General features: G+C 72.7%; 52 protein-coding genes, 1 tRNA gene and 1 pseudogene (2 of these 54 cut by a window edge). 34 read left to right on the top strand and 20 right to left on the bottom strand.

Going from position 1 to position 55036, the window contains the following annotated elements; translation table 11 throughout:
- Positions 1–521 carry the end of an MDR family MFS transporter gene (locus ACIRJT_RS27355; RefSeq protein ID WP_403914111.1) on the top strand. It extends 808 nt beyond the left edge of the window, so only the last 521 of its 1329 coding nucleotides appear in the window; its start codon lies beyond the left edge, outside the window; the stop codon is at positions 519–521.
- Positions 522–600: 79 nt separating this feature from the next.
- Here ACIRJT_RS27355 and ACIRJT_RS27350 read toward each other — a convergent pair whose 3' ends face one another.
- Together ACIRJT_RS27350 and phoU are read right to left on the bottom strand one after the other, a co-directional pair.
- Entirely contained in the window at positions 601–750 is a 150-nt protein-coding gene (locus ACIRJT_RS27350; protein ID WP_403913950.1) for a hypothetical protein, read from the bottom strand.
- Between the two features lie 280 nt (positions 751–1030).
- Entirely contained in the window at positions 1031–1708 is a 678-nt protein-coding gene (gene phoU / locus ACIRJT_RS27345; RefSeq protein WP_018959812.1) for a phosphate signaling complex protein PhoU, read from the bottom strand.
- 199 nt (positions 1709–1907) lie between these two features.
- Between phoU and ACIRJT_RS27340 the strand changes: the two genes are divergently transcribed.
- Complete coding sequence (locus tag ACIRJT_RS27340) at positions 1908–3170, top strand: cell wall metabolism sensor histidine kinase WalK (RefSeq protein ID WP_215108033.1); 1263 nt, start codon at positions 1908–1910, stop codon at positions 3168–3170.
- A complete protein-coding gene (locus ACIRJT_RS27335) occupies positions 3167–3847 on the top strand; it encodes a response regulator transcription factor (protein WP_003968183.1) in 681 nt (226 codons plus the stop codon). The genes ACIRJT_RS27340 and ACIRJT_RS27335 overlap by 4 nt, the downstream gene beginning before the upstream one ends.
- Before the next feature lie 145 nt (positions 3848–3992).
- Here the strand turns inward: ACIRJT_RS27335 and ACIRJT_RS27330 are convergent, their stop codons facing one another.
- Positions 3993–4706, bottom strand: a complete 714-nt coding sequence (locus tag ACIRJT_RS27330) for a DUF461 domain-containing protein (RefSeq protein WP_403913946.1) — start codon at positions 4704–4706, stop codon at positions 3993–3995.
- Positions 4707–5422: 716 nt separating this feature from the next.
- On the opposite strand from ACIRJT_RS27330, the gene ACIRJT_RS27325 reads away from it, so the two are divergent.
- The 11 genes from ACIRJT_RS27325 (at position 5423) to ACIRJT_RS27275 (ending at position 17913) form a co-directional block, all read left to right on the top strand.
- Positions 5423–5905 (top strand): CarD family transcriptional regulator, encoded by a 483-nt coding sequence (locus ACIRJT_RS27325; protein ID WP_003953493.1) that lies wholly within the window; start codon positions 5423–5425, stop codon positions 5903–5905.
- A gap of 372 nt (positions 5906–6277) precedes the next feature.
- A complete protein-coding gene (ispD, locus tag ACIRJT_RS27320; RefSeq protein WP_403913943.1) occupies positions 6278–7045 on the top strand; it encodes a 2-C-methyl-D-erythritol 4-phosphate cytidylyltransferase in 768 nt (255 codons plus the stop codon).
- Positions 7035–7553, top strand: a complete 519-nt coding sequence (gene ispF, locus ACIRJT_RS27315) for a 2-C-methyl-D-erythritol 2,4-cyclodiphosphate synthase (protein WP_403913942.1) — start codon at positions 7035–7037, stop codon at positions 7551–7553. The genes ispD and ispF overlap by 11 nt, the downstream gene beginning before the upstream one ends.
- Before the next feature lie 280 nt (positions 7554–7833).
- Positions 7834–8397 (top strand): GNAT family N-acetyltransferase, encoded by a 564-nt coding sequence (locus tag ACIRJT_RS27310; protein ID WP_403914109.1) that lies wholly within the window; start codon positions 7834–7836, stop codon positions 8395–8397.
- Positions 8398–8428: 31 nt separating this feature from the next.
- Positions 8429–9961 (top strand): ABC transporter substrate-binding protein, encoded by a 1533-nt coding sequence (locus tag ACIRJT_RS27305; RefSeq protein ID WP_403913939.1) that lies wholly within the window; start codon positions 8429–8431, stop codon positions 9959–9961.
- 4 nt (positions 9962–9965) lie between these two features.
- The gene (locus ACIRJT_RS27300; RefSeq protein ID WP_403913936.1) at positions 9966–11687 is read left to right on the top strand and encodes an ABC transporter permease subunit; all 1722 of its coding nucleotides are present in this window, start codon (positions 9966–9968) and stop codon (positions 11685–11687) included.
- On the top strand, positions 11684–13036 hold the full coding sequence (locus ACIRJT_RS27295; protein ID WP_403913933.1) for an MFS transporter: 1353 nt from the start codon (positions 11684–11686) through the stop codon (positions 13034–13036). Before ACIRJT_RS27300 ends, ACIRJT_RS27295 begins: the two co-directional genes overlap by 4 nt.
- Before the next feature lie 49 nt (positions 13037–13085).
- Complete coding sequence (locus tag ACIRJT_RS27290; RefSeq protein ID WP_403913930.1) at positions 13086–13490, top strand: PPOX class F420-dependent oxidoreductase; 405 nt, start codon at positions 13086–13088, stop codon at positions 13488–13490.
- Between the two features lie 143 nt (positions 13491–13633).
- Complete coding sequence (gene cysS / locus ACIRJT_RS27285) at positions 13634–15034, top strand: cysteine--tRNA ligase (protein ID WP_403913927.1); 1401 nt, start codon at positions 13634–13636, stop codon at positions 15032–15034.
- A gap of 98 nt (positions 15035–15132) precedes the next feature.
- Entirely contained in the window at positions 15133–16089 is a 957-nt protein-coding gene (gene rlmB / locus ACIRJT_RS27280) for a 23S rRNA (guanosine(2251)-2'-O)-methyltransferase RlmB (protein ID WP_007446476.1), read from the top strand.
- A gap of 192 nt (positions 16090–16281) precedes the next feature.
- Complete coding sequence (locus ACIRJT_RS27275) at positions 16282–17913, top strand: DoxX family membrane protein (protein WP_403913923.1); 1632 nt, start codon at positions 16282–16284, stop codon at positions 17911–17913.
- Positions 17914–18011: 98 nt separating this feature from the next.
- Here ACIRJT_RS27275 and ACIRJT_RS27270 read toward each other — a convergent pair whose 3' ends face one another.
- The 3 genes from ACIRJT_RS27270 to ACIRJT_RS27260 form a co-directional block, all read right to left on the bottom strand.
- Positions 18012–18728, bottom strand: coding sequence for an NDP-sugar synthase (locus ACIRJT_RS27270; protein ID WP_397925040.1), 717 nt, complete (start codon positions 18726–18728; stop codon positions 18012–18014).
- A gap of 72 nt (positions 18729–18800) precedes the next feature.
- Positions 18801–19214, bottom strand: a complete 414-nt coding sequence (locus ACIRJT_RS27265; protein WP_403913920.1) for a hypothetical protein — start codon at positions 19212–19214, stop codon at positions 18801–18803.
- A 237-nt stretch (positions 19215–19451) separates the two neighbouring features.
- A complete protein-coding gene (locus ACIRJT_RS27260) occupies positions 19452–20588 on the bottom strand; it encodes an ABC transporter ATP-binding protein (RefSeq protein ID WP_403913917.1) in 1137 nt (378 codons plus the stop codon).
- Between the two features lie 178 nt (positions 20589–20766).
- On the opposite strand from ACIRJT_RS27260, the gene ACIRJT_RS27255 reads away from it, so the two are divergent.
- Positions 20767–20840: transfer RNA gene (locus tag ACIRJT_RS27255), tRNA-Thr, on the top strand.
- A 141-nt stretch (positions 20841–20981) separates the two neighbouring features.
- Positions 20982–22007 (top strand): helix-turn-helix domain-containing protein, encoded by a 1026-nt coding sequence (locus tag ACIRJT_RS27250; protein ID WP_403914107.1) that lies wholly within the window; start codon positions 20982–20984, stop codon positions 22005–22007.
- A gap of 225 nt (positions 22008–22232) precedes the next feature.
- On the opposite strand, the pseudogene ACIRJT_RS27245 reads toward ACIRJT_RS27250, so the two are convergent.
- Positions 22233–23093, bottom strand: a pseudogene (locus tag ACIRJT_RS27245) (protein kinase); the annotation flags it as partial.
- Positions 23090–23830: an FHA domain-containing protein gene (locus tag ACIRJT_RS27240; protein ID WP_403913915.1), complete on the bottom strand. Its 741-nt coding sequence runs from the start codon at positions 23828–23830 to the stop codon at positions 23090–23092. The pseudogene ACIRJT_RS27245 and the gene ACIRJT_RS27240, both read right to left, overlap by 4 nt.
- 371 nt (positions 23831–24201) lie before the next feature.
- Here ACIRJT_RS27240 and ACIRJT_RS27235 point away from each other — a divergent pair, with 371 nt between their 5' ends.
- The 7 genes from ACIRJT_RS27235 (at position 24202) to ACIRJT_RS27205 (ending at position 31972) form a co-directional block, all read left to right on the top strand.
- On the top strand, positions 24202–24726 hold the full coding sequence (locus ACIRJT_RS27235; protein ID WP_403913912.1) for a toxin-antitoxin system HicB family antitoxin: 525 nt from the start codon (positions 24202–24204) through the stop codon (positions 24724–24726).
- A gap of 123 nt (positions 24727–24849) precedes the next feature.
- Complete coding sequence (locus ACIRJT_RS27230; protein WP_403913910.1) at positions 24850–25740, top strand: DUF4097 family beta strand repeat-containing protein; 891 nt, start codon at positions 24850–24852, stop codon at positions 25738–25740.
- 199 nt (positions 25741–25939) lie between these two features.
- Complete coding sequence (locus tag ACIRJT_RS27225; protein WP_403913907.1) at positions 25940–26941, top strand: ATP-binding cassette domain-containing protein; 1002 nt, start codon at positions 25940–25942, stop codon at positions 26939–26941.
- The gene (locus ACIRJT_RS27220; RefSeq protein WP_403913904.1) at positions 26938–27729 is read left to right on the top strand and encodes an ABC transporter permease; all 792 of its coding nucleotides are present in this window, start codon (positions 26938–26940) and stop codon (positions 27727–27729) included. The genes ACIRJT_RS27225 and ACIRJT_RS27220 overlap by 4 nt, the downstream gene beginning before the upstream one ends.
- Positions 27730–27809: 80 nt before the next feature.
- The gene (locus tag ACIRJT_RS27215; RefSeq protein ID WP_403914104.1) at positions 27810–29072 is read left to right on the top strand and encodes a cytochrome P450; all 1263 of its coding nucleotides are present in this window, start codon (positions 27810–27812) and stop codon (positions 29070–29072) included.
- A gap of 305 nt (positions 29073–29377) precedes the next feature.
- Complete coding sequence (locus ACIRJT_RS27210) at positions 29378–30292, top strand: diiron oxygenase (RefSeq protein ID WP_403913901.1); 915 nt, start codon at positions 29378–29380, stop codon at positions 30290–30292.
- 9 nt (positions 30293–30301) lie between these two features.
- Entirely contained in the window at positions 30302–31972 is a 1671-nt protein-coding gene (locus tag ACIRJT_RS27205) for an FAD-dependent oxidoreductase (RefSeq protein ID WP_403913899.1), read from the top strand.
- A 184-nt stretch (positions 31973–32156) separates the two neighbouring features.
- Here ACIRJT_RS27205 and ACIRJT_RS27200 read toward each other — a convergent pair whose 3' ends face one another.
- Positions 32157–33626: an MFS transporter gene (locus ACIRJT_RS27200; protein WP_403913896.1), complete on the bottom strand. Its 1470-nt coding sequence runs from the start codon at positions 33624–33626 to the stop codon at positions 32157–32159.
- A 181-nt stretch (positions 33627–33807) separates the two neighbouring features.
- Here ACIRJT_RS27200 and ACIRJT_RS27195 point away from each other — a divergent pair, with 181 nt between their 5' ends.
- Positions 33808–34254, top strand: a complete 447-nt coding sequence (locus ACIRJT_RS27195) for a MarR family winged helix-turn-helix transcriptional regulator (RefSeq protein ID WP_403913894.1) — start codon at positions 33808–33810, stop codon at positions 34252–34254.
- Positions 34255–34282: 28 nt separating this feature from the next.
- On the opposite strand, the gene ACIRJT_RS27190 is transcribed toward ACIRJT_RS27195, so the two are convergent.
- Complete coding sequence (locus ACIRJT_RS27190; protein WP_403913891.1) at positions 34283–35683, bottom strand: NAD(P)/FAD-dependent oxidoreductase; 1401 nt, start codon at positions 35681–35683, stop codon at positions 34283–34285.
- 84 nt (positions 35684–35767) lie between these two features.
- Between ACIRJT_RS27190 and ACIRJT_RS27185 the strand changes: the two genes are divergently transcribed.
- Positions 35768–36718 (top strand): aminoglycoside phosphotransferase family protein, encoded by a 951-nt coding sequence (locus ACIRJT_RS27185; RefSeq protein ID WP_403913888.1) that lies wholly within the window; start codon positions 35768–35770, stop codon positions 36716–36718.
- A gap of 126 nt (positions 36719–36844) precedes the next feature.
- Positions 36845–37336, top strand: coding sequence for a GNAT family N-acetyltransferase (locus ACIRJT_RS27180; protein ID WP_403913886.1), 492 nt, complete (start codon positions 36845–36847; stop codon positions 37334–37336).
- On the opposite strand, the gene ACIRJT_RS27175 is transcribed toward ACIRJT_RS27180, so the two are convergent.
- Together ACIRJT_RS27175 and ACIRJT_RS27170 are read right to left on the bottom strand one after the other, a co-directional pair.
- Positions 37337–38338 (bottom strand): zinc-binding dehydrogenase, encoded by a 1002-nt coding sequence (locus ACIRJT_RS27175; protein ID WP_403913884.1) that lies wholly within the window; start codon positions 38336–38338, stop codon positions 37337–37339.
- A 67-nt stretch (positions 38339–38405) separates the two neighbouring features.
- Complete coding sequence (locus ACIRJT_RS27170; RefSeq protein WP_403913882.1) at positions 38406–39635, bottom strand: NAD(P)-binding protein; 1230 nt, start codon at positions 39633–39635, stop codon at positions 38406–38408.
- 102 nt (positions 39636–39737) lie between these two features.
- Here ACIRJT_RS27170 and ACIRJT_RS27165 point away from each other — a divergent pair, with 102 nt between their 5' ends.
- Positions 39738–40475, top strand: coding sequence for a pentapeptide repeat-containing protein (locus tag ACIRJT_RS27165; protein WP_403913879.1), 738 nt, complete (start codon positions 39738–39740; stop codon positions 40473–40475).
- Between the two features lie 25 nt (positions 40476–40500).
- Here ACIRJT_RS27165 and ACIRJT_RS27160 read toward each other — a convergent pair whose 3' ends face one another.
- Positions 40501–40998, bottom strand: a complete 498-nt coding sequence (locus ACIRJT_RS27160; RefSeq protein ID WP_383784781.1) for a hypothetical protein — start codon at positions 40996–40998, stop codon at positions 40501–40503.
- Between the two features lie 141 nt (positions 40999–41139).
- Here ACIRJT_RS27160 and ACIRJT_RS27155 point away from each other — a divergent pair, with 141 nt between their 5' ends.
- On the top strand, positions 41140–41385 hold the full coding sequence (locus tag ACIRJT_RS27155; RefSeq protein WP_403913877.1) for a hypothetical protein: 246 nt from the start codon (positions 41140–41142) through the stop codon (positions 41383–41385).
- Positions 41386–41466: 81 nt separating this feature from the next.
- Here the strand turns inward: ACIRJT_RS27155 and ACIRJT_RS27150 are convergent, their stop codons facing one another.
- The 4 genes from ACIRJT_RS27150 to ACIRJT_RS27135 form a co-directional block, all read right to left on the bottom strand.
- Positions 41467–42585 carry a methyltransferase gene (locus ACIRJT_RS27150; protein ID WP_403913874.1) on the bottom strand — a complete coding sequence of 373 codons (1119 nt, stop codon included), beginning with the start codon at positions 42583–42585 and terminating at the stop codon, positions 41467–41469.
- Positions 42586–42626: 41 nt separating this feature from the next.
- Positions 42627–43454, bottom strand: a complete 828-nt coding sequence (locus ACIRJT_RS27145; RefSeq protein WP_403913871.1) for a helix-turn-helix domain-containing protein — start codon at positions 43452–43454, stop codon at positions 42627–42629.
- 113 nt (positions 43455–43567) lie between these two features.
- On the bottom strand, positions 43568–44212 hold the full coding sequence (locus tag ACIRJT_RS27140) for a response regulator transcription factor (RefSeq protein WP_215111152.1): 645 nt from the start codon (positions 44210–44212) through the stop codon (positions 43568–43570).
- The gene (locus ACIRJT_RS27135) at positions 44209–45465 is read right to left on the bottom strand and encodes a sensor histidine kinase (RefSeq protein WP_403914101.1); all 1257 of its coding nucleotides are present in this window, start codon (positions 45463–45465) and stop codon (positions 44209–44211) included. Before ACIRJT_RS27135 ends, ACIRJT_RS27140 begins: the two co-directional genes overlap by 4 nt.
- 572 nt (positions 45466–46037) lie before the next feature.
- Here ACIRJT_RS27135 and ACIRJT_RS27130 point away from each other — a divergent pair.
- The 4 genes from ACIRJT_RS27130 to ACIRJT_RS27115 all read left to right on the top strand — a co-directional run bounded on the left by ACIRJT_RS27130 (position 46038) and on the right by ACIRJT_RS27115 (position 50004).
- Positions 46038–46595, top strand: coding sequence for a heme-binding protein (locus ACIRJT_RS27130; protein WP_403913868.1), 558 nt, complete (start codon positions 46038–46040; stop codon positions 46593–46595).
- 61 nt (positions 46596–46656) lie between these two features.
- Positions 46657–47253 (top strand): ankyrin repeat domain-containing protein, encoded by a 597-nt coding sequence (locus tag ACIRJT_RS27125; RefSeq protein ID WP_403913865.1) that lies wholly within the window; start codon positions 46657–46659, stop codon positions 47251–47253.
- Positions 47250–48422 (top strand): YncE family protein, encoded by a 1173-nt coding sequence (locus ACIRJT_RS27120; protein ID WP_403913862.1) that lies wholly within the window; start codon positions 47250–47252, stop codon positions 48420–48422. Before ACIRJT_RS27125 ends, ACIRJT_RS27120 begins: the two co-directional genes overlap by 4 nt.
- A gap of 166 nt (positions 48423–48588) precedes the next feature.
- The gene (locus tag ACIRJT_RS27115) at positions 48589–50004 is read left to right on the top strand and encodes a M1 family metallopeptidase (protein WP_403913859.1); all 1416 of its coding nucleotides are present in this window, start codon (positions 48589–48591) and stop codon (positions 50002–50004) included.
- A gap of 29 nt (positions 50005–50033) precedes the next feature.
- Here the strand turns inward: ACIRJT_RS27115 and ACIRJT_RS27110 are convergent, their stop codons facing one another.
- Both ACIRJT_RS27110 and ACIRJT_RS27105 read right to left on the bottom strand, forming a co-directional pair.
- Positions 50034–51647, bottom strand: coding sequence for a M4 family metallopeptidase (locus ACIRJT_RS27110; protein ID WP_403913856.1), 1614 nt, complete (start codon positions 51645–51647; stop codon positions 50034–50036).
- 273 nt (positions 51648–51920) lie between these two features.
- Positions 51921–52496, bottom strand: a complete 576-nt coding sequence (locus tag ACIRJT_RS27105) for a TerD family protein (protein WP_018959769.1) — start codon at positions 52494–52496, stop codon at positions 51921–51923.
- Between the two features lie 225 nt (positions 52497–52721).
- On the opposite strand from ACIRJT_RS27105, the gene arfB reads away from it, so the two are divergent.
- Entirely contained in the window at positions 52722–53147 is a 426-nt protein-coding gene (gene arfB, locus ACIRJT_RS27100; protein ID WP_371624319.1) for an alternative ribosome rescue aminoacyl-tRNA hydrolase ArfB, read from the top strand.
- Between the two features lie 124 nt (positions 53148–53271).
- Here the strand turns inward: arfB and ACIRJT_RS27095 are convergent, their stop codons facing one another.
- Positions 53272–53778 carry a flavin reductase family protein gene (locus ACIRJT_RS27095; protein WP_403913853.1) on the bottom strand — a complete coding sequence of 169 codons (507 nt, stop codon included), beginning with the start codon at positions 53776–53778 and terminating at the stop codon, positions 53272–53274.
- A 398-nt stretch (positions 53779–54176) separates the two neighbouring features.
- Between ACIRJT_RS27095 and cdgB the strand changes: the two genes are divergently transcribed.
- A protein-coding gene (cdgB, locus tag ACIRJT_RS27090; RefSeq protein WP_403913850.1) for a diguanylate cyclase CdgB crosses the window boundary here: on the top strand, positions 54177–55036 show its 5' portion. The gene runs 796 nt beyond the window's last position; the window shows 860 of its 1656 coding nt (coding positions 1–860); the start codon lies at positions 54177–54179; its stop codon lies off the right edge, out of view.

Below are 55036 nucleotides of genomic sequence, written 5' to 3'. Positions count from 1 at the left end.
TGCTGATCGTGGTGCTCCAGATCCCCGTCACCCGGTTCATCCAGGACCGCGACCCCCGGCGGCTGCTGATCATCTCCTCGCTGCTCGCCGGGTACGGCTTCGGGCTGACGGCCTTCGCCGGGTCGGTCGCGGCGTACGCCCTGACGGTGTGCGTCTGGACCCTGGCCGAGATCGTGAACGCGCCCACGCAGACGGGCCTGGTCGTGCAGTTGTCGCCCGCCAAGGGCCGGGGCCGCTACCAGGGCATGTACACGATGTCCTGGTCGGTGGCCGCGCTCGTCGCGCCGCTGATGTCCGGCTTCGTGATCGACAACTACGGCGCCGCCTGGCTCTGGGGCGCCTGCGCCGTGATCGGCACGGTCGCCGGAGGCGGCTACTGGCTGCTGATGCGCAACCTTCCGCGCGAGGACCACGTGGTGGCGGACGCCCTGCCCGAGCCCGCGCCCGTACCGGCCGAGGCCCGGCCGGACCTGGCCGAGCCGGAGGCCGCACCCGCCGCGGCGGTGGAGCGGGCGGGCTGATCCGGGCGACCGGTGACGCGCACGGTGCCCGCCCGGAACCGAAGCCGGGCGGGCACCGCGCGTTCGTACGCGGCGCGGGTCAGCCGGAGCAGCCGCCGCACTGGCACGGGGCACCGGACTGGCAGCCGCACCCGCAGCCCGACCCGCAGCCGCAGGCGCCGAGCACCGCTCGGCGCACCACTTCGGTCGGGATCTCCTGCTGGGGTTCGGTCGTGGGGGAATCGGCCATGGTTCCTCCTCAGGGCATACGGCTGGGCGGCGGACGCCGGTGCGCCGCCGCCGGGGACGTACGGCACGGCCCACCGCTCACGGCCATGGCGTCGCCCCCGCCCCATTGCATGCCCATCCCCACGGGCGCATCAACGGCGCACGCGTGCAGGAACATGAGTGCGACCCGCGTGCGCCGTTGATACTCCGGTACGCCCGTGGCTGCCACGGGCGTACCGGAGCTGCCACGGGTCACGGGCGTTCCGGAACTGCCGGAACTGCGCGAGCCGGTCGAGCGGCCGTTACGCGCCCTCGACCGGGGCCGCCGCCTGGATCTCGTCCGCGTGCTCGCCCGTCACCAGGTAGACCACGCGCTTGGCGACCGATACCGCGTGGTCGGCGAAGCGCTCGTAGTAGCGGCCCAGCAGCGTCACGTCCACGGCCGTCTCGATGCCGTGCTTCCAGCGGTCGTCCATCAGGTGCTGGAACAGCGTGCGGTGCAGCAGGTCCATCTCGTCGTCGTCCTGCTCCAGCTGGAGCGCCAGGTCGACGTCCTTGGTGATGATGACCTCGGCCGCCTTGGCCATCAGGCGCTGGGCGAGCTGGCCCATCTCCAGAATGGTGGCGTGCAGGTCGTTCGGGACCGCCGCCTGCGGGAAGCGCAGCCGGGCCAGCTTCGCCACGTGCTGGGCGAGGTCGCCCGAGCGCTCCAGGTCGGCGCTCATCCGCAGCGAGGTGACCACGATCCGCAGGTCGGTCGCCACCGGCTGCTGGCGGGCGAGGAGCGCGATGGCGCGGGCCTCCAGGTCGTGCTGGAGGTCGTCGACCTTCTGGTCGCCGGCGATCACGGTCTCCGCCAGCGCCAGGTCGGCGTCGAGCATGGACGTGGTCGCCCGCCCGATCGCCGAGCCGACCAGCCGGGCCATCTCGACCAGGCCTTCTCCGATCGAATCGAGTTCCTCGTGGTAAGCGTCGCGCATGGGAAGTCCCTCTCCAGTTCCAAACTGAGGCCGGGGTCTCGGACCGACCCCCACGGTTACACGGTGGGGCCGGAACGCGTCCGTATCCGTCCCCCTAAGTGAACCGGCTCCTACCCCTCGGTGAACTCTGGGCGACGAGTGTTCGAGATGGCACTCGGACGGCTGGGAGGGAGTCGTCGCACCCGCATAACCTTGAAGCATGGACGTGAACGCGGCGGTCGCCGCAGCTGCAGCGATCGCCGGGCTGTTGACCGGTGTGATCGCCATGCTGGCGTTCCGCTGGAGCGAACGCGACCTGAAACGGCCCACGCGTACGTCGCTGCGGCCGGACGGCAACGCGGCCCTGCCCCCCGGGGTGGACACCGTCCTCTCGGTGCTCAGCTCCTCCGCCGTCGTCCTCGACGAGAGCGACGGCGTGGTGAAGGCCAGCTCGGCGGCGTACGCCCTGGGCCTGGTCAGGGGTGGCCGGCTGGCCGTCGAACCCATGCTCAACATGGCCAGGGACACCCGGCGGGACGGCGAGATACGACAGGGCGAGCTGGACCTGCCCCGGCGCGGCACGGGCCGGGGGGACACCCTCGCGGTCTCCGCCCGGGTCGCCCCGCTGGGCTCGCGGCTGGTGCTGCTGCTGGTCGAGGACCTCACCGAGGCCCGCCGGATAGAAGCGGTACGGCGCGACTTCGTCGCCAACGTCAGCCACGAGCTGAAGACGCCGACCGGAGCGCTCTCCCTGCTCTCCGAAGCGGTCATGGACGCCTCCGACGACCCGGAGGCGGTGGAGCGGTTCGCCGGGCGGATGCAGATCGAGGCGACCCGGCTGACCAACCTCGTCCAGGAGCTCATCGACCTCTCCCGGGTGCAGAACGACGACCCGCTGGAGGACGCCGAGCCGGTCAAGGTGGAGACGCTGGTCGCCGAGGCGATCGACCGCTGCCGCCAGCAGGCCGGCTCGAAGCAGATCACCATGGCCTCCGCGGGCGCCGAGGGCCTCACGGTCTGGGGCAACCGCGGCCAGCTCGTCGGCGCGCTCGGCAATCTCGTCGAGAACGCCGTCAACTACAGCCCCGCCCACACCCGCGTCGGCATCGCCGCACGCCGCATGGCCTCACCGGGCGGGGAACTCATCGAGATAGCCGTCACCGACCAGGGGATCGGCATCTCGGAGAAGGACCGCGAGCGGGTCTTCGAGCGGTTCTACCGCGTCGACCCGGCCCGCTCACGGGCCACCGGTGGCACCGGTCTCGGCCTCGCCATCGTCAAACACGTGGCCGCCTCGCACGGCGGGGAGGTCACCGTCTGGAGCTCCGAGGGACAGGGCTCCACCTTCACCCTCCGGCTGCCCGAATCGGGAGCCGTGAGGGAGCGCACCACCGGCGGACCGCTTATCGTCAACGGCGACGACGAGGGGCCGTACGAGACCGACACCTTTGACCCCTTCCCTGCCCCGGAGGCTCTTCCGTGACCCGAGTGCTTGTCGTCGAGGATGAGGAATCCTTCAGCGACGCCCTGTCCTACATGCTGCGCAAGGAAGGTTTCGAGGTCGCCATCGCGGCGACCGGCCCCGACGGGCTGGACGAGTTCGAGCGCAACGGCGCCGACCTGGTCCTGCTCGACCTGATGCTGCCCGGCCTGCCCGGCACCGAGGTGTGCCGCCAGCTCCGCAGCCGCTCCAACGTTCCGGTGATCATGGTCACCGCCAAGGACAGCGAGATCGACAAGGTCGTCGGGCTGGAAATAGGAGCCGACGACTACGTCACCAAGCCGTTCTCCTCCCGGGAGCTCGTCGCCCGCATCCGGGCCGTCCTGCGCCGCCGCGGAGAGCCGGAGGAGGTCACCCCGGCCGCCCTGGAGGCGGGCCCGGTCCGGATGGACGTGGACCGGCACGTGGTCACCGTCTCCGGCGGAAAGGTCGACCTCCCGCTCAAGGAGTTCGACCTGCTGGAGATGCTCCTGCGCAACGCGGGCCGGGTGCTGACCCGGATGCAGCTCATCGACCGGGTCTGGGGCGCGGACTACGTCGGCGACACCAAGACCCTCGACGTCCATGTGAAGCGCCTGCGCGCCAAGATCGAGCCCGACCCGGGAGCCCCGCGCTACCTCGTCACCGTGCGGGGCCTGGGGTACAAGTTCGAGCCGTAAACCGAAGGACGCCGAGGGGACACCGCCCGCGGTATGCCGAAGGGGCGCTTCCCGGCCGGGAAGCGCCCCTTCGGCGTGCTGTACGCCCGTGTCTGCGTTCTCAGCGTTGTCTGCGGTCTCTGCTCTTACGGGGCGGTGTTACGCGTCAGTCGGCCGCCGGCACCGAGGCGGCGTCGCCCGTGCCCGTCTCGCCCTGGGCACCGGTCTCGCCCTGGGCGCCCTCGGTGCTCGCGCCGTTCTCCGGGGTGCCGGACGCCTCGCCCTCGGTCGCGCCGGGGGTCTCCGCGTCACCGGACGCGTCGCCCGAGGGCGTCGGGCTCGGCTTCGGCGCGGGCGCCTCCGCCTTCGGGCTGGGGCCGAAGTCCTTGAAGAAGCCCTCGGCCGGGAAGACGCTGGCGCCGAGGCCGACGTCGCCGGTCCGGCTGAGCTTGAAGACGACCTGCTGGACGTCGCCGTTGCGCGCCGCCTCACCGCTGTTCTCGATCACGGCGGCGGCGTTGCCCTTGCCGCCGATCGTGACCTGGCCGCCGGCCGGGACCACGATGGGACCGTCGCCCTTGGCGGCCTGGAGCTTCACCTCGACGTCGCTGCCGGGCAGCGTGACCGACTCCAGCACCTCGCGCTCGGTGCCTGCGTTGAACAGCGTCGCGGCGACGACGGCGGGGCCGTCCGTGCCGCCCTCGGGCTGCGTGAGCACGTTCACGTTCTGGATCTTGATGTCGCCCACCGTGGTGGCCGGGTTGTCCGGCCTGATCTTGAGGGTCTCGGCGTTGTTGCCCGCCGCGCAGGCGGACAGGGTGACGATCGAGAACACGGTGGCGGTGGCGGCGAGGGCGCCGTGTCGAAGGCTGCGGCTCACGGCGGCGGCAACTCCTTGAACGAGTCGGACTGCGGACTTCGGACGTCAGTCGTCGAGCGGTGGTGTGTCGAGCGGTGGTGTAAAGCCGCCCTAAGGGTGTGTCAGCGGCCTTAGGCTACCGAGCCGCCGCGCCCGCCCTGCACCCGACCCGCCCCTACGCGTTCCGCTCTCTTCGCGGGGGTGGCGCGGAACGTTCGCCGGGGGAGGTGCGGGACGGGCGGGGCCCCTTCGGAGGCGAGCCCTCCGAAGGGGCCGCGGTGCGTTCCACCGGCGGGTACGCCATGTGCCGTTCACATAATCCGCGTGATCAATTCTTCTGCCCGAGTCGTGGCTTCGGCGGGTGCTTCTCCGCCATTCCCGGCTTCGCGGCGGAAAGGCACCGGACGTCATGTGGCTTGATCAATTTCATTGCGGCCGGACAGTTACGTCCGTACAGGCGGGCGAGCATCGAACGGCGTACGGAATGATGGTCATCTCGAACCCGACAAAACGGGACTTTCGCCCTCTTCTGTGGGGCTTCCGGGCCGTGTGACGTGGATGTTTCGCTCTGGGTGCACAGTGGCTCCGACCTGCGAATACCGTCTTCCGGAAGCCTTCCGCAGCACGTTCGTGTTGGTGTTGTCAAGCCCCGAGATATGCCCTGACCTGCGAAAACGCCATTCAGGAGATGCGGTTCTCGTGTTACTCTGGATAGCCACGGAAGGGGTACCTGTCACATGACGTTCAAGGTTGGCGACACCGTGGTCTATCCCCATCACGGGGCCGCGCTGATCGAGGCTATCGAAACTCGCCAGATCAAAGGCGTGGACAAGACCTACTTGGTGCTCAAGGTCGCCCAGGGCGACTTGACGGTTCGTGTGCCGGCGGACAATGCGGAGTTCGTGGGCGTGCGCGACGTGGTCGGGCAGGACGGGCTGGACCGGGTCTTCGAGGTGCTGCGCGCACCGTATGCCGAAGAGCCGACGAACTGGTCCCGGCGGTACAAGGCAAATCTCGAGAAGCTCGCCTCCGGCGATGTCATCAAGGTCGCCGAGGTAGTGCGTGACCTGTGGCGTCGTGAGCGCGAGCGTGGCCTCTCCGCCGGGGAGAAGCGCATGCTCGCCAAGGCCCGCCAGATCCTGGTGAGCGAGCTCGCTCTCGCGGAGAACACGAACGAGGACAAGGCCGAGGCTCTGCTCGACGAGGTCCTCGCGTCCTGAAAACTGGATCAATCCGGCTGTACGCCGGATCGCGCCGGTTGTATGAATGTGCCGCGGTGCCCGCTGACCAGTCGTTTTCACGCTGTGTCGTCGGGCGCTGCGGCATGTTCGGACTCATGTCCACATCTGGTGCCCGACTGCCGGTAGACACCGTGCCCGCGGTGTGATCCCGCGTATGCGGCGGCCGCCGGTGAAGGGCGGCCCCCGTGTTCCGTGAGCCGCCGGTGCGACCTGTGCTCGACCGGGTGTCACGGAAGGGGCCCGGTGCGAGCCCAGGGCGTCACGCCCGGCTCGCTGGGCCCCTACCCATGTCGGTCGTGGAAACAAACCTGCCGAACCTTCGGACCTTCTCGGACCTTCGGAGTGCAACCGATGTCATCGACGCCACCCCCGACCGACCGGCCGCGCCCTCCCCGTACCGCCGCGGTGATCCCCGCGGCAGGGCGGGGCGTGCGGCTCGGTCCCGGCGCGCCCAAGGCCCTTCGGGCGCTCGGCGGGACGCCCATGCTGATCCACGCCATTCGCGCCATGGCCGCGTCCCGGGCCGTCTCCCTCGTCGTGGTCGTCGCCCCGCCGGACGGCGCGCCCGAGGTCAAGCACCTCCTCGACGAGCACCCGCTGCCCGAGCGCACCGACTACCTGGTGGTGCCGGGCGGTGAGACGCGCCAGGAGTCCGTGCGCCTGGGCCTCGACGCGCTGCCCGAGGACGTCGCCGTCGTCCTGGTCCACGACGCCGCCCGGCCCCTGGTGCCGGTCGACACGGTCGACGCGGTCGCCGCGGCCGTACGGGACGGAGCGCCCGCCGTCGTTCCCGCGCTGCCCCTCGCGGACACCGTCAAGGAGGTCGGGCCCGCCCGGGCGCCCGGGGAGCCGGAGCCGGTGCTCGCCACTCCCGTACGGGCCAGGCTGCGCGCGGTGCAGACGCCGCAGGGCTTCGACCGGGACACGCTGGTGCGGGCGCACGCCGAGGTCGCCGTCGACGGCGAGGGCGCCACGGACGACGCGGGCATGGTGGAGCGGCTCGGTGCGCCGGTGGTCGTCGTCCCCGGCCACGAGGAGGCGTTCAAGGTGACCCGGCCGCTCGACCTGGTGCTGGCCGAGGCGGTACTCGCCCGCAGGAGGGCCAACGATGGTTTCTGAGAACCCCGCGGCGGGAGCCCCCGCCGCACCCGTCATCCCGCTCGTCGGCATCGGCACCGACATCCACGCCTTCGAGGAGGGCCGCGAGCTGTGGTGCGCGGGCCTGAAGTGGGAGGGCGAGGGCCCCGGTCTGGCCGGGCACTCGGACGCCGACGTCGTCGCGCACGCCGCCTGCAACGCGCTCCTCTCCGCCGCCGGCCTCGGCGACCTCGGGCAGCACTTCGGCACCGGCCGCCCCGAGTGGTCCGGGGCCGCGGGCGTCACGCTGCTCACCGAAGCCGCCCGGATCGTCCGCGCCGGGGGCTTCGAGATCGGGAACGTCGCCGTCCAGGTCGTCGGCCTCCGTCCGAAGATCGGCAAGCGGCGCGAGGAGGCGCAGAAGGTGCTGTCCGACGCCGTGGGCGCCCCGGTCTCGCTCTCCGCCGCCACCTCCGACGGCCTCGGCTTCACCGGCCGAGGCGAGGGCATCGCCGGCCTCGCGACCGCCCTGGTATACCGGACCGCCTGACGCCGGGCCGCGCCCGGGCCCGCGCCTCCTGCACATCAGTCGCACGTACGCTGAAGGTGCAAGCGATGTGCAGGAGGAGGCGGAAGTGGTACCGGTGACCAGCGCGACCAGCGCGACCAGCGCGACCAGCGCGACCAGCGCGACCAGCGCGACCAGCGCGACCAGGGTGGCTGCGGTGACCACGGTGACTGCGGGGACTGCGGGGACTGCGGCCGACCGGACCGGCGACCGGGCCGGCGACCGGACCGCCCACGATGGCCACCGGGCCGCCGGATACGTCCTGCGCACCGCCACCGCCGACGACCTCGGCGGAGCGCGGGCCGTGATGCTCGACACCGTCTACCGCGACCTGAGGTCCGGCTACGTACCCCGCTGGCACGCCGACATCATCGACCCCGCCTCCGCCTATCTGCACCCGGAGCGCTGCACCCTGCTCGTCGTCGAGCACCGCGGCGAGATCGTCGCCACCGGGGCCGTGCGCGACCGGGGGCCGCAGGCGCCGCCCAATCCCCCGTGGGTCGCCGAGCGCTTCCCCTCCGGGACCACCGCGCAGCTCTGCCGGATCTATGTGCGCCCCGAGCACCGCAGGCACGGACTGGCCCGGCAGTTGGTGCGCGAGCTGGCGGAGTTCGCCGCCCGGGCCGGGGGCTACGAGGCGCTGTACCTGCACACCGACCCCGCCGTGCCGGGCGCCGAACCCTTCTGGCGTTCGCTCGCCCGCGAGGTGTGCGACGAGCGGACGCTGCCCGGGGGCGGGCAGGGGATCGTCCACTTCGAGCTGCCGATGCCCGGGGCCGTCCCCGTTTCCGTCGGCGATTCCGCCCGGACCACCCCCGCCAGTTAAATGACAATCGTTTTCATATAAGGTCGTCGCCATGCCCACCTCCCGCCCCCGCCCTCACCGCCGTCGCGTCGCGCTGCCCCTGGCCGCCGCCACGCTCCTCGTGCCCGTCGCCACCGCCTGCACCTCGTCCACGGACTCCGGCGGCTCCGGCGGGGACCGGCGGCTGAAGGTGGCCATGGCCTTCCCGCCCGCCCAGGCCATGTCCCCGTACGGCGACGACGCCGTCACCCTGAGCCGGCTCGCCGTCGTCGAAGGGCTCACCCGGCTCGACCGGAACGGAGAGGCCGAGCCCGCGCTCGCCGCCTCCTGGAAGCGCGACGGCGCGAGGGCCTGGGAGTTCACGGTCCGCGAGGACGCCGTCTTCCAGGACGGCACGAAGCTCTCCGCCACGGCCGTGGTCCGCTCGCTGGCCGCCGCGCAGAAGGCGTCCCCCAAGCCCCGGGTGCTGTCCGACACCACGCTCACCGCCACGGCCGCGGGCGCGGACACCGTACGGATCACGACGAAGGACGCCGACCCGCTGCTGCCCCAGCGGCTGGCCAACCCCTCCCTGAGCATCCTGTCCGCCGCCGCGTACAAGGACGGCTCCAAGGTCGACCCCGCCGGGCACGCCACCGGCCCCTTCACCCTCGCCGAGGTGAACGGCGCGGTCAGCGCCACCCTGGAGCGCAACGACACCTACTGGGGCGGCAAGGCGAAGGCACCCGGCGTCGACGTGAGGTTCGTCGCCGACGGCACCGCCCGCGCCAACGCGCTGCGGACGAAGGACGTGGACGTCGCCGAGTACGTACCGATCTCGCAGGCCGCGCTGCTCGGCGACGGCCTGGTCCACGAATTCCCCTCCGCCCGCACCAACGGCCTCTCCCTCAACACCGAACGCGGCGTCTTCGCCGACCCGGCGATGCGCGCCGCCGCCCGCGAGGCCATCGACTCCCGGGCACTGGTCGACGGCGTCTACGAAGGGCGCGCCGACACCGCCCAGGGCCTGCTGGGCCCCGGCGTGCCGTGGGCCGCCGACCTGCGCACCGCCCCCACCGGCCGCGCGGAGGCCGCCGCCCCGGCCGAGGTGGGGAAGACCTCCGAGATCGTGCTGGCCACCTACACCAACCGGCCCGAGCTGCCCGAGGTCGCCACCGTCGTCCAGCAGCAGCTGGAGAAGCGCGGCTTCACCGTCAAGCAGGTCGTCCGCGACTACGCGCAGCTGGAGGCCGACGCGCTCGCCGGGAAGTACGACGCGTTCATCCAGGCCCGCAACACCCTCCTGGACACCGCCGACCCGGTCTCCTACCTCGCCTCCGACTTCACCTGCGACGGCAGCTTCAACATCACCCAGCTCTGCGCGAAGCCCGTCGACGCCGCCATCGACAAGGCTGCCGCCCTCGCCGACACCGACGCCCGCCACCGGGCCGAGATGACCGCCGAGGCCGCGATCCTCGGCTCCGACGCCCTCGTCCCGCTCGTCCACGAGCGCTTCGTGCAGGGCTACGACGACACCCGCGTCCGGGGCGTCGCCCTCGACCCGATGGAGCGCACCCTCATCACCGCCGACACCCGCGTCGGGTGACCGCGTGAAGTACCTCGCCGGACGGCTCGGCGCGCTGTTCGCCGTCGTCGCGGTGATCGGGCTGCTGCCCTGGCTGACCCGGACCGATCCGGCCCGCACGATCCTGCACGCCCGGTACGCCGACCGGGCCCCGACGCCCGAGACCCTCGCCGCGATCCGCGCCGAGACCGGGCTCGACGGCGGGCCGTGGCAGGTCCTGGGCGGCTGGCTCGGCGGGCTGCTCCGGGGCGACCCGGGGGAGTCCTGGGTCTCCGGGCAGCCCGTCGGACCCGATGTGGCCGCCGCGCTGGGCAACTCCCTCACCCTGATGGGCGCCTCGCTCGCGGTCGCCGTGCTCCTCGCCCTCGCGCTGAGCGCCGCCACCCTGCGGCGCGGGGCCGCGCGCCGGATCGTCCGGGTGCGCGCCGGAGCGGGCGCGGCGGTGCTCGCCGCGCTGCCGGAGTTCCTGCTCGCCGCCGTCCTGGCCACGGTGTTCGCCGTGCACCTCGGGTGGTTCCCGGCGCTCGGCTGGGGCGCCCCCGACCAGCTGGTGCTGCCCGCGCTCGCCATGGGCGTCCCCGCGGGCGCGCTGCTCGGCCGACTGCTGGACGACGCCCTGCCCGGCGCGTTCGCCGAACCCTGGGCGCGGTCCGCCGCCGCGAGCGGGATGCCGCCCCGGACCGTCGCCCGCCACGCCCTGCGCCGGGCGCTCCCGGGCCTGCTGCCCCAGCTCGGCCTGGTCGCCGTCGGACTGACCGGCGGAGCGGTCGCCGTCGAGACGCTGTACGCGATCCCCGGCCTCGGCGGTACGGCACTGGCCGCCGCCCTCGCCCAGGACCTGCCCGTCCTCCAGGCGACCGTCCTGGTGCTGCTGCTCCTCGGCGTCGCCGCGGGGCTGGCCTCCCGCCTCGCCGTCCGCGTGCTGCTCGGCCCCGCGCTCACCGACCGGGCGCTGCCCGCCCTCGTCGCGCCCCGGCTGCCCGGCCGCCGCGCGCTCGCCGTCGCCGCCCTCGTCCTCGGCGGCCTCCTGATCGCCGTCACCGTCGCGGGCCTCCTGCGCGACCCGCTCCACGTCGACACGGCCGCCCGCCTCACGGGCCCCTCCGCCGCGCACCCCTTCGGCACCGACAACCTCGGCCGCGACGTCCTCGCCCGCCTCGGCCACGGCGCCGCCCGCACCGCGCTGGCCGCCGTCGCGGTGGGGGCGGTCACCCTGGTGCTCGGCCTGCTCCTCGGGGCCGTACGCGCCGGAGCGCTCACCGAGACGGCGAACGCGCTCCCCGCCGTCCTCGCCGGCCTCGTCGTCGCGGGCATCGCCGGGCCGGGCCCCTGGGGCGCCGCCGCGGCGGTGGCCGCCGTCGCCTGGGCCCCGCTCGCCGCCCACACCGCCGCCCTGTACGCCCAGGAGAAGGCGGCCCCGCACCTCGCCGCCGCCGTCGCACTCGGCGCGGACCGGGCCCACCTCCTGCGCCGCCACGTCCTGCCCGGAGTCCTGCCGCCGGTGGTGCGCCACGCCCTGCTCCGCGTACCGGCCATCGCGCTGGCCCTCGCCTCCCTCGGCTTCCTCGGCCTCGGCACGCAGGCCCCGGCGCCGGAGTGGGGCCGGATGCTGTCGGAGAACATGCCGTACGCCGAGCGGGCCCCGTGGGCCGTCCTCGCCCCCGCCGCCGCGCTCGCCGTCCTCGGCGCCCTGGCCGTCCTCACCTCGGCCGCGGTGCGCGGGCGCACCCCGGCGGGCCTGAAGTGAACCGGCCCGCACCCGCGCAAGCCCCCGCCGCGGAGAGCCGCAGGCCCCGGCTCGCGAGCGCGCCCACCCCCTACCTCCGGCTCCTCACCGCCACCCAGTTCGCCTTCAACATCGGCTTCTACGCCGTCCTGCCCTACCTGGCCACCCACCTCGGCAGCGGCCTCGGCATGGCGGGCTGGCTCGTCGGCCTCGTCCTCGGGCTGCGCACCTTCAGCCAGCAGGGCCTGTTCGTCGTCGGCGGTGCGCTCACCGACCGCTACGGCCCGCGCCCCGTCGTGCTGGCGGGCTGCGCCCTGCGGATCGCCGGGTTCGGCTGGCTCGCCGTCGCCGGGTCCACGGCCACCGTCATCGCCGCCGTCCTCCTCATCGGCTTCGCCGCGGCCCTGTTCTCGCCGGCCGTCGAGTCCGAGGCCGCCCGCGAGGCGGTCCGGCACGAACGGGACACCGGCACCCCGCGCGCCCACGTCCTCGCCCTGGTCTCCGCCGCCGGGCAGGCCGGGGCGTTCATCGGGCCGCTGCTCGGCTCCCTGCTCCTGCTGCTCGGCGGCGGTTTCCGGGCCGCCTGCCTCGCCGGGGCCGCCGTCTTCGTCGGCGTACTGGCCGGGCACGCCCGCCTGATGCCGCGCGCCGACCCCGTACGAGGACGGGAACAGGCAGCCGACTCCGTACGGGAACGGGACGACGCACAGGCACAGGCGCCGGACGCCATCACCCGCACGGCCCAACCGGCCCGGTCGCCGTGGCGGGCGGTGTTCGCCAACCGGGCGTTCCTGCTGCTCTGCCTCGCGTACAGCAGCTACCTCGTCGCCTACAACCAGCTCTATCTCTCGTTGCCCGTCGAGGTGGAGCGGGCCACCGGATCGGAGGCCGCGCTCGGCTGGCTCTTCGCGCTGTCCTCGCTGCTGGTCGTCGTCGCCCAATTGCCGCTGACCCGCTGGTCCGCCCACCGGATCACCCCGCGCACCGCGCTGGTCACCGGCCTCGTCGTCGTCGCCGCCGGCTTCGCCGCCGTACCGCTCGCCCCGGCAGGACCCGGCGGTCTGCTGCCCGGCGCCACGCTCGTCGTCCTGCTGACCCTGGGCCAGATGCTGCTGGTCCCCGCCGCCCGGGGCCTGGTGCCCGACCTGGTCGACGACCGGCAGCTCGGGCTGGCCACCGGGGCACTGTCCTCCGTCTCCGGGATCGCCGTCCTCGGGGGGAGCGCGGCGACCGGCGCCCTGCTCGACGCGCCCGCGCCCGTGCGGTGGGCGGCGCTCGCGGCGGTCCCGCTGGCCGGAGCGGTGCTGGCGTTCACCCTTCCGGCGGGCCGGGGCGGGAAGGATCGGCGAACGCGCGCGGTTGCGGGGTAGGAGCAGCACTGGACGAAGGACCGACCGCAGCGCACAGGAGGCCGTACGCATGACCGCCGAACTCTCCGCCGAGCTCAAGAACCTGCTCGACAGCCCCGTGTTCGTCAACATCGCCACCATCCAGCCCGACGGCAGCCCCCAGGTCTCCCCGGTCTGGGTCAAGCGCGACGGCGACGACCTCCTGATCTCCACCACCGTCGGCCGCCGCAAGGAGAAGAACCTCCGCCGTGACCCGCGCGTCACCGTGGTCGTCCAGCCCTTCGACAACCCGTACACCTACGCCGAGATCCGCGGCGAGGCGACGCTGACGACGGACGGCGGGCAGGAGCTGATCGACGAGCTGTCGGTGAAGTACACCGGCAAGCCGTACGCGGAGTTCAACCCGGACTCCGCCGCCGACGCCCCCCGCGTCGTCGTCCGCGTCTCCCCGCGCAAGGTCGTCGGCCGCCTCTAGGCCGGGGCCCTGGCCCCACGGACGGCGTGAGAACGCTCTCCGGGCCCTTCCCGGGCCGTTTCGAGGCATCCCGGTACCAGAAAGTTGTCCCCGCGATCCCCAAGGGTCGCGGGGCACTGGTGCGGGCCTACTACCCTTGAGGCGTGACTATTCGCCTGCACGACACCAACGCCCGGCAGATCCGTGACTTCGTCCCGCTCACAGCGGGCTGCGTCTCGATCTACCTCTGTGGCGCCACTGTCCAGGCAGCACCGCACATCGGCCACATCCGCTCGGGCCTGAACTTCGACATCATGCGCCGCTGGTTCACGTACCGCGGCTACGACGTCACGTTCATCCGGAACGTCACCGACATCGACGACAAGATCATCGCGAAGTCCGCCGAGCAGGGCCGCCCGTGGTGGTCGATCGGCTACGAGAACGAGCGCGCGTTCAACGACGGCTACGACGCGCTGGGCTGCCTGCCGCCCACCTACGAGCCCCGCGCCACCGGCCACGTTCCCGAGATGATCGAGATGATGCGCGGCCTGATCGAGAGCGGTCACGCCTACGAGGCCGACGGCAACGTCTACTTCCACGTGCGCTCACTGCCCAGCTATCTGGAGCTCTCCAACCAGGAGCTGGACGATCTGCGCCAGCCGTCCGGCGAGGGCGAGACCGGCAAGCGCGACCAGCGTGACTTCGCCATGTGGAAGGCCACCAAGCCGGGCGAGCCCAGCTGGGAGACGCCCTGGGGCCGCGGCCGTCCCGGCTGGCACCTGGAGTGCTCCGCGATGGCCCACAAGTACCTGGGCTCCGCCTTCGACATCCACGGCGGCGGCATCGACCTGATCTTCCCGCACCACGAGAACGAGATCGCCCAGGCCAAGGCCTACGGCGACGCGTTCGCGAAGTACTGGGTGCACAACGGCTGGGTCACCCTGTCCGGCGAGAAGATGTCGAAGTCGCTGGGCAACTCCGTCCTCGTCAGCGAGATGGTCAAGCACTGGCGCCCGATCGTCCTGCGCTACTACCTCGGCACCCCGCACTACCGGTCGATGATCGAGTACAGCGAGGAGGCCCTGCGCGAGGCCGAATCCGCGTTCGCGCGGATCGAGGGCTTCGTCCAGCGCGTCACCGAGAAGACCGGGGAGGTCGTCCCGCCCGCCGCCGAGGTGCCGCCCGCCTTCGCCGAGGCGATGGACGAGGACCTGGGCGTGCCGCAGGCGCTGGCGATCATCCACACCACCGTCCGCCAGGGCAACAGCGCACTGGCCGCCGACGACAAGGAAGCAGCCGCCGCCCGCCTCGCCGAGGTCCGGGCCATGCTCGGCGTCCTCGGCCTGGACCCGCTCGACCCGCACTGGGCGGGCGAGAGCGACCGGGGCGAGGACCTGCACGGCGTCGTCGACACCCTCGTGCGCCTCGTCCTCGACCAGCGGCAGTCGGCCCGCGCCCGCAAGGACTGGGCCGCCGCCGACGCCATCCGCGACCAGCTCAACCAGTCCGGCCTCGTCATCGAGGACAGCCCCACCGGCCCCCGGTGGACGCTGGGACCGCGCTGAGCACCCGCTCCGAGCAGTGAGATTGTGCCGCCCGGCGATCCGGGCGGCACACTTTCCTTATACGTACGTACGTCTGAAAGCAACGAAACAGGTAGATCATGGCCGGGAACAGCCAGCGCAGGAACCGCCGCACGTCCAACAAGAAGGGCATGCAGGTCGGCAGCGGTGGCCAGCGACGCCGTGGTCTCGAAGGCAAGGGACCGACGCCGCCGGCCTCCGCCCGCAAGGGACACAAGAAGAACCGGATCGCCGGCGCCCAGGCCAAGCAGGCCGCGGCCCGCCGCCCCGCGCCCCGGCGCGGCGGTGTGAAGGGCACCTCGGAGATGGTCGTCGGCCGCAACCCGGTCTACGAGGCCCTGCGCGACGGCGTGCCCGCCGTCACCCTGTACGTCCAGCAGTACATCGACAACGACGAGCGCGTCCGCGACGCCCTCAAGCTCGCGGGCGAGCGCGGCAACATCAACCTGATGGAGGCCCCGCGCCCCGAGCTGGACCGGATGACGAACGGCCTGAACCACCAGGGCCTCGTCCTCCAGGTCCCGCCGTACGAGTACGCGCACCCGGAGGACCTCACCGCCGCCGCGTACGACAACAACGAGGACCCCCTGATCGTCGCCCTCGACGGGGTGACCGACCCGCGCAACCTCGGCGCCATCGTCCGCTCGGTCTCCGCTTTCGGCGGCCACGGCGTGGTCGTCCCCGAGCGCCGCGCGGCCGGTATGACCGCCGGTGCGTGGAAGTCCTCGGCCGGTACGGCGGCCCGCACGCCCGTCTCCCGGGTCACCAACCTCACCCGCGCGCTGGAGGGCTACCAGAAGGCGGGCCTCACGGTCGTCGGCCTGGCCGCCGACGGCGAGCACACGGTGGAGGACCTGGAGCAGCTGGCGGGCCCGGTCGTCATCGTCATCGGCAGCGAGGGCAAGGGCCTGGGCCGTCTCGTCGGCGAGACCTGCGACTACCGGGTGCGGATCTCGATGCCGGGCGGCGCGGAGTCGCTCAACGCCGGTGTCGCGGCGGGCATCGTGCTGTACGAGGTGGCGCGCCGCCGCGGATAGCCGTCCGCCGGGCCCGCGGACGCAGCGGCGTTCGCGGGCCGACGCGCGCGGCAACCGGCTCGTCCGCCGGGCGAGTTGACGCGCGAACGCCGAACACAGTTCCAGGTTGCCCGAGTTTGGCCTGATCTTGACGGGTCTCGGACACATCCGGTGCGGTCGAGGCAGTGTCCTAACCACACGTCACTCGGTTAGATGAGTGTGGACACCAGAACGCCTCGGTTCGACGAGCAACCCGCCTCCCTGAGCATGACCAAGGTGGACAGCGACCCCGCGCAGGTCATCGTCAACCACGCCAGCTTCCGGGTGCAGCTCGCCCCGGGCCAGCGCGCACGGCTGCGCGGTGCCCCCGCGGAGACGGCCCGCATCCCCGCCATGAGCGGTGCCGGCGGCGGCCGCAGGCGGGCACCGGTCGTCTGGAGCGGGAAGTCCGCTCCCGGCGACCCCGGCGCGACGGGCCTCCTCCAGGCCGTGCGCAACTCCACCGCCGGACACCTCGACGCCGGCCTCGGCGGGCCGACCGGGGGCGGGCACGGAGCGGGCGCGACGCAGGTCGTCCCGCTCCTGGAGGAGACGCAGCCCACCCCGCTCCTGACCGCGCCTCCCCACCAGCCGGGACGCACCGGCCCGCTGCTGCCGCCCATGCGGCAGGCCGTCGGCGCGTACGACGACCCGGTCGACGGGCCCGACGACCCCGACGGGACCGACGACTACGAGGCCGACGAATCCGACGAGTCCCGCGCCCGGCGGGGCGTGGGCGACCCCGTCCGGCACGCCTATTACCCCGGCCACCGGATGAATCTGGGCGTCGTCCTGCTCCCCATGCGGGTGCTCCTCGGCTTCATCTCCATCTACGCCGGCATGGGCAAGCTGTGCGACCCCGTCTACTTCGACGGCGGCGAGCGCGGCTCGATGGTGAAGTGGCTGACCTCCCTGCATCCGTGGGCGATGGCCGAGCCGCTGCGCGACTTCGCGCTCTCCCACCCGGTCGGCGCCGGGCTGACCGTCGCCTTCCTCCAGGTCGTGGTCGGCGTGCTCACCGTCCTCGGCCTCTGGCAGCGGGTCGCCGCCGCGTTCGGCGCGCTGCTCTCCGCCGCGCTGCTGGTGACGGTGAGCTGGCGCTCGGTCGCGGTGTACGACGCGCCCGACATCATCCTGCTGGCCGCCTGGAGCCCGCTGATCATCGCGGGCGCGCCGGTCTACTCCGTGGACGGCCGACTGGCCGGGGAGGCCTGGCGCAAGCTCGGCCCGCGCTCGGAGATCTGGGACCTGCGCCGCCGGGTCCTGCGCCGGGGCACCGTCGTCGGGACGGTCGTCGTCGGCCTCACCCTGCTCATCGGCTCCATCCTCGGCGGCGCGGTCCGCTCCAGCGAGGTCGTCACCGTCCCCGGCCGCAACGACAACCCCACCAACCGCCTCCCCGGCATGCCGCTGCCCCAGGAGTCCACCGACGAGCGCCAGGCCTCCCGTACGCCGGACCAGCGGCGCCGGCCGGAGCCCAGCCGCTCCGGGGCGGCCACCACCCCCGAGGGCGGCCAGGCCAGCCCCGGCGCGACCCGCGACACGGGCGGCGGCCAGAACACCGGCTCGGGCAGCACCCAGCCCAGCCAGACCCAGGGCACCAACCAGGCGCCCCCGCAGCAGTCCACCCCGCAGGAGCCTCCGGCCGCCACCAGCGCCGGACCCGATTCGTCCGGCTCCACGGGCGGCGACGGCTCCACGGGCGGCGGCGAACCGGCGCCGACCGGGGGCGCCACCTCCTCGGGCGGCGAGGGATCGACCTCGGGCGGCGGCGGCCGGAACCCGATCGGCGGCCTCCTCGGCTGACCCGCACGACCGGTACGACAGCAGTGAGGGGCGGCCCCCACCCGGACGGAAGAACCGGGTGGGGGCCGCCCCTTCGTGTTCGTGTGAAGGCGAAACCGTCAGCCCTCGTGGGAGCCGAGCTCGCGGGCCGCCTCGGTCAGGTCCTTCGCCGTGTCGATGGCCCGCCAGTACGCCCCGTTCGGCAGCGGATAACCGGCCAGCCGACGCTCGCGGGCGAGGCGCGGGAACGTGGTCCGCTCATGGTCGCCGCGGTCCGGCAGCAGCTTCGTGAACGCGGGCGAGAACACGTACACCCCGGCGTTGATCAGATACGGGGAGGGCGGCGACTCGATGAAGTCGGTGATGTGCCCGAACGCGTCCGTCTCCACGGCGCCCCACGGGATCCGGGGCCGGGCCAGGGCCAGGGTGGCGGTGGCGTCGCGCTCCGCGTGGAAGGCGGCCATCTCCCGCAGGGAGAAGCGGGTCCAGATGTCGCCGTTGGTGGCGTACCAGGGCTGCTCCGGATCGGGCAGCCGCCCGGCCGCGTACTTCAGACCGCCGCCGCGGCCCAGCGGCTCGGTCTCCACGACGGTGGTGACCCGGAGCGGCAGCACGGCGGCGTCCAGCCACTCCTGGAGCACCTCGGCGAGGTGCCCGCAGGAGACCACGGCGTCGGTGACTCCCTCGGCGGCCAGCCAGGACAGCTGATGGCCGATGATCGGAGTCCCGGTCCCGGGGATCTCGACCATCGGCTTGGGGCGGTCGTCGGTGTACGGCCGCAGCCGCGACCCCTGGCCACCGGCGAGGATCACGGCCTGCGTCGGATACGTATGCATGGCAGGCACGATATGCGGTGCCGGCCATCGGAAGGTGACGCTCCGCGCGACCGCCTCCCGGGCCGGGAGGCCTCAGCTGAACCGCGCGACGCCGGAGGCGAACGAGGTGTCGCAGACGGGCCGGGAGAAGCGGTGCGCACGGGTCGGGCCGTACTGCTCGACGGCCGCCTTGCCGAGGGCCTTCGCGATCGACATGCAGTGGCGAGCGAGGGAGGGACGCTGCTCGACGGCGCGCTGGAGGCCCGTGAGCGCGGTGCCCGGGTCCTTCTCCTGCAGCTCCACGAGCAGCTTCTCGCGCAGGACGTCCTGCGGGGCGTGCGGCTTCGCGGGCTTGGACACGGTCTCCGAGGAGGCGGCCAGCAGCTGGGAGTCGGTGTCCGACTCCGCCCACTGGACGCTGGTGACCGCGAGGGTCCCGGACAGAACCATGACGACGGGCAGGACGAGAGCGAGGGATCGGCCGATGCGGCGCGCGGTGTGGGTCACGCAGCGAGCGTAGCGGCCAGTGATGGCCTGGCGACAATTCGTCACCCTTGCGGGGGATGGTTCGACGCGCCCTTTCGAATACGAGCGGGACGAACCAGGGTGAAATGCCCGTGAAGTGCCCTGTGTGCCGGGCCATTTGCTGCCGCCCGGCACCGAAACCCGAACCCGCCGGGACCACGCAAACGGCCCCGCGCCCCCCTGCGGGGGTGCGGGGCCGAGCGTACGGCGGGTGGGGCGTCAGTTGGTGAGACGCTCGCCGGTGGAGGTCGCGAAGACGTGCAGCTCGTCCGGGCGCGGGACGACGTGCAGCTCGGTGCCCTTCTCCGGGACGGCACGGCCGCCGACGCGGACGACCAGGTCCTTGTGCTCGCTGCCGACCTGCGCGCCACCGTAGACGAAGCCGTCGGCGCCGAGCTCCTCGACGACGTTGACGGAGACGGCGAGACCGGCCGGCGCGTCCGAGGAGTCCTTGGTCAGCGACTTCGCGGCGGCACCGCCGTGCTCGACGATGTCGAAGTGCTCGGGGCGGATGCCGACCGTGACGGTGGTGTCACCGCGGTCCGCGGCGGCGGTGAGCGCCTCGCGGGAGACGGGTACGACGCTGTTGCCGAACTTCACGCCGCCGTCGGTGATCGGGACCTCGATGAGGTTCATCGCGGGGGAGCCGATGAAGCCGGCGACGAAGAGGTTGGCGGGGCGGTCGTACATGTTGCGCGGCGAGTCGACCTGCTGGAGCAGTCCGTCCTTCAGCACCGCGACCCGGTCGCCCATGGTGAGGGCCTCGACCTGGTCGTGGGTGACGTACACGGTGGTGATGCCGAGACGGCGCTGCAGCGAGGCGATCTGCGTACGGGTGGAGACACGGAGCTTGGCGTCGAGGTTCGACAGCGGCTCGTCCATGAGGAAGACCTGCGGCTCACGCACGATGGCGCGGCCCATCGCCACACGCTGACGCTGACCACCGGAGAGCGCCTTCGGCTTGCGGTCCAGGTAGTCGGTGAGGTCCAGCATCTTGGCGGCCTCTTCGACCTTCGCCCGGATCTCGGTCTTGTTGATACCGGCGATCTTCAGCGCGAAGCCCATGTTGTCCGCGACGGACATGTGCGGGTAGAGCGCGTAGTTCTGGAACACCATGGCGATGTCCCGGTCCTTCGGCGGCAGGTGCGTGACGTCGCGGTCACCGATGCGGATCGCACCGCCGTTGACGTCCTCAAGACCCGCGAGCATGCGCAGGGAGGTCGACTTGCCACAGCCGGAGGGACCGACGAGGACGAGGAACTCACCGTCCGCGATGTCGATCTCGAGCTGGTCCACGGCCGGCTTCGTGGAGCCGGGGTAGACGCGGGACGCCTTGTCGAACGTGACACTGGCCATGCTGAATCTTCTCCTCAACCGGCAGGAACGTGCCGGACGATCCGAGTAGGGAGTGGTCTGGTCCACAGACGTGGACCTGCCGTGACGCTACCTGGCGTTTCTCGATCTGTCAGTAGTCCGGAGCACACGGAAAACACGGACGGGCGGGGCGCGCGGTTGGTTAGACTGCTTCCGGCGCGCCTCCTTAGCTCAGCTGGCCAGAGCAACGCACTTGTAATGCGTAGGTCGTCGGTTCGAATCCGACAGGGGGCTCTGTGGGAAGTCCAGGTCAGATCTCGTCTGACCTGGACTTCTTTCGTTTCCGGGCGGCGTGCATGCCCGTTCAGTCCTTGTTCATCGGACCTTTATCGCGTTTCCCCAGGCTCGCAAGGAGCCGAACCCATGGGGGACCACATGCTCCGCATCCACTTCAGCGACGTGGATCTGGCCAGGACCCGGCTCGCCCCCGCGCCCGACCCCCTCTTCGAGATCGCCGCGAGCATGCACCGGTTGCAGTCCAGCCGGGGTCGCTGGGCCTACGCCGGGTGGTACCGCACGGCGCGGCGGGATCTGCGGGAGGAGGGCCTGGAGCGGGCTCTGCGGAGCGTCCTGTTGCCCATGTATCCCAGGGCGTCCTACTTCCCGGACTTCCTCACGCCGCCCACCGGGGTGGACGGCCTGGAGGCGGGGCTGGAGACGCTCCTGGCCACGCCTCCGCAGCGGGTCGAGGAGGAGATCACCCTTCTCGACCGACTCGTCGGGGCGCCCGGGTGGGCGGGGCGACTGGCCGAGCGGGAGGTGCGTCAGGAGTTCGTCCGGATACTGCGCGCGTACTACGACACCACTGTCGTCCCCCACCAGGAACGCATCCAGGCCCGCATCGAAGCCGAGCGGGCGGTGCGTGGACGTGGCCTTCTCCACGGCGGAGTGGAGGGCATGCTCGCCGGACTCGGCCCCATGCTGCGGTGGCGTGCGCCGGTCCTGGAGGTCGCGTATCCCCGGCAGATGGAGGACCGGGACCTGTATCTGAACGGCCGTGGGCTCACTCTTGTCCCCTCCTACTTCAACTGGGGGGAGCCCGTCGCGTTCGCCGATCCTGGGCTGCCGCCCGTGCTCTGGTACTCGCTGCTGCACGAGCCGCCGGCCCGCCCTCTGCGGGCCGAGGACCCCGAGCGGTCGCTGGCCAACCTGCTGGGGCGGGCCCGGGCGAGTGCCCTGCGGGCGGCGGCCGGCGGTGCCACCACGGGAGAGATCGCCCGGGCCGCCGGCGTCTCGGCGTCCGCCGCCAGCAGGCATGCCACCGTGCTGCGTGACGCGGGGCTCATCACGACCGCCCGCAACGGCCCCGCCGTTCTGCACACCCTCACCCCCACCGGTGCGTCCGTCCTGCGGGCCGCCCGGGCCGGGGCGGGCGAGGAGGCCGTGGACGCGCCGCGCTGAGCCGAGGGGCTCCTTCGCTCGCTCGGCGGCCCTTCGCCTCCGGTGCGGCCACCGTTCTTCGGGTGGTGCCCCCGGTCCGTTGTGGTGAGGGCGAGGAACGGTGGCCGCCGGATGCGTCGGGGAGTGCGGGGCGCGATGCCCCGGCTCTCCGCCGTGCTTACTGTCGCCCGGCCGGGCCGTGCCCGGCCACACTGTTGCGGCTGAACGCAAAAGCGCACTTCAGTGGGCGTGCCGGATGCGGCGGAGCAGCGCAGGGGTGTCGGGCCGGTCGGCCGGTGCGGGCGCCAGGCAGTCGCGGATGATCTGCTGCCAGGTGGGCGGCAGTGCGGTGGACAGCCGGAGCGTCTGTGCGTTGCGGGCGTAGCGTGTCGCCGCGTCGCAGCGTGCGTTCGTCGTGCTGCCCGGGAGGGGGAACGTGCCGGTGAGGACGGTGTGGGCGAGTACGCCGAAGGCCCATACGTCGATCGATGGCCGTACGCGCGCTCCCCGTTCGTCCATCTCCGGCCACAGTTGCTCGGGTGGGGCGTAGTCGCGGCTGGTGAAGGGGGGTGCGTAGGCGTGGGTGCCCTTGAGTTCGGCGGCCGTGTTGAAGTCGGCCAGCCGTGCGGAGCCGTCCGCCATGATCAGGATGTTGGCCGGCTTGAGGTCTCCGTGTATCCAGCCCGCGCCGTGGAGTTGGGTGAGGCCTTCGCAGATCTGCGCCAGGGTTTCGCCGGGGTCGGCGGGCGTGGGGGCGGTGTCCAGGCAGGAGGTGGCCCGTTCCAGGACCAGGACGGTGGCGCCGTCGAGTTCCGGGTTCCGGGGGTCGTCGACGACGAGGGTGTCGTGCATGCGGATCAGCCGTGGTGTCCGCAGGCGGCCGAGGAGCGCGACTTCCCGTTGGGCCAGGCTGCGCAGGAGGTCCGGCCGGTGGCGGGTGCGGGTGCTGGTCGGCCAGAACTTCAGGGCGACGGTCCGGGGGGTGCCGTGGGTGCGGTGTGCCGCGTACACGGTGGTGAAGGCGCCCGAGGCGAGGGGTTCGTGGACGGCCCATGCTCCGATGCGGTAGCCCTTCGGGACGGTGACGGTGTGCTGGTCGGCTCTCATCCGCATCCCTCGTACGCGGGCGGGTTCAGCAGGATGAGGTCGTCCTCGCGTACGAGGTCGAACCGCAGGGCGAGGGAGACCAGCGAGTCCTTCTTGCCGTTGGCGCGTCGGCCGGGTCCCGCTGCTTCCGGGCCCGGACGTACCCGCAGTTTCAGGGCCAGGTAGTCGATGTTCCAGTAGACGGCGGAGCGGCTGACCGTCGGCCATGCCGGGCGCAGCCGCTGTACGAGCTGGTCGACCGCGGGGGTCGGGGCGTGCGGTTCGCCGCGCAGGCGGGGTTCGCACAGGGCGGCGAGGACGGCGAAGTAGCGCTTGGTCCGGTCGAGGGTGAACGCGGGTGCTGTCGTGGAGCCCGGCAGTTCCCGGGCTTCCGCGCTGGCGAAGTTCTGGCGTGGCGCCCATACGTCGAAGGTCAGCAGGTCGCCCGCCGCGGGCAGGACGACGCGGGAGAATTCGAAGGCCACGGGTGCGTCGACGCGGCCGGGGGCGACTTTGATGTGTTCGCCCGCGCCTTCCGGGTTCTCCACCACGTAGGTCTGGCCGGTGCTGCGGTTGGTCAGGAGCCAGAAGTCGCGCTGTGCGGAGATCTCCCCGGCGATGCGGGGGACGCCTTCGTGGGTGATGGTGAGGCCGCCGGGTGTCTCCTGCCGGCCGAAGGTCAGGCTCTCTCCGGAGGCGATCTCGATCCGGCCGTCCGGGCGCGCGCATGCCGGAGGTACGACGATGACGCTGTACATGGACTTGTCCCCTCGTCAAGCCATGAGGGCCACCCTCCCCCGGTCCAACAGGGTTGAGGCTAGGCGAGGTTGTCGTAGGGAGCAAAGGGTTCCGGGGTGCGGCGCGCGAGGTCGTGGTCTCCGCGGCCGCCTGTGCCGCGGCCGCGGTGGTGCGGCCGCGGTGGTGCGGGCCGCGGTGGTGCTGCTTGGTGCCACCTGATGCGCCAGGTGGTGCCAGGTGGTGTTGGTTTGGTGCCATCTCTGGCTGCCTCGGGCGCTTTCGCGGTGCCATCTCGGCTGCTCTGGTGGTGAAGTTGCAGTTCATGGGCTTCTTTGCGGCCGGTGCGCCAATGTGGCTCGACGTGGTGCCAATCATGTGCCATGATGGCGTCATGGACCTCACCCCCTACGTCGACAACCTCCGGCGGGAACTCGCCGTCGCCGCGGATGCCGGCGGCGACGAAGCCCGCGCCCTGGCCGAGCGGCTCAGCGCTCCTCTGGAGGCCGCCGTCCGGCTGACCCTGCTCAACGTGCTCTCCGCGGCCATGGGCGATGTCACCCGTGAGCTGGCTCCCGGTTCGGTCGACGTACGGCTGCGCGGGCTCGATCCCGAGTTCGTGGTGACGCCGCCTCCTGCGTCCGAGCCCGTGCGGGAGGAGCCGGAGGCGGTCCTGGCCCCCGTCGTGGCCGCGCCTTCGGCCGCGGAGGCCGACGACGGCACCATGGTGCGGATCAACCTCCGGCTCCCGGCCCACCTCAAGGGCCGCGCCGAGAGCGCCGCGGCGGCGGAAGGGCTGTCGGTGAACGCCTGGCTCGTCCGGGCCGTGTCCGTTTCCCTCGACAGCGGGGGGCGGGCGGGCGCGCCGGGCCGGGGCAAGGACTCGGGCGGTCGCGGCTTCACCGGCTGGGTCCGCTAGGTCCGCTGGGTCCGCCCCGCTCAGTTCGCAGCCCGCACCACTTCACCGGCGGATCGCCGATCCGGCCGACGTCTCTGATCACTCACCACTCATCACCCACCGAGTCAAGAGGACGGAACCGCCATGCCTTCTTTCGATACTCCCGAGCCGATCTCCGTCGTCATCGAGCTGGACGCCGGCACGGCCCGCATCACCGCCGGCAAGCGCACCGACACCGTCGTCGAGGTGCTGCCGGGCAATGGGTCCGACCAGGACGACGTACGCGCCGTGCAGCAGACCCAGGTCTCCTGCTCGGGTGGTCGCCTCACCGTCAGGACCCCCAAGAAGCGGTCCCTGTTCGGCAAGCCGGGCGCCGTCGTGGTGAGCGTCGAGCTGCCCGCGGGGTCCGATGTGCGCGGCACCTCCGCGCTGGGCGGTTTCACCTGCGAAGGGCCTCTCGGCGAGGTGAGGTTCACGACCTCGCTCGGCGACATCCAGGTGGACGAGGCGGCCCGTGCCGAGCTCAGGACCGACCACGGCGACCTCCGGCTGGTCCGCTCCACCGGGGACGCCGAGGTCATCGGCTCGGGCCGGGTCGAGGTCGGCGCCGTCGCCGGGGCGGCAGTCGTCAAGAACGCCAACGGCGCGACCGGGATCGACGAGGTCGGCGGTGAGCTGAAGGTCAACTCGGCCAACGGCGACATCTCCGTGGGCGTCGCGCACGGCAGCGTCGTCGCCAAGTCCGCCAACGGGCGGATCGAGATCGGCGTCGCCCACGCCGGGGTCGAAGCGACCTCCTCCAACGGCCGCATCCGCGTCGGAGACGTGACCCGCGGCCGCATCACTCTGCGCACCTCCGTCGGCGACCTCGAAGTGGGCATCCACGAGGGCACCGCCGCCTGGCTCGACCTGAACCCCAAGTTCGGCACCGTACGCAACTCGCTCGGCGCCGCCGCCGGGCCCGAGGACTCCGACGAGACCGTCGAGGTGCACGCCCGGAGCGGGGCCGGCGACATCATCGTCCGCCGCGCCTGACTCCGCCGCGCCTGACTGAGCCGCGCCCGACTCCGCCGCGCCCGACCCCGCCGCGCCTGACTGAGCCGCGCCCGACTTCGTCATAACTCGCTCCACGGGGCTCGGCTCCGCCGAGCCCAGCTTCGCCATGCCCGTTTCTCGCCCCGCCCGTTTCTCGCCCCGCCCACTCCCGACCCACCGCTCGCGAAAGGGAACCAGCATGACTGTCACCCGGTCCGCCGCGCCGCTCGCCGCCCAGGCCGCGACGCAGGCGATCACCGCCACCGGCCTGCGCAAGTCCTACGGCGACAAGGCCGTGCTCGACGGCATCGACCTGACCGTCCCCGCAGGCACGGTCTTCGCCCTGCTCGGCCCCAACGGCGCCGGCAAGACGACCGCGGTCAAGATCCTCTCCACCCTCATCACCGCCGACGCCGGCGTACTGAGCGTCGGAGGCCACGATCCGGCCGTCGACGCGCAGGCCGTGCGCGCCTCGATCGGTGTCACCGGCCAGTTCTCCGCCGTGGACGGTCTGATCACCGGCGAGGAGAACATGCTCCTCATGGCGGACCTGCATCACCTGTCCAAGCGCGAGGGGCGGCGCGTCGCCGCCGAACTCCTGGAGCGGTTCGACCTGGTGGAGGCGGCGAGGAAGCCCGCAGCGGGCTACTCCGGCGGCATGAAGCGCCGCCTCGACATCGCCATGACCCTGGTCGGCTCCCCGCGGATCATCTTCCTCGACGAACCGACCACCGGCCTCGACCCGCGCTCCCGCCACACCATGTGGGGCATCATCCGCGAGCTGGTCGCCGGCGGCGTCACCGTCTTCCTCACCACCCAGTACCTGGAGGAGGCCGACGAACTCGCCGACCGCATCGCCGTCCTCAACGACGGGAAGATCGCCGCCGAGGGGACCGCCGAAGAGCTCAAACGGCTCGTCCCGGGCGGCCACGTCAAGCTCCGCTTCACCGACCCGGACGCCTATCGGTCCGCCGCATCCGCCCTGACCGGGGCCGCCCCCGACGACGAGTCCCTGTCGCTCTCCATCCCCAGCGACGGCAGCCAGCGCGAACTGCGCTCCATCCTCGACTGGCTGGACTCGGCCGGCATCGAGGCGGACGAGCTCACCGTGCACACGCCCGACCTCGACGACGTGTTCTTCGCCCTTACCGGCTCCGGCGGGCCCGCCCGGAGCAACCAGCCGAAGGAGGCTGTCCGATGAGCTCCCTCTCGCTCGCCGTACGCGACTCGAACACCCTGCTGCGCCGCAACCTCCTGCACGCCCGGCGCTACCCCTCGCTCACCCTGAACCTGCTCCTCACGCCTGTCATGCTCCTGCTGCTTTTCGTCTACATCTTCGGCGACGTGATGAGCGCGGGCATCGGCGGAGGAGGGGGCGGCCGTTCCGCGTACATCGCCTACATCGTCCCGGGCATCCTGCTGCTGACCGTCGGCTCCACCGTGGTCGGGACCGCGGTGTCCGTCTCCACGGACATGTCCGAGGGCATCATCGCCCGCTTCCGCACGATGGCGATCCACCGCGGCTCCGTGATCATCGGGCACGTCGTCGGCAGTGTGCTGCAGAGCGTGCTGAGCGTGATCCTGGTAGGCGCGGTCGCCGTGGCCATCGGCTTCCGCTCCACGGATGCCACGCTCGTGGAGTGGCTGGCCGCGTTCGGGCTGCTCGTGCTCTTCTCCGCCGCCCTCACCTGGGTCGCCGTGGGCATGGGCCTCATCAGCCCGAACGCCGAGGCGGCCAGCAACAACGCCCTGCCGATGGTGCTGCTCCCGATGCTGTCCAGCGCCTTCATCCCGGTGGAGACGATGCCGGGCTGGTTCCGGCCGATCGCCGAGTACCAGCCCTTCACCCCGGCCATCGAGACCCTGCGCGGCCTGCTGCTGGGCACCGAGATCGGCCACAACGGCTGGCTGGCCCTCGGCTGGAGCCTCGGCCTCGTGGTGCTCGGCTACTTCTGGTCGACCTCGAAGTTCGGGCAGGACCCCCGGTGAGCTCCCTCCCTGATGACTCCCTCCCTGATGACTTCGTCCCCGGTGGCCTCGTCCCCGGTGACCTCGTCCCCGACTCCGCGATCCCCGACGAGGCGCCCGTCCTGCCCGTCCTGCCCACCGACCGGCACACCGGCTGCCCCTTCGATCCGCCCGCCGCGCTCACCGCGCTGAGCGATCGCCCGGTCCGCCTCCTGCGCTACGCCGACGGGCACGTGGGCCGACTGGTCACCGGGCACGCGGCGGCCCGCGCGGTGCTGGCCGATCCGCGCTTCAGCTCCCGCTACGAACTCCTGCACCTGCCGATGCCGATGGAGGGCACACCGGGAGAGCTGCCGCCGGCGCCCATCGGGGACATCACCGGCCTCGACGCCCCCGAGCACACCCGCTACCGCCGACTGCTCGCCGGCCGGTTCACCGTGCGCCGGATGCGCCAACTGACGAGTCGTATCGAAGAGTTCACCGCCGACTGCCTGGACGCGATGGAGCAGGACGGGCCCACGGCAGACCTGGTGGAGTCCTTCGCGCGGCCCGTGCCCACGCTGGTCATCTGCGAGCTGCTCGGCGTGCCCTACGCCGACCGGGGGCGCTTTCTGGGGCTGGTGGAGGTCATCTTCGACCAGGCGGCCGACGCCGGGACCAGGGACGAGGCCTACGCGGGGCTGCTCCGGTACGTCGGTGAACTCGTCCTCGCCAAGCGGGCCGAGCCGACCGACGACCTGCTCAGCGACCTCGCCGCACCGGGCCCCGCGCCGGCCCCCGGGTCCGGCGACCCGGCCGTCCCCGGGCCCGCCGCCTCCGGCCTCGGCGACGAGGAGCTGGCCGGGATCGGCGGTCTCCTCCTCGCCGCCGGGCTCGACACCACCGCGAACATGCTCGGTCTCGGTGTCTTCGCCCTGCTGGTCAACCCCGGCCGGCTGGACGCCCTGCGCGCCGACCCGGATCTCGCCGGGCAGGCCGCGGAGGAGTTGCTGCGCTATCTCAGCGTGGCCGACCCGCTGTTGCGGTCCGCGCTGGAGGATGTCGAGGTGGCGGGCGAGCTGATCAGGGCGGGGGAGACGGTGACCGTCTCCGTGCAGGCCGCCAACCGTGACCCGCACAGATTCCCCGAGCCCGACCGGCTCGACATCCGCCGCCGGGCCACCGGGCATCTCTCCTTCGGTCACGGCCCCCACCAGTGCCTCGGCCAGCAGCTCGCCCGGGTCGAGATGACCGTCGCGCTCCCGGCGCTCTTCGCCCGCCTCCCCGCCCTGCGTCTCGCGGTCCCGCCGGAGGAAGTGCCGCCGCGCGAACGCTCCAGCATCTACGGAGTGGTCTCCCTTCCGGTCACCTGGGAGGAGGAATAGCGCCGGACCGCCCTCGGGGCATGGAGATGCGGTGAGCGTCCGTACCGATTTCTACCGAGGGGTAGGCGACCCGGAATCCTTGTTATACCTTGCGTCTAACAAGGGTCCCGGGTCGGCCGGTGTCCGGTCCGGCGCGGGCCGTCACCCCCGGCCCCGGTGGCCCCGTACAGCACGCAGCACGACCCGACTCCGCACAGCGCGCGCCGATTCCGTACAGCGCGAGTCGGCTGCGTACACGGCGGTCGGCCGACGTACGCACCTCACCCCGATCGAGGATCACCGCACTCGACCCAAGGAGCCGCAGCATGGCCGGCAGCACCGTTCCGTCGAAGGTCCAGGAGAGTCCCGAGGGCGACGACGTCGCGCGGCGGCTGCTCGACTCGGCCGCGCAGCTGGCGTACGACCCGGCCACCGAGGTGGACTGGGAGACGCCGCTGGACAAGGAGTTCCACGGCGCGAGCCCGGAGTGGTGCAGCCTCTACGGGACCGCGTACTGGAACGAGTTGACCGAGGGGCAGCGCAAGGAGCTGACCCGGCAGGAGGCGGCCTCGGTCGCCAGCACCGGGATCTGGTTCGAGATGATCCTCCAGCAGATGGTGCTGCGCGACATCTACATGAAGAACCCGGCGGGTGCGGAGTTCCAGTGGGCGCTCACCGAGATAGCCGAGGAGTGCCGCCACTCGATCATGTTCGCGCGCGGTGCGCAGAAGCTCGGCGCGCCCCACTACCGGCCCCGCCGCGCGGTGATGGAGCTGGGCAGGGCCTTCAAGACGCTGGCGTTCGGCGAGGCGGCGTACGCGGCGATCCTGGTCGCCGAGGAAGTGCTCGACGTGATGCAGCGGGACTGGATGCGCGACGAGCGGGTCGTGCCGTTCGTCCGCACCATCAACAACATCCATGTGGTGGAGGAGTCCCGGCACATGAAGTTCGCCCGGGACGAGACCCTCAAGCGGCTGGAGGGCGCCGGGTGGGCGCGGCGCCAGCTCAACGCGTTCGTCGTCGCCGTCGCCTCGTACTTCATCGTGACCAGCATGGTGAACCCGGAGGTCTACCGGAAGGCCGGACTGGACGAGCGGCGGGCGCTGGCCGCCGCCAAGGGCAACGAGCACCACAAGTCCATGATGCGGTCCAGCTGTTCGGGGCTGATGGACTTCCTGGCCTCCGCCCGCCTGCTGACCAGGCCCGCCCTCGCGTTCTACAAGCGCGCGAACCTGATCTGAGCCGGGACCATGACCTACGCCATCACCCAGACCTGCTGCAACGACGCCACCTGCGTGGCGGTCTGCCCGGTCAACTGCATCCACCCGACGCCCGAGGAACGCGCCTTCGGCAGAACGGAGATGCTCCACATCGATCCCCGGGCGTGCATCGACTGCGGGGCCTGCGCGGACGCCTGCCCGGTGGACGCGATCTTCCCGGTGGACTCGCTGTCCGCCGCGCAGCGGGAGTACGCGGAGATCAACGCCGCCTACTACGAGGGCGCCGAGCCGTCCGCCGCGGAGGTCGACGGGCCCAACTTCCACGTCTGGGGCGAGCCGGTCTTCGGGCGCGGTCTGCCGTCCGACTTCGGGCCGTTGCGGGTGGCCGTCGTCGGCACCGGGCCCGCCGGGATGTACGCGGCGCAGGACCTGCTGCTGCACACCGCCGCCGAGGTGACCCTGATCGACCGGCTGCCGGTGGCCGGCGGGCTCGTCCGGTACGGCGTGGCTCCCGACCACCCCGCCACCAAGAAGGTCGGCGACACCTTCTCCCGCTTCCACTCCCACCCCCGGGTGCGGATGCACCTGGGCATCGAGGTGGGCCGGGACGTCACGGCGGAGGAGCTGGCCGCCCACCACGACGCCGTGATCTACGCGGTGGGCGCGTCCACGGACCGGCGGCTCGGCATTCCCGGCGAGGGCGGGCCCGGCTGTCTGTCGGCGACCTCGTTCGTCGCCTGGTACAACGCCCACCCCGAGGCCGTCGCGCAGGACGTCGACCTGTCCGCCGAGCGGGTCGTCGTGGTGGGCAACGGCAACGTGGCCCTCGACGTCGCCCGGATCCTGGTCGCCGACCCCGAGGCGCTCGCGGGCACCGACATCGCCGCCCACGCGCTGGAGGCGCTGCGGGCGAGCCGGGTGCGCGAGGTGGTGGTGCTGGGGCGGCGGGGGCCCGAGGACGCCGCGTACACCCGCTCCGAACTCCTCGCGCTGAAGCATCTGCCGGGCGTGGAGCTGGTCGTGGACGACCACGATCCGCGTACGGCGGCGGCGATCGACGCGGCCGGGGCGGGCGACCGGGCCGGGGTGTTGCGGGGGCTCGCCCGGGTGCGGACGGATGCCGTGTCCCCCGGGCCCGGCCGAGGGGCGGACCGGCGCATCGTGCTCCGCTTCCACTCCGAGCCGGTGGAGGTCCTGGGTGACGCGGGCGCGCGTTCCGTGCGCGTCACGGACGGCGGCGGCGGGGGCGCGGCGGATCTGGCCGCCGGAATGCTGCTGCGGGCCATCGGCTATCGGGGGCTGCCGGTCCCCGGGCTGCCGTTCGACGAGGCCTCGGGCACCGTCCCGCACGAGGGCGGCCGGGTCGCCGGGCTGCCCGGCGGCTATGTGGTCGGCTGGATCAAGCGCGGGCCCTCCGGTGGGATCGGCGCCAACCGCACCTGCGCGGCCGAGACGGTCGGTACGCTCCTGGCCGACGCGGTCGCCGGGACGCTGCCCGCCCCGACGGGCGACGCCAAGGCGTTCCGGCGTCTGGCCCGGCGGCGCAACCGCCGGGTCGTGGACGCCCGGGGCCTGGCCGCGATCGACCGTGCCGAACGGGACCGGGGCCGGCGCGACGGGCGGCCCCGGGTGAAGCTTGCCACCGTCGAGGAGCTGGTCGCGACGGCGAGAGCCGGGCGGGTGCCGCGGCTGACGCGCTGAGCGTAAGCGTGGTCACCGTACGAAGTCCGGCCCGGGGCCCGGCGGTTCGGCCGCCGGGCCCCGGGCCGCGCTCCGTGCGGTGACCCGTCGCCGTGCCCCCGGTGTCGGGTCACCGTACGAAGTACTGCCCGTGACCTGGCGGTTCGGCCGCCGGCCCCCGGGCCGCGCTCCGCGCGGGCGACGATCAGGCCTTGGACTCCGAGGCCTCCGGCACCCCCGCGGGACCGTTCGCGGCGGCCGGCCGAAGCAGCGCGGTCGCCGGGCGTACGGGGATGAGAGCGGCGACGACCGCCGCCGCGAGGCCCACCCCGCAGCCGATGAGCATCGCCACGCGGAAGCCGTTCTGGGAGGCCAGCGGGAAGCCGCCGAAGTCCGTGGTCATCCGGGCCAGGACCACGCCGATCACCGCCGCCGCGAAGGACGTGCCGATCGAGCGCATCAGGGCGTTGAAGCTGTTCGCCGACGCGGTCTCGGACTGGGGCACCGCACTCATGATGAGCGCGGGCATCGCCCCGTACGCGAAGCCGACGCCCGAGTTGCAGACGAGGGTGACGATCAGCAGGCTCCACGGGGAGTCCGCGCCGATCAGCGGGACGGACAGGCCGTAGCCGGCGGCGATGAGGAGGCTGCCGACGGCCAGGGTGACCTTCGGGCCCTTGGCGGCGGACAGCTTCGCGCCGACCGGGGACATCGCCATCATCATCAGGCCCGCCGGGGCCATCCAGAGGCCCATCGCGAGCATCGACTGCCCCAGGCCGTAGCCGGTGGCCTCGGGCAGTTGGAGCAGCTGGGGAACGACGAGGGACTGCGCGTACATCGCGAAGCCGACCAGGATGGAGGCGGTGTTCGTCATCAGGACCTGGGGGCGGACGGTGACGCGCAGGTCGACCAGCGGTTCGCTGAGGCGCAGTTCCCACCAGCCCCAGGCGGGCAGCAGCACCAGCACGGCGGCGAAGAGGGTGAGCGTGGTGGCGCTGCCCCAGCCCCAGTCGGCGCCCTTGGAGACGGCGAGCAGCAGACAGATCAGGGCGGCGCCGAGGCCGACGGCCCCGAGCAGGTCGAAGCTCGTGGACCGGGTGGCCGGCCGGTCGCCCGGGACCAGGGCCAGGATCAGCGCGCCGACCGCGAGGGCCAGTACGGCGACCACCCAGAACAGCACCCGCCAGCTGGTGTTCTCCGCGATGGCGGCGGCGAACGGCAGGCCCAGCGCGCCGCCCACGCCCATCGAGGCGCTCATGATCGCGATGGACGGGCCGAGCCTCTCGGCCGGCACCACGTCGCGCAGCAGGCTGATGCCGAGCGGGACCACGCCCATGCCCAGGCCCTGGAGCCCGCGCCCGGCGATCATCGGGACCACCGACGAGGACAGGGCGCAGACCACCGAGCCGAGGATCAGCGGGACGAGCGAGACGAGCAGCATGCGCCGCTTGCCGTACATGTCGCCGAGCCGGCCGGCGACGGGCGTGGCCACGGCGGCGGCCAGCAGGGTGGCGGTGATCACCCAGGAGGCGTTCGACGCGGAGGTGTCGAACATCTGCGGCAGCTCCGCGATCAGCGGCACCACCAGGGTCTGGGTGAGCGCCGCCACGATGCCGGCGAAGGCCAGGATGCCGACCACGCCTCCCGGGCGGGCTGCGGGGGGTGAACTCTCCACGGGTGCTGCGCTCCCTCTTGCCCTTGTGGGCCTGTCGGTCGTTTGGGTCGTGCGGGTCGTTCGTTCTGGCGTACGCGCTTTCGGCGTTCGACTATGCAAGGTACATGAATTGTGCATCGTGCATAGCATGTGCATCATGCACATCTATCGTGATAGTCCTGGTCAACGAAGGAAGCAGCGCGTGGACAAGCCCATCGACCGGATCGAACGCGAGACGATGCTGCTCGGCCGGTACATGCACATGGTCACGCCGCGCGTTGACTGGCAGCTCGACCGGTCCGCCTACATCCTGCTCAGCCGGATCCAGGTGGAAGGGCCCATGTCCATCGGCCAGCTCGGCGACGCCTTCCGGCTGGACGCCTCGACGCTCAACCGGCAGACCGCCGCGATGCTGCGGGCCGGGGTCGTCGAGCGCATCCCGGATCCCGACGGCGGGATCGCCCGCAAGTTCGCCATCACGGAGGAGGGCGGGCGCCGCCTGGACAGCGACCGGGCGAGGAACGTGGCGGGTCTGGCGAAGGTCCTCACGGACTGGACGCCCGAGGAGGCCCAGCAGCTCGCCGACTCCCTCGGCCGCCTGAACCTCTCCATCGAGCGCCTCGACGGGCGGCCCTGGCCGCGCGACTGAAGCGCGGCCCGGGACGCGGAGCGGTGGCTCAGTGGCGTCCCGCGATGCGGTCCGCCACCTTGGCGACCGGGTCCGTGCCGGGGCGGGGCGAGGTGCTCTCGCGGCGGTCGGCGGCGCGGTAGGCCGCGTACATGCCGTGGACGCCGAGCCAGCGGAAGGGCTCCGGCTCCCAGCGGCGGACCTTGTGGTTCACCCACGGCAGGGCGGTCAGATCCGTCGGGCCCGCCTGCCCGGAGTCCTGCTGGATCAGGTCGCGCAGGGTGCGCGCGGCGAGGTTGGCGGTGGCGACGCCCGAGCCGACGTAACCGCCCGCCCAGCCCAGGCCCGTGGAACGGTCCAGGGTGACCGTGGCGCACCAGTCGCGCGGCACGCCGAGGACGCCGGACCAGGCGTGGTCGACGTGGACGCCCGCCGTGGTGGGGAAGAGCCGGACCATCAGCTCGCGCAGGGCGGCCACGGTGGCGGGCTGGGTGCGGCCGTCGTCGTCGGTGGCCGAGCCGAAGCGGTACGGGTGGCCGCGGCCGCCGAGCGCGATGCGGTCGTCGGCGGTGCGCTGGGCGTAGAAGTAGGCGTGGGCCATGTCGCCGAGGGTCTCGCGGCCCTCCCACCCGATCGTGTCCCAGATCCGGGCCGGCAGCGGCTCGGTGACGATCATGGAGGAGTTCATCGGGAGCCAGGTGCGCTTCTGCCCCTTGAGGCTCGCGGTGAAGCCCTCGGTGCACCGCAGGACGTAGGAGGCGCGGACCGTGCCGTACGGCGTCACGGCGTGCTTGGGCTTGATCTCGGTGACCGGCGTCGACTCGTGGATGGTCACGCCGAGCGCCTCCACCGCGTCCGCGAGGCCCTTGACCAGCTTGGCCGGGTGCAGCCGGGCGCCGTGCGGGGTCCAGGTCGAGCCGACGGCGCCGGTCACATGGACGCGCTCGGCGGTCTCGCGGGCGCCGCGCAGCACCCGGTCGGTCTCGCCGAAGGCGATCTCGACGCTGTGGAAGTCCTTGAGCCGGGCGAGCTGGGAGGGGGTGTGGGCCACCTCCAGGACGCCGCCCTGGTGGATGTCGGCGTCGATCTTCTCCTCGGCGGCGGTCCGCACGACCTCGCCGACGGTGTCGTTCATCGCCTTCTGGAGCCGTACGGCGGCGTCGTGGCCGTGCAGTTTGGCGTACCGGTCACGGCCCGCGATGCCGTTGTACAGCCAGCCGCCGTTACGGCCGGAGGCCCCGTAGCCGCAGAACTTGGCTTCCAGGACGGTGATGTTGAGGAAGGGGACGGCCTTCTTCAGGTAGTACGCCGTCCAGAGCCCGGTGTAGCCGCCTCCGACGATGCAGACGTCGACGCTCGTGTCGCCGGGGAGGGGTTCGCGCGGGGCGGGGGTGCCCTCCTGCGCGTACCAGAACGATATGCCGCCGACGACGGTACTGACGGTGCTCATGATGCCCCTGGTGTCCCTGTCCGGTCCGGTGAGATGCCGAGCGTACGTGGGGCGGGACGTTACTGCGCGCGGGGCCGTTCCGTCATGGCCCGGTCGACGCGGGTCCCTAGGATCGGTGAGGTGATCGACATTCCTGACGACCTGATCGCCACCCAGTCCCTCTACAACGGAGCGGCCGGCCGGGCCTTCGTGGCCGCCCTGCCCGGCCTCGCCGAGCGGTGCCTGGAGCGGTGGGGGCTGCGGCCGGACGGCCCCTCCATGTACGGGATGTGCGCGCTGGTCCTGCCGGTGGTGCGGGAGGCGGACGGGCGGCCCGCCGCGCTGAAACTCCAGTCGGTGGACGAGGAGACGGCGGGCGAACCGGTCGCGCTGCGGGCGTGGACCGACGCGGGGGCCGGGGCGGTGGAACTGCTCGGCCATGACCCGGAGACCGGTGCGATGCTGCTGGAACGGCTCGACGAGCGGAGGCCGTTGTCCGGCGAGGCCGACGTGCGGAAGGCGGTGACGGTGCTCGGCGCGGTGCTGGCCCGGCTGGTGGCGGTGCCCGCGCCGGAGGGGCTGCGCACGTTGGGCGGGACGGTGGAGCGGATGCTCGCGGCGGTCCCGGAGAGGGTGGGCCTGCTGGCCGACGCCGAGGACCGGCGGCTGATCGCGGACTGCGCGGCTGCGGTGCGGGAGGTCGCGGGGGAGCCGGGGGACCGGCTGCTGCACTGGGACCTGCACTACGACAACGTCCTGGCCGGGCGCGCGGACGCGGGGCGGGCCGGTCAGTGGGTGGCGCTCGATCCGAAGCCGCTCGCGGGGGATCCGGGGTTCGAGCTGTTCCCGGCGTTGGACAACCTCTTCGACGCCGACGAGGTGGTGTGGCGGTTCGACGCGTTGACGGAGGCGCTGGGCCTGGAGCGGGACCGGGAGCGGGCGCGGGCCTGGACGCTGGGTCGGGTGCTCCAGAACGGGCTGTGGGCGGCGGAGGGCGGGGAGGGCCGGATCGCCCCCGACCACGCGGAGATCGCCCGGCGGCTGCTGGGGCGGTGAGGGGCCCGCCTCCCGCGCGCCGGTCGGGGCCGTGGGCAGGGGCGGAGTCGGGTTCGCGGCCTGGCCGGAAGCCGCGAAGAACAAAACAAGGTGTGGCCGGCGCCCCGGGTTGCCTACGCTGCGCCCATGATTCGTACCGCCACACGTGAAGACGTCCCCGTCCTGCACTCCCTGGTGCGGGATCTCGCCGAGTACGAGAAGGCCCTCGACGAGGTCGTCGTCACCGAGGAGCAGCTGTACGAGGCGCTGTTCGGCGACCGGCCCGCCGTCTTCGCGCACGTGGCGACGGCCGACGACGACAGCGGCGAGGTGATCGGCTTCGCCCTCTGGTTCCTGAACTTCTCCACCTGGCGCGGAGTGCACGGCATCTACCTGGAGGACCTGTACGTCCGCCCCGACCGGCGCGGCGGCGGCCACGGCAGGGCGCTGCTGACGGAGCTGGCACGGATCTGCGTGGAGCGCGGCTACCAGCGGCTGGAGTGGTCCGTCCTCGACTGGAACGCCCCGTCCATCGCGTTCTACGAGTCGCTGGGCGCGCGCCCGCAGGACGAGTGGACGGTGTACCGGCTGACGGACGGGGCGCTGACCCGTCTGGGGGCCGACGGGCGCGGGGCCTGACTACGGCTCCAGGACCACCTTGCCCATCGTGCCCCGGGTCTCCAGCGCGCGGTGCGCGGCGGCGGCCCCGGCCAGCGGGAAGCGCTGCACGGCGGGCCGCAGCCGGCCGGCCGCCGCCTCGGCGAGGGCACGGGTCTCCAGTGCCCGCAGACCGCCGCCCCTTTCGATCATCCCCGGCCCGAGGACGGACCCGGACGTGATGGCGCGTGCGGCCAGTTCCTCGTCGGTGAAGGTGAGCGGCCCCCCGTCGAGGAGGCCCACGCCCGACCAGCCGTAGACCACGTGCTGCCCGCCGGGGCCGAGCAGGTCCACGGCGGCGCGGGCGGTGGTCCCGCCGACGGAGTCGTAGACGACGGTGGCCCGCACTCCCGCCGCGTCGAGGTGTTCACGAGCCTGGCGCGGCCAGTCGGGGCGGGTGTAGTCGAGGGCGAGGTCGGCGCCCTCGGCCTCCGCCCGGGCCACCTTCGCCGGGCCTCCGGCCAGCGCGATCACGGTGGCGCCCGCGTTCTTCGCGTACTGGACGAGGAGGGTGCCGATCCCGCCCGCCGCCGCGGTGACGACGACCACGGAATCGGGGCCGAGCGGGGTGAACCCGAGGATGCCGAGGGCGGTGCGGCCGGTGCCGATCATGGCGACGGCTTCGGCGGCGTCGAGCCCCTCGGGGATCTCGTGGAGCCGGTCGGCCTCGGTGACGGTGAGTTCGGCGTACCCGCCGGGCGCCATGCCGATGTGGGCGACGACGCGCTTGCCGAGCCAGGCCGGGTCCGTGCCCGCGCCCACCGACTCGACGGTTCCGGCGACCTCGCGGCCGGGGACGGTGGGGAGGCGGGCGGGCTCCGGGTAGGGGCCGCGCTCCCCTTCCCGCAGAACGGTGTCCAAGACGTGCACCCCGGCCGCGGCCACGGCGATACGGACCTGGCCGGGGCCGGGGACGGGGTCCTCGGTCCGCTCGTACACGAGGTTCTCGGCGGGGCCGAAGGCGTGAAGGCGTACGGCGTGCATGACAGGCTCCCTGGGTCGCGCTGCGCGGGCTGTGCCCCGCTGCGGGCTGTGCCCCCACCTTCGTACCTCAAGGCCGCTTGAGGTCAACCCCGGTCCCGGGCCCCGTCCGGGAGCGCTTTCCGGCGGTCTTCCCGGCGGTCTTCCCGACGGCCTTCACGGCGAGCAGGGCGGCTTCGATGCCGCTGGTGAAGGAGACCTCGCTGAGGAGTCCGGGGGCGGCGACCTGGTCGCCCGCCAGGAAGATCCCGTCACCCCGGACGACGGAGGGCCGGTCCCGCCAGGTGGTGCCCGGGCGGTCGACGGCTCCGGTGCGGCCGTCGGCGAGTGCCTCGACGCGCCAGGTGGTGCGCTCCCGCCAGCCCGGAAAGCCGAGGTCGAGGAGTTCCCCGGCCCGCGCGGTCCCCTCCGCCCTGCGGGTGCCGGGGCCGATCGGGAACTGGCCCTGGAGCAGTTGTTCGCCGGCCGGGGCGAGGCCGGGGTCCTGGGCGGTGAACCGCTCCAGCCAGCCGGGCGCGTCCAGGTCCGACACGACGAAGGCGTCGCCGCGCCGGGTGCGCAGCGCCAGGTCCAGCAGGACGGTGCGGCCGCTCTCCCAGGTGAGGGACGGGTCGTCGAGGAGGAGGCGGGCGGAGTCGAGGGAGGCGGCGACGACGACCGGTCCGGTACGGGCCAGCTCGCCGAGCGTCCGGGCATCGACGCGGGCGGCGGTCTCGATGCCGACCCCGAGGCCCCGGGCGTGGCCGGCCATCCGTTCGACGAGCGGCGCCCAGCCGCCGACCGGGTAGTGGGCCTCGGGCGGGAACGAGGCCAGGCGGCGCAGACGCTCCTGCACGAAGCGTGCGGAGAGCGCCCCGGGGTCGTGGTGGAACAACGCGGTGGCGGCGAAGTTCGCGGCGGCCCGGGCGCCCTCCTCACCGACCTGCCCGGCGGCCCACTCCAGGAAGGCGACGTCGACCGGGGCGGTGCGGGGGGCCCGGCGGGCGAGCCGCAGCAGAGCCACGGGTGGGGTGCGGCGGGCGGTTCCCGCGCGGCGGAAACGGAAGCGGAGGCCTTCGCGGGGCGGTACGGAGACGACGGCGCCGAGAAGACCGCGCCGGGTCAGCCAGGTCCAGTGCGGCCCGCGCCGGTACAGGGCGTGCGGGCCTTCGTTGGCGCGGTACGGTCCGTCCGCGGTCCTGGCCCGGCCGCCGAGCGTCCGGTGGCCCTCGTACAGGGTGACGCGCGCACCGGACTCGGCCGCGGTGACGGCGGCGGTGAGGCCGGCGAGGCCGCCGCCGATGACGTGGATGTGTTCCATGGCTGGATCTCCTTCGCGTCTTTGATGATGCGACGGATCGGGGGCGGCGGCTCGTGACACGGTCGCCGGGGCGTTGTCAGTGGGGTGCGTCACGATGGGGGCATGGCAGCGAGCGAGGGCAGGACGACCAAGGCGACCGGGGCGACCAAGGGGCCCAGGGGGACCCGGGCGGTCAAGGGCAAGAAGGACACCATCGCGGCGGCGCGGCGTCCGGAGGTGCGGCTGCCCCCGCTCGTTCCCTTCGACGGCGAGGGCCTGGAGCCGGACGGGGACTACGACGGGATGCGGTTCGACGGAGTGGACCTGGCGGACGCGTCGGGCCGGGGCGCCCGGTTCATGGACTGCGCGCTGGACGGCTGCGCCCTGGACCGCGCGGAGTTGGCGCGGGCCCGGTTCATCGACACGGTGCTGACGGGCGTACGGGGTGTGGGCACCGATCTCGCGGAGGCGTCGCTGCGGGACGTGGAGGTGGTGGACGCGCGCCTGGGCGGGGTGCAGCTGCACGGTGCGGTGCTGGAGCGGGTGGTGGTGCGCGGCGGCAAGATCGACTACCTGAATCTGCGCAAGGCCCGGCTCAAGGACGTCGTCTTCGAGGGCTGCGTGCTCTCCGAGCCGGATTTCGGGGACGCGCACCTGGTCCGCGTCGAGTTCCGGGACTGCGTGCTGAAGCGGGCGGACTTCAGCGCGGTCCGGATGGAGTCGGTGGACCTGCGCGCGGTGGCCGAGCTGGACATCGCGCGGGGCGTGGACCGGCTGGCGGGCGCGGTGATCAGCCCGTCGCAGCTGATGGAGCTGGCTCCGGCGTTCGCGGCGCAGATCGGGGTGCGGGTGGAGGCGTGAGGCCCCCCGGGCGGTGTCGCGGGCCTCACATGCGGGGGAAGCGGGCCTGGAGGTCCCAGATCACGGGGTTGTCGGCGAGGCCTTCGTGCATGTCGGCCAGGTCGGCGATCAGGTCGTGCAGGAAGTCGCGGGCCTCGCGGCGCAGGAGGGAGTGGCTGAAGGTGAGCGGGGGCTCGTCGCCGGGCATCCAGTCCGCCTCGACGTCGACCCAGCCGAAGCGCCGCTCGAACATCATCCGGTCCGAGGACTCGGTGAAGTCCAGCTCCGCGTACTGCTGCCGGTGCGAGCGGTTGCCGCGCGGGTCCTGGTCGATCTGCTCGACGATGTCGCACAGCGCCCACGCGAAGTCGAGCACCGGCACCCATCCCCAGGCTGTGGACACCTCGCGGTCCGCCTTGGTGTCCGCGAGATAGACGTCGCCGGAGAACAGATCGTGCCGCAGCGCGCGGACGTCCGCGCGGCGGTAGTCGGTCTGCGGGGGGTCGGGGAAGCGGCGGGAGAGGGAGTAGCCGATGTCGAGCACGGATCGATGGTGTCATGCCCGTCCGGGGCGGACCGACACGATCGGGTGAAGCGGTGTGGGTATGCCGGACGCATATGCCGACCGCTTTCTAGTCTCCGCCGTAGGGGAGCCACCCCGGCCCGTGAGATCTGGAGGAACCTGATGGGAACTGGTCTCAGTCACTTCCGCGGCTTCGTCGCCGAGAGCTTCCGCGACGAAGGCCGTGTGGAAGGCCGTGTGGAGGGCCGGGGTGAGGACATTCTGCGGATTCTCGCGGTGCGCGGTGTTCCGGTGCCGGACGAAGCGCGGCAGCGGATCACCGCCTGCAAGGACCTCGCGGTGCTCGATGTGTGGTTCGAGCGGGCCGTCACGGCGACGACCGTCGACGCGGTGCTCGCGGGGAGCTGATCGCCGGGTTCGTTCCGGAGGTCCTGTCCTCGCGGGCACTTCGACGACGTCCGGTGCCCCGGGGGCCGCTCGACGCGCAGGTCAGTCGGCCACGGCCTCGATCATGGCGAACGGCGCGGCCTCCGGGAGCGGGGTGACCGCCGTGAGGGTCAGGCCCGCGCGGCGGCACACCTCCGTGAAGTCCTCGCGGGTGCGCTCCCGACCGCCCACGTTCACCAGCATGTTGAGGTCGCTCAGGTAGGTGGCCCCGCCGTCCGTGACGTCTGCCCGGACGTCGACCGCGTCGGGAAGCACGGGTTCCACGATCAGGACGAGCCCGCCGGGCGGCAGTACCTGGCGGCAGTGGCTCAGGATCGTGACCACCTGGTCGTCCGTCCAGTCGTGCAGGACGCTCTTCATCAGGTAGAGGTCCGATCCCCCGGGGACCGAGTGGAAGAAGTCCCCGGCGATCAGGGAGCACCGGTCCTCCAGCCCGTGCCGCGCCATCGTGTCCGGCGTCCCGGCCAGGCCCTCCGCCGTGTCGAGGACGACACCGGTGAGGCCGGGATGGGCGGCGAGCACACCGGCCAGGAGGGTCCCGTCGCCCCCGCCGACATCCGTGACCGAGGTGAACCGGCCGAAGTCGAAGGCGTGCGGCAGGGCGGCGGCGGTCTCCGAGGAGGCTTGGCCCATCGCCGCGTTGAACTCCGCGGACAACTCGGGGTGCTGGGCGAGGTGGCTGAAGAAGTCGGTGCCGAACACGCCGTCGAACGCGACCTCGCCGGTGCGGACGCTGTCGTCCAGGTGCTCCCAGGCACGCACGATCGTCGGCTCGGTGAACATCCTGACGAACGAGGCGAGCGAGTCGGGGCGGCCGGGGTGCAGCAGCGCGCCCGCGGAGGTCACCGAGAAGGTTCCCGGCGCGGGCTCCCGCAGCAGGCCGAGCCCGGTCAGGGCACGCAGCAGCCGCTCCATGGGCTGAGGTTCGGCACCGGCGTCGGCGGCCACCTCGACGGCCCGGCGCGGCGCGTCACCCACCAGTTCCACCACCCTCAACCGGGCCGCCGCGCGCAGGGTCTGCGCCGCCATGCTCCCGAACGCCAGCCGGACGACCAGATCACGGTCGGCCGTTTCCGCTGCCGTGACGGCAAGGTTGGTGCTCGTGCTTGTGCTTGTGCTTGTGCTTGTGCTTGTGCTCGTGCTCGTGCTGGTGTTCGTCATGGGTTTCCTCTCACAGCGTGCGGTGGGTACGTGCGTGAAGGTCAGCCGGCGGACGTGGACCTGCCGGCCAGAGCGCGCGGCGTGCACCCGGCCAGGGCCGTGACGTCGCGGTGGAGGTGGGACTGGTCGGCGTATCCGCACGCGAGGGCGACGGCGTCGGCGTTCTCGCCCGCGCAGAGGGCCCGGGCGGCGTGGTCGAAGCGGACCAGCATGGCGGCGCGTTTGGGGGTGACGCCGATCTGGTCGGTGAACCGGGACCACAGCCGCTTGCGGCTCCATCCGAAGGACGCGGCGAGGCCGGCGACCCGGACCCGGCCCCGGCGGGCCACGATGGTGTCCCAGGCGGCCGCCACCTCGGGCGACACCGGCCGTGTGCCGACAGCGCGCCTCGCGAGGAAGGCGTCTGTCAGCGCCAGACGTTCCTGCCACGTAGCGGCGTCGGTCAACCGCTCGCGGAGCGAGCGGGCGTGCCGACCCCACAGGTCCTCCAGACCGTTGACCGACCCGTCCAGCTCGCGCGGGGAGACGCCCAGCACCGCATGGGCGGCCAGCGGCGGCAGGCACACCTCGACGCACTCGACGTGCTCGCCCCGGACACGGGCCGGGCCGGGCGACAACGCTGCGACGAAGCTCCTCAGCGGCCGGCGCGCCGTGGCGCTCTCCACCGTGAGGGAGGCGTCCCCGAGCCCGATGACGACGACCACGACCGGCTGGGGGAGCACCTGCATGTCCAGCCCGACCGACGCGCGGTCACGGAAGCCGGCCATTCGGACACCGTCGAGCGCCGTGCCGCCGAGCAAATGGGCGACCTCCCAGCCGTGCTCGGAATCGTGCTCCCGAGGCGCGGGGCCCACGTGATTTCTGCGCATGCCCCTACGGTTGCCGACTCCGGCGCGCTTGTCTTGGACGAAAGTTACGGAGTCACCCGGCCCCGCTGTGCCGCGAATCCGTCCGGCGCGTCACGCGGGCTCCGCGCCCCGGCTCACGGCAGCAGGCGCTGCTCCTTCGCCACCGACACCGCCCCCGCACGGGTGTCGACGCCGAGCTTGTCGTAGATCCGGCCCAGATGGGTCTTGACCGTGGCCTCGCTGATGAACAGGGCGCGGGCGATGTCGCGGTTGCCGAGGCCCTGGGAGAGCTGGGCCAGGATGTCGCGTTCGCGGTCGGTGAGGCTGGGGCGGGGGCTGCGCATCCGGGCCATCACCCGGCTGGCGACGGGGGCCGAGAGCGTGGTGCGGCCCTGGGCGGCGGACCGGATCGCGGCGAAGAGCTCCTCGGGGCGCTCCGCCTTCAGCAGATAGCCGGTCGCCCCCGCCTCGATGGCCCGGGTGATGTCGGCGTCGGTGTCGTACGTGGTCAGCACCAGGACGTGGACCGTGCCGTCGGCCGCGATGCGGCGGGTCGCCTCGACGCCGTCGATGCCCTCGCCGAGCTGGAGGTCCATGAGCACGACGTCCGGGGTGAGCCGGGCCGCGAGCACCACGGCCTCCTCGCCGCTGCCCGCCTCGCCGACGACCTCGATATCCGGTTCGCTGCCGAGGAGGGCGAGCAGCCCGGCCCGGACGACCACGTGGTCGTCGCAGAGCAGGATGCGTACGGGGGGCGTCTGCGGGCCTTGGCCGGTCATGCGGGGTCCTCCGGGACGGTGAGGGGGGCGGGCGCGAGCGGGATCGCGGCCGAGAGCACGGTGCCCTCGCCCGGGGCCGACTCGATGGTGAGCGTTCCGCCGAGCTGGCGCACGCGGGCCCGGATCGCGGGAAGCCCGTGGCCGCGCACGGTGTCGGGGCTGCGGACGCCCGCGGGCTCCACGGTGAAGCCGCGGCCGTTGTCGCCGACGTCGAGGACCACCCGGTCGTCGAGGTGGGTCAGGGTCAGCCCGGCGGCGGTGGCCCCGGAGTGCTCCCGCACGTTGGCCAGGGCCCCCTGGGCGATGCGCAACAGGGCGGACTGCACCCGGTCCGGCAGCGGGGCGCCCGGGGTGCCCTCCACATGGCAGTGGACGGTGAGCGCGCCCTCCGCCTGGGCGCTCTCCCGGGCCGCCAGCGTGCGCAGGGCCGACTCCAGGCCGCCGCCCTGCGCCAGGTCGGCGGGGGCCAGGTCGTGGACGAAGCGGCGGGCCTCGGCGAGGTTGCGTTCCGCGATGCCGGTGGCCGTACGGACATGGCGGCGGGCCGCGTCCGGATCGGCGCTCCAGGTGCGGTCGGCCGCCTGGAGCAGCATCTGCTGGCTGGACAGGCCCTGGGCCAGGGTGTCGTGGATCTCCATGGAGAGCCGCTGGCGCTCGGCGAGGGTCCCCTCGCGCCGCTCGATGGCCGCCAGTTCGCGCCGGGTGCGCAGCAGGTCGTCGATCAGCTCGCGCTGGCGTCCGGCCAGTTCCCGCTGGCGCACCGCCTGGCGCTGCATATGGACGAAGACGGCGCTCGCCACGGCGGCGACCGCGGGCGGGGCGAGGACCAGGTTCGGGTCGAACCCTTCGGCCAGGCGCAGTTGCGCGGCCACGACGAACGCGGTGAGCAGGGCGACCAGGGCGAGTGCCGCGCGCGGCGGCAGGATGCGCAGCCCGGTGTAGAACAACGGCACCGCGCACCACGCGAAGCTCGGCGCGAGGACGACCAGCACCATCCAGACGAGGACGAGCACGCCGAGCCAGGCGAGCCGGCGCGGGGTGGGGCGCGAACCGAGGACGGGTCCGAGGAGGTACAGCACCGCCAGGGTGATCGACAGGGCGATGATCCACGGGGTGCGGGCCTCGCCGGGGTGCCGCATCAGGAACCGGGTCAGCGAGGCGCCGAGCAGCAGGAAGAACGCGGCGTGCATGAGGAGCGCGAGCCAGCGGGCGTCGGGGTCGGCACCGGGACCCGCGGCAGGACCGGCGTCCAGGCCGGAGCCGGTGCCGGTGCCGGATCCATGTCCAGAGCCGGAGCCACGCCCAGCGTCCGAGCCGGAGTCACGCCCAGCGCCGGAGCCCGAGCCGAGGCCGGCGCTCCTGCCCGAGCCGGTGCCCGGAGCAGGATCGGCGCCCTGCCCCCACTCGGGGCCGGCCTCCTCCGGGGCTCGCGGAACGCTCCGGTCGTCCACCTCGTACCTCGTGTTCCGTCTCGCCCGACCCCGCTGAGACTCTGCTGACCAGCTGACCAGCTGACCAGCTGACCAGCTGACCAGCTGACCAGCTGACCAGCTGACCTGCTGACCAGCTGACCTGCTGACCTGCGCGGATCTTCCATCGTGACCCGATCCGGCCATCCCTGCATCAACCGATCGGCTGACAGGGGTGTCGGCCGACCCGCGCACCGCTTCCAGCCGGTACGTCGACCGTACGGGGCCGGATCCGCCGGGAGGATCGATACCAGAGCGAAACGCCCGGACCACTTCCGGGCCGCCCGGCACACCGAACTACCGGGCCGCTCGCACACCGAACTACCGGGCCGCCCCCGGATCACCAAGGAGCCACCATGAAGAAGCTGTCGCTGCGCACCCGTGTCGCCACCGGCGCCGTCGTTGTCGCCGCCCTCGGAGCCGGCACGTTCGGCGCGATGTCCGCGAGCGCCTCCTCCCCGGCCGCCGCCCCCGCCGCCGCGGTCAAGGCCGACACGAGCAACCGGAACCTCCAGCAGACGACGCACCTGACCGTGGCCGCCGCCACCAAGGCCGCGCAGGCCACGCTGGACGCGGCGAAGAAGGAGAACCAGCGGATCTCCGTCGCGGTCGTCGACCGCAACGGCAACACCATCGTCTCCCTGCGCGGCGACGGCGCCGGCCCGCAGTCCCCCGAGTCCGCGGTGAAGAAGGCGTACACCGCCGTCTCCTGGAACGCCCCCACCTCCGAGCTGGTCAAGCGTCTGGAGCAGGCCCCGAACCTGAAGGACATCCCTGGCACCCTGTTCCTCGGGGGCGGCGCCCCGGTGCAGGTCAAGGGCGCCCCGGTGGCGGGCATCGGGGTGGCCGGCGCGCCCAGCGGCGACCTCGACGAGAAGTTCGCCCGGGCGGGCGTCGCGGCCCTCGCCCGGTAGTCACCATCCGCACGGGCACAGCCGAGACATCCGCACAGGCACAGCCGGGAACGGAGTACCCATGAACGCCCTCGATCACGACCTCCTCACCGCCGCGCGCACCGGCGACACCGAAGGTGTGCGCACCGCGATCGAGGGCGGCGCCCGGGTCGACGTCCGCGACGAGGAGTTGCGCACCGCTCTCCTCCTCGCCGTCCACGGCGACCACGTCGAGGCGGCCCGGCTGCTCGTGGCCGCCGGGGCGGACCCGGACGCCCAGGACCGGCGCGAGGAGAGCCCGTGGCCGGCCACCGGGGTCACCGGCAGTGTCGCGATGCTGCACGTGCTGCTGCCGGCCGGCCCGGACCCGGCCCTGCGCAACCGGTTCGGCGGCGTCTCCCTCATCCCGGCGAGCGAACGCGGCCACGTCGGTTACGTACGGGAGGTGCTGCGCGTCACCGACATCGACGTCGACCACGTCAACCGGCTCGGCTGGACCGCCCTGCTGGAGGCGGTGATCCTCGGCGAGGGCGGGCTCGCGCACCAGCAGGTCGTGGAGCTGCTGCTCGCCGCCGGGGCGACGCGGGACCTGCCCGACGGCGACGGGGTGACGCCCCTGGCCCACGCCGAGCGGCGCGGCTTCGCCGAGCTGGCCGCCCTGCTGCGGGACGCCGCGTGACCGGGGACCCCGGCCCCCGCGCCCGTCGCCTCGCCCTCGGGCTCGTCGCCGCCGCCCTGCTCGCCGGGTGCTCGGCCGGCCCGACGGAAGCGACTCCGGGCACCGCCCCGGACGCCCCGGGCTCGTCCGCCGCGGCCACCCCCGACCCCTCCCGCACCCTCACCGGCCGCACCCCCGACGGCACCCTGCTCGTCGCCGACTTCGGCGGCGACACCGTGACCTTCGTGGACCCCGGGAAGGACGGCTCGGGAAGGAACGGGGCCCCCATCGCCTCCGTCGAGGTCGGCACCGCGCCCTACGGCCTCGTCGTCGGCGAGGACGGGCGGGCCTGGGTCGCCACCGCAGAGGGCGTCGCGGTCGTCGACACCCGGGAGCGGACCCGGCTCGCGCTCGTCCCGTACGAGACGGAGTCCGGCCCGGTCACCACCGGCGAGTACCGGGGCGGCGGCATGGGCATCGCCCTGGCCCCGGACGGGAAGCACGTCTACGTCGGGGTCAACGTGCCCGGCGAGGACGGCGCGGTCGAGGTCATCGACACCGCGACCCGCGAGGTCACCGGCACCGCGCCCGTCGGCATGCGCCCCTTCGACGTGGACGTGTCCCCGGACGGCCGCGAGGTGTACGCCACCGATCACGACTCCTTCGACGTGACGGCGGTGGACGCCGGCTCGCTGGAGACCCGGCGCATGGAGGTCGCCCCGTACGGCACGGAGGGCGGGCTCGGCTCCTGGCTGAAGCCGCACTACGCCGTCGTGCGCCCCGGGGACGGCAAGCTGCTGCTGCCGTTCGAGGGGGAGCGGCTCGCGGTCCTGGACCCGCGCACGGGAGAGGTGACGATCGAGCCGATGACCGCGAACACCCACCAGCACGGCGCGGCCCTCGCGCCCGACGGCACCCTTCTCGTGGTGGGCACCGGCCCGATCGGATCGGACGACGAGGCTCCCTCGCTCACCGTCCGCGCCCCCGACGGCACGGAGCGGGTCGTTCCGCTGGACGGGCCGCACGAGGACGTGGCGGTGTCGAAGGACGGCCGCACGGCGTACGTCACCGGCGGCTTCACGCGCGACGGCTACTGGAACGGCATCACGGTCGTCGACCTGGACGACGAGAAGAACGAGCCGGTCCGCCTGAAGGCAGGCAACCGGCCGCTCGGAATCGCCATCCTCTGAGCTGGAGCCGCCCGCTCTTCCCCCGAGGCGGGCGGCTCCTTCCACCCGGGAAGCACCAGGCAGCACCAGGCAGCACCAGGCAGCACCAGGCAGCACCAGGGAAGCACCCGGCAAGCACCCGGGAAGCAGCCGGGAACCCGTCCTCCCGAGTCCTAGGATCGGTCGGGTGAACCACGCTCACCCGCCCCGGCGGCGCACCGCCCGCACCTCTCTGCTGCTCGCCCTCGCCCTGACTCTCCTCGGCGCGGGCTGCACGGGCGGGGTGCGGGGAGCCCCGGGCGCGGCCGGACTGCGCGACCCCTACTTCCCGGGGCTCGGCAACGGCGGCTACGACGTCACCCACTACGGCCTGGAGCTCGACGTCGACCCGGCCGGAGACCGGCTGCGCGGCACCGCCACGATCACCGCCCGTGCCACCCAGGACCTGAGCGCCTTCCACCTCGACCTCGCCGGGCTCGACGTGGACGGCGCCACGGTCGAGGGCCGCCCGGCCGCCGTGAACCGGGCGGGCAAGGAGCTGACGCTGCGTCCGGCGGCCGCCGTCGAGGACCGGCTGCGCGAGGGGCGTACGTTCACCGCCGTCGTGCGCTACTCGGGCTCCCCGGAGACGATCACCGACCAGGACGGGTCGAAGGAGGGCTGGCTGCGGACGGCGGACGGCGCGGTCGCCCTCGGCGAACCGGCCGGGTCCATGGCCTGGTTCCCCGGCAACCACCACCCGAGCGACAAGGCCGCGTACGACCTCGCGATCACCGTGCCCGAGGGGCTCGCCGGGATCTCCAACGGGGAGCTGGTGTCCCGGCGTACGGCGAACGGGCGCACCGCCTACCGCTGGCGGACCGCCGAACCGATGGCGAGCTATCTGGCGACCGTCGCCGTGGGGAGGTTCGCCACCGAGGAGTCGGTGACCCCCGAGGGCATCCGGGTGTTCACCGCCGTGGACCCGGAGTCGGCGGCGGCGAGCGCGGACGTGCTGGCGCGGATTCCGGCCGTGCTGAAGTGGTCGGCGGGGAAGTTCGGCCCGTATCCCTTCTCGTCCGCCGGGGCGATCGTCGAGCGGACGGGCGACTCGGCGTACGCCCTGGAGACCCAGAACCGGCCCGTCTACCCCGGCCCGCCGGACACCGCCCTCCTCGTCCACGAACTGGCCCACCAGTGGTTCGGGAACTCCGTTACCCCCGCGACCTGGCGGGACATGTGGCTGAACGAGGGCTTCGCGACCTACGCGGAGTGGCTCTGGGCCGCCGACCACGAGGACGTACCGGTCGAGGAGAGCTTTCGGGAGGCGTACGAGTCCGACGCGAACTGGGCGTTCCCGCCCGCCGATCCGCCGTCCGCCGCCGAGCTGTCCGAGCCGCCGGTCTACGGGCGCGGGGCGATGGCCGTGCACCGCGTCCGGCTCGCCCTGGACGACGACCGGGCGTTCTTCGCCCTGGTCCAGGGGTGGACGAAGACCCACCGGCACGCCAACGCCTCGACCGACGACTTCACCGCGTACGTGGAGGAGAAGACGGGGCGGGACCTCACCGAGCTGTGGGACGCCTGGCTGTACGGCAGGAGCCGGCCGCCCGTGGAGGGCTGACCGGCTCCCGTACCGGTTGACGTGACGCGTTACTTGACGTTGACCCCGGTCCAGGTGGCCGAGACCGCCTTCAGCTCCTCGCTGTCCGCGCCGAACAGGTCGGTCGCCGCCTTCTCGGTCGCGACGCGCGCGCCCGCGTAGTCGGTGGTGGAGGTCATGTAGACGGAGAGGGCCTTGTACCAGATCTGGTACGCCTTCTCCCGGCCGACGCCCGTCAGCGTCGAGCCGTCGGAGGTCGCGGAGTCGTAGTCGACTCCGTTGACCGTCTTCTTTCCGCTGCCCTCGGCGAGCAGGTAGAAGAAGTGGTTGGCGACGCCGGAGGAGTAGTGGACGTCCAGGTTGCCGAGGTTCTCGTCCCAGAAGTCGGCCGAGTTGCCGTCCTTGCTGGGCTTGTCCATGTAGCGCAGCGGGGTGCCGTCGCCGTTGATGTCGATCTTCTCGCCGATGAGGTAGTCCCCGGCGTCCGAGGCGTTGTCGGCGAAGAACTCCACCGACGCGCCGAGGATGTCGCTGGTCGCCTCGTTGAGGCCGCCGGACTCGCCCGCGTAGTCCAGGTTGGCGGTGGCGGAGGTGAGCCCGTGGGTCATCTCGTGGGCGGCGACGTCGATGGAGGTGAGGGCGCTCTTGTCGCCCTCGCCGTCGCCGTACGTCATGCAGAAGCAGCTGTCGTCCCAGAAGGCGTTGACGTAGTTCTCGCCGTAGTGGACCCGGGAGTAGGCGGCCTTGCCGTCGCCCGCGATGCCGTCGCGGCCGAGCGCGGCCTTGTAGAAGTCCCAGGTCTTCGCGGCGCCGTAGTGGGCGTCGACGGCGGCGGTCTGCCGGTCCGCGCCGGTGCCGTCGCCCCAGGCGTCGTCGTCGTCCGTGACGAGTTCGCCGGTGCCGGAGGAACCCTGGTTCAGGTCGTACGTCTGGTGGCCGCCGCGCTCGCCGTCGGTCAGCTCGAAGCCCGCGTCGGTCTTCGTGGTGGTGAGCTCGACCTCGCCGCTGTACTGGCTGGTGCCGGTGCCGGTCTCGATCGCTTCGTAGCTGTGCAGCTTCTTTCCGGTGGTGGCGTCGGTGATGGTGTGGACGCGGCTGGGCGTGCCGTCCTTCTGGACGCCCTTCTTGACGGTCTCCCAGGCGAGGACGGGGTTCTCGCCGCCCGCGTAGACCACCTTGCGGGCGCTCGCCGCGGCCTTCAGCTTCGGCGTCGTCGACGCCACGGCTATCTTCGCGTCGGTCGCCCTGTCGACGCTCTTGATCTTTCCGGCGGCGGTGGCGTGGGTGACGAGGTCGCCGCCGAGGACGGGCAGGCCGTCGTAGGTGCGCTCGTAGCGGGTGTGGACCGTGCCCTTGGCGTCCTTGACGACGTCGCGGGCGATCAGCTTCTCCCGGCCGTCGAGCTTCAGGGCCTTCGCCGCGGATGAGGCCTCTGCCTGCGCCGACTTGATGGCCGTGGCGCGCCGCGCCGAGGGGTTCACGCCGAGTGCGGCGGCCGTCGAGGGCGTCGCCGCGGTGGTACGGGCGTCGCCGTCGCCGGGCGTGGCGGCGGCGGATCCGGCCTGGACACCGGCGACGACCATCGCGGCGACCGCCGCGAGTGCTGCGAGCCGACGGGTGCCGCGGTGGGCGCGGGAGGTGTGGGGGGTGGTGTGGAGGGTCATGTGTGTCTTCTCCGTTGGTCGTCCTGTGGGGGGACTACGAGCGGAGAGCGTGCCACCTCATGGGCGAAGTTGACGGTGTGCCGACAATTGCCTCACAAGATTTTGACCAGCTCTTGTACGAATGGGGGGCCGTGCTGTCCGGTATTCGGTGAAGTGGTGGATTTCCGCCGTACGGGGCGGACGGCGGAACGGGCCCTCACACGCGCCGGAGCCCCCGGCCGCGAAGGCGGCCGGGGGCTCCCGTGAAGCGGGTGGAGCGGTGGTGCGCTCGGGTCAGAGGTTGACGCCGAAGTCCTGGGCGATGCCGCGCAGGCCGGAGGCGTACCCCTGGCCGACCGCGCGGAACTTCCACTCTGCGCCGTTGCGGTACAGCTCGCCGAAGACCATGGCGGTCTCGGTGGCGGCGTCCTCGCTCAGGTCGTAGCGGGCGATCTCGGCGCCGCCGGCCTGGTTGAGGATGCGGATGAACGCGTTCCGGACCTGGCCGAAGTTCTGGCTGCGGTTCTCGGCGTCGTAGATGGAGACCGGGAAGACGATCTTGTCCACGTCGGCCGGCAGGCCCGCCAGGTTGACGTTGATCTGCTCGTCGTCGCCCTCGCCCTCACCCGTGACGTTGTCACCGGTGTGCACGATGGTCTGGTCCGGCGTCGACTTGTTGTTGAAGAAGACGAAGTGGCCGTCCGAGACGACCTTCCCCGCCGGGTTGACCGCGATCGCCGAGGCGTCGAGGTCGAAGTCGGTGCCGGTGGTGGTACGGACGTCCCAGCCGAGGCCGACCGTGACGGCGGTAAGGCCCGGTGCCTCCTTGGTGAGCGAGACGTTGCCGCCCTTGGACAGGCTTACTGCCATGGGAAGTCCCTTTCCTCGTCGTGTGCGGGCTTCGTGCCATCACGAAAGCTACCGTCACCCGTCATAACGCAGGCAGCAGACCACGAGGTTCCTGGTCGCTTTACTTTCTTTGCCGAACTTCGTCCCGAAGTGGAGCCGGTCAGGGGAACCCGGTGCGGACCCGTGTGCGATCCCGTGGGCAAAAGAAGGTGACGAACGGGGTGTGGGGAAGGGACCATGGGTGTCATGTCCGGGCCCCATGTCATCCGCGGCTCGGTCTCCCTCCCGGAGGCCGAGCTCATGTGGCGTTTCTCGCGGTCCTCCGGGCCCGGCGGCCAGCACGTCAACACCAGCGACTCCCAGGTCGAGCTGCGCTTCGACCTGGCGGCGACCGACGCGCTCCCCGAGGTGTGGAAGGCGCGGGCGCTGGAGCGGCTCGCGAGCAGGCTGGTGGGCGGGGTGATCTCCGTGCGGGCCTCCGAGCACCGCTCCCAGTGGCGCAACCGCGAGACGGCCGCGGTGCGGCTCGCCGCACTCCTGGCCGAGGCCACGGCGCCGCCGCCCAAGCCCCGGATCAAGCGGAAGATCCCGCGCGGGATCAACGAGCGCAGGCTGCGGGAGAAGAAGCAGCGCGGCGACACCAAGCGCGGGCGCTCGGGCCGCGACTGGTGACGTCCGTCCCGCGACCGGTGACGCTCGGGCCGCGACCGGTGATGCTCGGGCCGCGACCGGTGATGCTCGGGCCGCGACCGGTGGCGCTCGGGCCGCGACCGGTGGCTCGGGAGGCCCTGCGCCGTCAGCCCAACTGGCGGTAGCGGCCCTTGAAGTAGGCCAGCGGGTCGCCCTCCGCGCTCGGCAGCTCCGCCGTGAGGACCCGCCCGATCACCAGGGTGTGGTCCCCGGCCACCACGCGCTGCTCGGTGCGGCACTCCAGCGTCGCGAGCGCCCCGCCGATCAGCGGAGCCTGCGTCACCTCGCCACGTGCGTACGGGATGTCCTCGAACAGCAGCCGGTCGCTGATCCGGCCCTTCATGGCGAACCGCCCCGCGATGTGCCGCTGGCTCGCGGCCAGGACGGAGACCGCCCACAGCGGCTGCTCGTCCAGCAGGTCGTCCATCCGGGAGCCGTTGCGCAGGCTCACCGTCACCAGGGGCGGGTCCAGGGACACGGACATGAAGGCGGTCGCCGTCATGCCCACGTCCTCCCCCCGGCCGTCCTCGTCGAGGGGCGGCTCCTGGGCGGTGACCAGCACCACCCCGGCGGCCAGCCGCGCTAGGGCGGCACGGAACTCGTCGTTGCTCACTCCCTCAGCATGGGGGACGGTCTCGGGGCGCGGGGTGGGGGGCTTCGTCTGGAGCACACACAGACGCTAACCGCGGGGGCCGGGTGGTCGCATCGGGCCAGGGGACCAGGCCGGTCCTAGGACTCCGGAAAGGACCGCGTGCGCGGGCGCGTGGGCGGCGCGACGAGCGGGCGCACACAACGGGAACCGGCCCTTCCGCGCACGTAGCGAACGAGAGTCGTCGCCCTGGGTCACCGACTCGGCCCGGGCATCTGTTGTGACTTGAGTCACAGAGTCCATTTTCCGCTGACCCTGTGTACCGGGTGCACAGCTCACTGTGATTCAGTGGCCGTGACACTGCAATAAGTACGTCGATATGAAACCTGGAGTTGCTGTCGAGGTCTCGGGGAGTGCGAGCGATGGAGGCCGAGTCGGAACCGTACGTCCGCCTTGCGACCATGCGGCAGCTGCATCAGGCCGTCGCTGATCTCAATACGGCGCGGAGTCTGGCGGACACGCTGCAGACCGTGGCCGACGGGATCGTCGCGGGCCTCGGCTACGAGCTGGGCTGCGTGAACCTGGTCCGGCCGGACGGCGACCTCGTCATCGCGGCCTTCGCGGGCAACGCCGCGGCCGAGGCCCTGATCACCGGCCGCGTCGGCTCCCGCGCCTCCTGGGAGCGCCGGCTCTCCATGGGCGAGGCCTGGGACGACCTCCGCTTCATCCCGCACACCGAGGGCTGGGTCCTCCTCGACGACGACGTACCCCAGTGGCACACCGAGGGACCCGAACCCCGGTTCGAGGACGAGTGGCACCCGCTGGACCGGCTCTACGCCCCGATGTACGCCTCCGGGAGCGGCCGGGACCTCCTCGGCGTCATATCCGTCGACAGGCCGCGCAACGGGCGCCGCCCCGGGGCGTGGGGGCGCGAGGCGCTCCAGATGTACGCCTCCCAGGCCGCCATCGCGATCAGCAACGCCCGGCTGCGGGCCAACATGCAGCGCGCCCTCGTCCGCCTGGAGCGGGAGCAGCAGGCGCTGCGGGCCAGCGAGGAGTCCTTCCGCCAGGCCTTCGAGTACGCGCCCAGCGGCATGGCCATCGCCGAGATGGGCGGCGACCAGCACGGTCGGCTCCTGCGCACCAACGACGCCCTGTGCCGACTGCTCGGCCGCCCCGCCTCGGTGCTCCGTCGCTACTCCTTCGCCGATCTGGTCCACCCCGAGGACATCGGCACCCTGCTGCGGACCTCCGCCGAGGGCGGCCGGGCCGAGCTGCGTCT

Source organism: Streptomyces sp. NPDC102283 (genome assembly GCF_044766265.1).
GTDB lineage: Bacteria > Actinomycetota > Actinomycetes > Streptomycetales > Streptomycetaceae > Streptomyces.
Note: the sequence above shows the minus strand (reverse complement) of the source record. Positions and strands in the feature narration are given on the sequence as shown.

What these genes read in the sequence shown, in the direction of transcription:
- ACIRJT_RS27235 (WP_403913912.1), top strand. Translation starts at nt 24,202, where the DNA reads ATGGACCTCACCCCCTACGTCGACAACCTCCGGCGGGAACTCGCCGTC.
- ACIRJT_RS27230 (WP_403913910.1), top strand. Translation starts at nt 24,850, where the DNA reads ATGCCTTCTTTCGATACTCCCGAGCCGATCTCCGTCGTCATCGAGCTG.
- ACIRJT_RS27145 (WP_403913871.1), bottom strand. Translation starts at nt 43,454, where the DNA reads ATGCGCAGAAATCACGTGGGCCCCGCGCCTCGGGAGCACGATTCCGAG.
- ACIRJT_RS27260 (WP_403913917.1), bottom strand. Translation starts at nt 20,588, where the DNA reads ATGGCCAGTGTCACGTTCGACAAGGCGTCCCGCGTCTACCCCGGCTCC.
- ACIRJT_RS27210 (WP_403913901.1), top strand. Translation starts at nt 29,378, where the DNA reads ATGGCCGGCAGCACCGTTCCGTCGAAGGTCCAGGAGAGTCCCGAGGGC.
- ACIRJT_RS27105 (WP_018959769.1), bottom strand. Translation starts at nt 52,496, where the DNA reads ATGGCAGTAAGCCTGTCCAAGGGCGGCAACGTCTCGCTCACCAAGGAG.
- ACIRJT_RS27350 (WP_403913950.1), bottom strand. Translation starts at nt 750, where the DNA reads ATGGCCGATTCCCCCACGACCGAACCCCAGCAGGAGATCCCGACCGAA.
- ACIRJT_RS27125 (WP_403913865.1), top strand. Translation starts at nt 46,657, where the DNA reads ATGAACGCCCTCGATCACGACCTCCTCACCGCCGCGCGCACCGGCGAC.
- ACIRJT_RS27275 (WP_403913923.1), top strand. Translation starts at nt 16,282, where the DNA reads ATGAGTGTGGACACCAGAACGCCTCGGTTCGACGAGCAACCCGCCTCC.
- ACIRJT_RS27220 (WP_403913904.1), top strand. Translation starts at nt 26,938, where the DNA reads ATGAGCTCCCTCTCGCTCGCCGTACGCGACTCGAACACCCTGCTGCGC.
- ACIRJT_RS27305 (WP_403913939.1), top strand. Translation starts at nt 8,429, where the DNA reads ATGCCCACCTCCCGCCCCCGCCCTCACCGCCGTCGCGTCGCGCTGCCC.
- ACIRJT_RS27170 (WP_403913882.1), bottom strand. Translation starts at nt 39,635, where the DNA reads ATGGAACACATCCACGTCATCGGCGGCGGCCTCGCCGGCCTCACCGCC.
- ACIRJT_RS27250 (WP_403914107.1), top strand. Translation starts at nt 20,982, where the DNA reads ATGCTCCGCATCCACTTCAGCGACGTGGATCTGGCCAGGACCCGGCTC.
- ACIRJT_RS27240 (WP_403913915.1), bottom strand. Translation starts at nt 23,830, where the DNA reads ATGTACAGCGTCATCGTCGTACCTCCGGCATGCGCGCGCCCGGACGGC.
- ispD (WP_403913943.1), top strand. Translation starts at nt 6,278, where the DNA reads ATGTCATCGACGCCACCCCCGACCGACCGGCCGCGCCCTCCCCGTACC.
- ACIRJT_RS27150 (WP_403913874.1), bottom strand. Translation starts at nt 42,585, where the DNA reads ATGACGAACACCAGCACGAGCACGAGCACAAGCACAAGCACAAGCACA.
- rlmB (WP_007446476.1), top strand. Translation starts at nt 15,133, where the DNA reads ATGGCCGGGAACAGCCAGCGCAGGAACCGCCGCACGTCCAACAAGAAG.
- arfB (WP_371624319.1), top strand. Translation starts at nt 52,722, where the DNA reads ATGTCCGGGCCCCATGTCATCCGCGGCTCGGTCTCCCTCCCGGAGGCC.
- ACIRJT_RS27130 (WP_403913868.1), top strand. Translation starts at nt 46,038, where the DNA reads ATGAAGAAGCTGTCGCTGCGCACCCGTGTCGCCACCGGCGCCGTCGTT.
- ispF (WP_403913942.1), top strand. Translation starts at nt 7,035, where the DNA reads ATGGTTTCTGAGAACCCCGCGGCGGGAGCCCCCGCCGCACCCGTCATC.
- ACIRJT_RS27180 (WP_403913886.1), top strand. Translation starts at nt 36,845, where the DNA reads ATGATTCGTACCGCCACACGTGAAGACGTCCCCGTCCTGCACTCCCTG.
- ACIRJT_RS27140 (WP_215111152.1), bottom strand. Translation starts at nt 44,212, where the DNA reads ATGACCGGCCAAGGCCCGCAGACGCCCCCCGTACGCATCCTGCTCTGC.
- ACIRJT_RS27290 (WP_403913930.1), top strand. Translation starts at nt 13,086, where the DNA reads ATGACCGCCGAACTCTCCGCCGAGCTCAAGAACCTGCTCGACAGCCCC.
- phoU (WP_018959812.1), bottom strand. Translation starts at nt 1,708, where the DNA reads ATGCGCGACGCTTACCACGAGGAACTCGATTCGATCGGAGAAGGCCTG.
- ACIRJT_RS27225 (WP_403913907.1), top strand. Translation starts at nt 25,940, where the DNA reads ATGACTGTCACCCGGTCCGCCGCGCCGCTCGCCGCCCAGGCCGCGACG.
- ACIRJT_RS27270 (WP_397925040.1), bottom strand. Translation starts at nt 18,728, where the DNA reads ATGCATACGTATCCGACGCAGGCCGTGATCCTCGCCGGTGGCCAGGGG.
- ACIRJT_RS27325 (WP_003953493.1), top strand. Translation starts at nt 5,423, where the DNA reads ATGACGTTCAAGGTTGGCGACACCGTGGTCTATCCCCATCACGGGGCC.
- ACIRJT_RS27340 (WP_215108033.1), top strand. Translation starts at nt 1,908, where the DNA reads ATGGACGTGAACGCGGCGGTCGCCGCAGCTGCAGCGATCGCCGGGCTG.
- ACIRJT_RS27190 (WP_403913891.1), bottom strand. Translation starts at nt 35,683, where the DNA reads ATGAGCACCGTCAGTACCGTCGTCGGCGGCATATCGTTCTGGTACGCG.
- ACIRJT_RS27205 (WP_403913899.1), top strand. Translation starts at nt 30,302, where the DNA reads ATGACCTACGCCATCACCCAGACCTGCTGCAACGACGCCACCTGCGTG.
- ACIRJT_RS27185 (WP_403913888.1), top strand. Translation starts at nt 35,768, where the DNA reads ATGGCCCGGTCGACGCGGGTCCCTAGGATCGGTGAGGTGATCGACATT.
- ACIRJT_RS27110 (WP_403913856.1), bottom strand. Translation starts at nt 51,647, where the DNA reads ATGACCCTCCACACCACCCCCCACACCTCCCGCGCCCACCGCGGCACC.
- ACIRJT_RS27165 (WP_403913879.1), top strand. Translation starts at nt 39,738, where the DNA reads ATGGCAGCGAGCGAGGGCAGGACGACCAAGGCGACCGGGGCGACCAAG.
- ACIRJT_RS27175 (WP_403913884.1), bottom strand. Translation starts at nt 38,338, where the DNA reads ATGCACGCCGTACGCCTTCACGCCTTCGGCCCCGCCGAGAACCTCGTG.
- ACIRJT_RS27155 (WP_403913877.1), top strand. Translation starts at nt 41,140, where the DNA reads ATGGGAACTGGTCTCAGTCACTTCCGCGGCTTCGTCGCCGAGAGCTTC.